At 71.5% G+C, this 55,265-nt stretch carries 57 protein-coding genes; 12 read left to right on the top strand and 45 right to left on the bottom strand.

What is annotated here, in order from left to right:
* Window positions 1-33 precede the first annotated feature (33 nt).
* Window positions 34-672: an HNH endonuclease family protein gene (locus ACWD12_RS36725; RefSeq protein WP_450103242.1), complete on the bottom strand. Its 639-nt coding sequence runs from the start codon at window positions 670-672 to the stop codon at window positions 34-36.
* A 554-nt stretch (window positions 673-1,226) separates the two neighbouring features.
* On the opposite strand from ACWD12_RS36725, the gene ACWD12_RS36720 reads away from it, so the two are divergent.
* Together ACWD12_RS36720 and ACWD12_RS36715 are read left to right on the top strand one after the other, a co-directional pair.
* Window positions 1,227-1,994: an RNA polymerase sigma factor gene (locus tag ACWD12_RS36720; RefSeq protein ID WP_450103241.1), complete on the top strand. Its 768-nt coding sequence runs from the start codon at window positions 1,227-1,229 to the stop codon at window positions 1,992-1,994.
* 2 nt (window positions 1,995-1,996) lie between these two features.
* A complete protein-coding gene (locus ACWD12_RS36715; protein ID WP_450103240.1) occupies window positions 1,997-2,956 on the top strand; it encodes a hypothetical protein in 960 nt (319 codons plus the stop codon).
* Between the two features lie 117 nt (window positions 2,957-3,073).
* Here the strand turns inward: ACWD12_RS36715 and ACWD12_RS36710 are convergent, their stop codons facing one another.
* A complete protein-coding gene (locus ACWD12_RS36710) occupies window positions 3,074-3,739 on the bottom strand; it encodes a hypothetical protein (RefSeq protein WP_450103239.1) in 666 nt (221 codons plus the stop codon).
* Window positions 3,736-4,371, bottom strand: coding sequence for an RNA polymerase sigma factor (locus ACWD12_RS36705; RefSeq protein ID WP_450103238.1), 636 nt, complete (start codon window positions 4,369-4,371; stop codon window positions 3,736-3,738). Before ACWD12_RS36705 ends, ACWD12_RS36710 begins: the two co-directional genes overlap by 4 nt.
* 616 nt (window positions 4,372-4,987) lie before the next feature.
* Between ACWD12_RS36705 and ACWD12_RS36700 the strand changes: the two genes are divergently transcribed.
* The 3 genes from ACWD12_RS36700 (at window position 4,988) to ACWD12_RS36690 (ending at window position 7,833) form a co-directional block, all read left to right on the top strand.
* Complete coding sequence (locus ACWD12_RS36700) at window positions 4,988-6,103, top strand: hypothetical protein (RefSeq protein ID WP_450103237.1); 1,116 nt, start codon at window positions 4,988-4,990, stop codon at window positions 6,101-6,103.
* Window positions 6,104-6,118: 15 nt separating this feature from the next.
* On the top strand, window positions 6,119-7,042 hold the full coding sequence (locus ACWD12_RS36695; RefSeq protein WP_450103236.1) for a phosphotransferase family protein: 924 nt from the start codon (window positions 6,119-6,121) through the stop codon (window positions 7,040-7,042).
* A gap of 293 nt (window positions 7,043-7,335) precedes the next feature.
* On the top strand, window positions 7,336-7,833 hold the full coding sequence (locus ACWD12_RS36690) for a hypothetical protein (RefSeq protein WP_450103235.1): 498 nt from the start codon (window positions 7,336-7,338) through the stop codon (window positions 7,831-7,833).
* A gap of 27 nt (window positions 7,834-7,860) precedes the next feature.
* Here the strand turns inward: ACWD12_RS36690 and ACWD12_RS36685 are convergent, their stop codons facing one another.
* Genes ACWD12_RS36685 through ACWD12_RS36670 form a run of 4 tightly spaced genes read right to left on the bottom strand, consistent with a single transcriptional unit; the run spans window position 7,861 to window position 12,264 of the window.
* Window positions 7,861-8,862, bottom strand: coding sequence for a phosphotransferase (locus ACWD12_RS36685; RefSeq protein WP_450103234.1), 1,002 nt, complete (start codon window positions 8,860-8,862; stop codon window positions 7,861-7,863).
* A 12-nt stretch (window positions 8,863-8,874) separates the two neighbouring features.
* Window positions 8,875-9,924, bottom strand: coding sequence for an amino acid--tRNA ligase-related protein (locus ACWD12_RS36680; protein ID WP_450103233.1), 1,050 nt, complete (start codon window positions 9,922-9,924; stop codon window positions 8,875-8,877).
* A 40-nt stretch (window positions 9,925-9,964) separates the two neighbouring features.
* Window positions 9,965-11,158 (bottom strand): inosamine-phosphate amidinotransferase 1, encoded by a 1,194-nt coding sequence (locus tag ACWD12_RS36675; protein ID WP_450103232.1) that lies wholly within the window; start codon window positions 11,156-11,158, stop codon window positions 9,965-9,967.
* A gap of 53 nt (window positions 11,159-11,211) precedes the next feature.
* The gene (locus ACWD12_RS36670) at window positions 11,212-12,264 is read right to left on the bottom strand and encodes a TauD/TfdA family dioxygenase (RefSeq protein ID WP_450103231.1); all 1,053 of its coding nucleotides are present in this window, start codon (window positions 12,262-12,264) and stop codon (window positions 11,212-11,214) included.
* Between the two features lie 264 nt (window positions 12,265-12,528).
* On the opposite strand from ACWD12_RS36670, the gene ACWD12_RS36665 reads away from it, so the two are divergent.
* The gene (locus tag ACWD12_RS36665; RefSeq protein ID WP_450103230.1) at window positions 12,529-13,842 is read left to right on the top strand and encodes an XRE family transcriptional regulator; all 1,314 of its coding nucleotides are present in this window, start codon (window positions 12,529-12,531) and stop codon (window positions 13,840-13,842) included.
* Here ACWD12_RS36665 and ACWD12_RS36660 read toward each other — a convergent pair.
* On the bottom strand, window positions 13,839-14,687 hold the full coding sequence (locus tag ACWD12_RS36660) for an alpha/beta hydrolase (RefSeq protein WP_450103229.1): 849 nt from the start codon (window positions 14,685-14,687) through the stop codon (window positions 13,839-13,841). The genes ACWD12_RS36665 and ACWD12_RS36660 overlap by 4 nt on opposite strands.
* Window positions 14,688-14,874: 187 nt before the next feature.
* Window positions 14,875-15,615, bottom strand: coding sequence for a hypothetical protein (locus ACWD12_RS36655; protein ID WP_450103228.1), 741 nt, complete (start codon window positions 15,613-15,615; stop codon window positions 14,875-14,877).
* A 228-nt stretch (window positions 15,616-15,843) separates the two neighbouring features.
* On the opposite strand from ACWD12_RS36655, the gene ACWD12_RS36650 reads away from it, so the two are divergent.
* Together ACWD12_RS36650 and ACWD12_RS36645 are read left to right on the top strand one after the other, a co-directional pair.
* Window positions 15,844-17,091, top strand: coding sequence for a ParA family protein (locus ACWD12_RS36650; RefSeq protein WP_450103227.1), 1,248 nt, complete (start codon window positions 15,844-15,846; stop codon window positions 17,089-17,091).
* Window positions 17,088-18,170 (top strand): ParB/RepB/Spo0J family partition protein, encoded by a 1,083-nt coding sequence (locus ACWD12_RS36645; RefSeq protein ID WP_450103226.1) that lies wholly within the window; start codon window positions 17,088-17,090, stop codon window positions 18,168-18,170. The genes ACWD12_RS36650 and ACWD12_RS36645 overlap by 4 nt, the downstream gene beginning before the upstream one ends.
* 332 nt (window positions 18,171-18,502) lie before the next feature.
* Here the strand turns inward: ACWD12_RS36645 and ACWD12_RS36640 are convergent, their stop codons facing one another.
* A complete protein-coding gene (locus tag ACWD12_RS36640; protein WP_450103225.1) occupies window positions 18,503-19,324 on the bottom strand; it encodes a hypothetical protein in 822 nt (273 codons plus the stop codon).
* Window positions 19,325-19,628: 304 nt separating this feature from the next.
* On the opposite strand from ACWD12_RS36640, the gene ACWD12_RS36635 reads away from it, so the two are divergent.
* On the top strand, window positions 19,629-19,973 hold the full coding sequence (locus tag ACWD12_RS36635) for a hypothetical protein (RefSeq protein ID WP_450103224.1): 345 nt from the start codon (window positions 19,629-19,631) through the stop codon (window positions 19,971-19,973).
* 46 nt (window positions 19,974-20,019) lie between these two features.
* Here the strand turns inward: ACWD12_RS36635 and ACWD12_RS36630 are convergent, their stop codons facing one another.
* The 10 genes from ACWD12_RS36630 to ACWD12_RS36585 form a co-directional block, all read right to left on the bottom strand.
* Window positions 20,020-21,123: an NADAR family protein gene (locus tag ACWD12_RS36630; RefSeq protein WP_450103223.1), complete on the bottom strand. Its 1,104-nt coding sequence runs from the start codon at window positions 21,121-21,123 to the stop codon at window positions 20,020-20,022.
* A gap of 604 nt (window positions 21,124-21,727) precedes the next feature.
* A complete protein-coding gene (locus ACWD12_RS36625; RefSeq protein WP_450103266.1) occupies window positions 21,728-22,402 on the bottom strand; it encodes a DUF5131 family protein in 675 nt (224 codons plus the stop codon).
* A gap of 273 nt (window positions 22,403-22,675) precedes the next feature.
* Window positions 22,676-25,000, bottom strand: a complete 2,325-nt coding sequence (locus ACWD12_RS36620; protein WP_450103222.1) for a hypothetical protein — start codon at window positions 24,998-25,000, stop codon at window positions 22,676-22,678.
* Window positions 25,001-25,179: 179 nt separating this feature from the next.
* A complete protein-coding gene (locus ACWD12_RS36615) occupies window positions 25,180-26,694 on the bottom strand; it encodes a hypothetical protein (RefSeq protein ID WP_450103221.1) in 1,515 nt (504 codons plus the stop codon).
* Window positions 26,695-26,719: 25 nt separating this feature from the next.
* Entirely contained in the window at window positions 26,720-27,052 is a 333-nt protein-coding gene (locus ACWD12_RS36610) for a helix-turn-helix domain-containing protein (RefSeq protein ID WP_450103220.1), read from the bottom strand.
* Window positions 27,049-28,119, bottom strand: a complete 1,071-nt coding sequence (locus ACWD12_RS36605; RefSeq protein ID WP_450103219.1) for a tyrosine-type recombinase/integrase — start codon at window positions 28,117-28,119, stop codon at window positions 27,049-27,051. The genes ACWD12_RS36610 and ACWD12_RS36605 overlap by 4 nt, the downstream gene beginning before the upstream one ends.
* 242 nt (window positions 28,120-28,361) lie before the next feature.
* Window positions 28,362-28,904, bottom strand: a complete 543-nt coding sequence (locus ACWD12_RS36600; RefSeq protein ID WP_450103218.1) for a DUF1643 domain-containing protein — start codon at window positions 28,902-28,904, stop codon at window positions 28,362-28,364.
* A complete protein-coding gene (locus ACWD12_RS36595; RefSeq protein WP_450103217.1) occupies window positions 28,901-29,320 on the bottom strand; it encodes a hypothetical protein in 420 nt (139 codons plus the stop codon). Before ACWD12_RS36595 ends, ACWD12_RS36600 begins: the two co-directional genes overlap by 4 nt.
* Window positions 29,317-29,520 carry a hypothetical protein gene (locus ACWD12_RS36590; protein ID WP_450103216.1) on the bottom strand — a complete coding sequence of 68 codons (204 nt, stop codon included), beginning with the start codon at window positions 29,518-29,520 and terminating at the stop codon, window positions 29,317-29,319. Before ACWD12_RS36590 ends, ACWD12_RS36595 begins: the two co-directional genes overlap by 4 nt.
* A gap of 142 nt (window positions 29,521-29,662) precedes the next feature.
* On the bottom strand, window positions 29,663-29,986 hold the full coding sequence (locus tag ACWD12_RS36585; RefSeq protein WP_450103215.1) for a hypothetical protein: 324 nt from the start codon (window positions 29,984-29,986) through the stop codon (window positions 29,663-29,665).
* A 268-nt stretch (window positions 29,987-30,254) separates the two neighbouring features.
* Here ACWD12_RS36585 and ACWD12_RS36580 point away from each other — a divergent pair, with 268 nt between their 5' ends.
* Window positions 30,255-30,824: a hypothetical protein gene (locus ACWD12_RS36580; RefSeq protein WP_450103214.1), complete on the top strand. Its 570-nt coding sequence runs from the start codon at window positions 30,255-30,257 to the stop codon at window positions 30,822-30,824.
* A gap of 327 nt (window positions 30,825-31,151) precedes the next feature.
* Here ACWD12_RS36580 and ACWD12_RS36575 read toward each other — a convergent pair whose 3' ends face one another.
* The gene (locus ACWD12_RS36575) at window positions 31,152-32,846 is read right to left on the bottom strand and encodes a helix-turn-helix domain-containing protein (RefSeq protein ID WP_450103213.1); all 1,695 of its coding nucleotides are present in this window, start codon (window positions 32,844-32,846) and stop codon (window positions 31,152-31,154) included.
* A gap of 191 nt (window positions 32,847-33,037) precedes the next feature.
* Here ACWD12_RS36575 and ACWD12_RS36570 point away from each other — a divergent pair, with 191 nt between their 5' ends.
* Window positions 33,038-33,508 (top strand): hypothetical protein, encoded by a 471-nt coding sequence (locus ACWD12_RS36570; protein ID WP_450103212.1) that lies wholly within the window; start codon window positions 33,038-33,040, stop codon window positions 33,506-33,508.
* A 255-nt stretch (window positions 33,509-33,763) separates the two neighbouring features.
* Here ACWD12_RS36570 and ACWD12_RS36565 read toward each other — a convergent pair whose 3' ends face one another.
* The 5 genes from ACWD12_RS36565 to ACWD12_RS36545 form a co-directional block, all read right to left on the bottom strand.
* Window positions 33,764-34,177: a hypothetical protein gene (locus tag ACWD12_RS36565; RefSeq protein WP_450103211.1), complete on the bottom strand. Its 414-nt coding sequence runs from the start codon at window positions 34,175-34,177 to the stop codon at window positions 33,764-33,766.
* Window positions 34,178-34,265: 88 nt separating this feature from the next.
* The gene (locus tag ACWD12_RS36560) at window positions 34,266-34,568 is read right to left on the bottom strand and encodes a hypothetical protein (RefSeq protein WP_450103210.1); all 303 of its coding nucleotides are present in this window, start codon (window positions 34,566-34,568) and stop codon (window positions 34,266-34,268) included.
* 101 nt (window positions 34,569-34,669) lie between these two features.
* On the bottom strand, window positions 34,670-35,107 hold the full coding sequence (locus ACWD12_RS36555; protein ID WP_450103209.1) for a hypothetical protein: 438 nt from the start codon (window positions 35,105-35,107) through the stop codon (window positions 34,670-34,672).
* A gap of 14 nt (window positions 35,108-35,121) precedes the next feature.
* Window positions 35,122-35,685, bottom strand: a complete 564-nt coding sequence (locus ACWD12_RS36550; RefSeq protein WP_450103208.1) for a hypothetical protein — start codon at window positions 35,683-35,685, stop codon at window positions 35,122-35,124.
* Window positions 35,686-35,705: 20 nt separating this feature from the next.
* A complete protein-coding gene (locus ACWD12_RS36545; protein ID WP_450103207.1) occupies window positions 35,706-36,083 on the bottom strand; it encodes a hypothetical protein in 378 nt (125 codons plus the stop codon).
* 262 nt (window positions 36,084-36,345) lie between these two features.
* Here ACWD12_RS36545 and ACWD12_RS36540 point away from each other — a divergent pair, with 262 nt between their 5' ends.
* Window positions 36,346-36,948 (top strand): hypothetical protein, encoded by a 603-nt coding sequence (locus tag ACWD12_RS36540; protein ID WP_450103206.1) that lies wholly within the window; start codon window positions 36,346-36,348, stop codon window positions 36,946-36,948.
* A gap of 45 nt (window positions 36,949-36,993) precedes the next feature.
* Here ACWD12_RS36540 and ACWD12_RS36535 read toward each other — a convergent pair whose 3' ends face one another.
* The 19 genes from ACWD12_RS36535 to ACWD12_RS36445 all read right to left on the bottom strand — a co-directional run bounded on the left by ACWD12_RS36535 (window position 36,994) and on the right by ACWD12_RS36445 (window position 54,737).
* Window positions 36,994-37,548, bottom strand: coding sequence for a hypothetical protein (locus ACWD12_RS36535; RefSeq protein WP_450103205.1), 555 nt, complete (start codon window positions 37,546-37,548; stop codon window positions 36,994-36,996).
* Window positions 37,545-39,902 (bottom strand): tyrosine-type recombinase/integrase, encoded by a 2,358-nt coding sequence (locus ACWD12_RS36530; RefSeq protein WP_450103204.1) that lies wholly within the window; start codon window positions 39,900-39,902, stop codon window positions 37,545-37,547. The genes ACWD12_RS36535 and ACWD12_RS36530 overlap by 4 nt, the downstream gene beginning before the upstream one ends.
* 128 nt (window positions 39,903-40,030) lie before the next feature.
* Window positions 40,031-41,191: a tyrosine-type recombinase/integrase gene (locus ACWD12_RS36525; RefSeq protein WP_450103203.1), complete on the bottom strand. Its 1,161-nt coding sequence runs from the start codon at window positions 41,189-41,191 to the stop codon at window positions 40,031-40,033.
* A 198-nt stretch (window positions 41,192-41,389) separates the two neighbouring features.
* Entirely contained in the window at window positions 41,390-42,124 is a 735-nt protein-coding gene (locus ACWD12_RS36520) for a GGDEF domain-containing protein (protein WP_450103202.1), read from the bottom strand.
* A 166-nt stretch (window positions 42,125-42,290) separates the two neighbouring features.
* Window positions 42,291-42,845 carry a hypothetical protein gene (locus ACWD12_RS36515; RefSeq protein WP_450103201.1) on the bottom strand — a complete coding sequence of 185 codons (555 nt, stop codon included), beginning with the start codon at window positions 42,843-42,845 and terminating at the stop codon, window positions 42,291-42,293.
* A 179-nt stretch (window positions 42,846-43,024) separates the two neighbouring features.
* A complete protein-coding gene (locus tag ACWD12_RS36510) occupies window positions 43,025-43,378 on the bottom strand; it encodes a hypothetical protein (protein ID WP_450103200.1) in 354 nt (117 codons plus the stop codon).
* 62 nt (window positions 43,379-43,440) lie between these two features.
* The gene (locus tag ACWD12_RS36505; protein WP_450103199.1) at window positions 43,441-44,316 is read right to left on the bottom strand and encodes an AAA family ATPase; all 876 of its coding nucleotides are present in this window, start codon (window positions 44,314-44,316) and stop codon (window positions 43,441-43,443) included.
* Window positions 44,313-44,807 carry a hypothetical protein gene (locus ACWD12_RS36500; protein WP_450103198.1) on the bottom strand — a complete coding sequence of 165 codons (495 nt, stop codon included), beginning with the start codon at window positions 44,805-44,807 and terminating at the stop codon, window positions 44,313-44,315. The genes ACWD12_RS36505 and ACWD12_RS36500 overlap by 4 nt, the downstream gene beginning before the upstream one ends.
* A gap of 176 nt (window positions 44,808-44,983) precedes the next feature.
* Window positions 44,984-45,265 carry a hypothetical protein gene (locus ACWD12_RS36495; RefSeq protein ID WP_450103197.1) on the bottom strand — a complete coding sequence of 94 codons (282 nt, stop codon included), beginning with the start codon at window positions 45,263-45,265 and terminating at the stop codon, window positions 44,984-44,986.
* Between the two features lie 141 nt (window positions 45,266-45,406).
* The gene (locus tag ACWD12_RS36490) at window positions 45,407-46,948 is read right to left on the bottom strand and encodes a DNA/RNA helicase domain-containing protein (protein WP_450103196.1); all 1,542 of its coding nucleotides are present in this window, start codon (window positions 46,946-46,948) and stop codon (window positions 45,407-45,409) included.
* Window positions 46,945-47,892 carry a hypothetical protein gene (locus ACWD12_RS36485; protein WP_450103195.1) on the bottom strand — a complete coding sequence of 316 codons (948 nt, stop codon included), beginning with the start codon at window positions 47,890-47,892 and terminating at the stop codon, window positions 46,945-46,947. Before ACWD12_RS36485 ends, ACWD12_RS36490 begins: the two co-directional genes overlap by 4 nt.
* A gap of 102 nt (window positions 47,893-47,994) precedes the next feature.
* Window positions 47,995-48,408 carry a hypothetical protein gene (locus tag ACWD12_RS36480; protein ID WP_450103194.1) on the bottom strand — a complete coding sequence of 138 codons (414 nt, stop codon included), beginning with the start codon at window positions 48,406-48,408 and terminating at the stop codon, window positions 47,995-47,997.
* A 4-nt stretch (window positions 48,409-48,412) separates the two neighbouring features.
* Window positions 48,413-50,881: a hypothetical protein gene (locus ACWD12_RS36475; protein WP_450103193.1), complete on the bottom strand. Its 2,469-nt coding sequence runs from the start codon at window positions 50,879-50,881 to the stop codon at window positions 48,413-48,415.
* Between the two features lie 125 nt (window positions 50,882-51,006).
* Window positions 51,007-51,240, bottom strand: a complete 234-nt coding sequence (locus ACWD12_RS36470; RefSeq protein ID WP_450103192.1) for a hypothetical protein — start codon at window positions 51,238-51,240, stop codon at window positions 51,007-51,009.
* On the bottom strand, window positions 51,237-51,710 hold the full coding sequence (locus tag ACWD12_RS36465; RefSeq protein ID WP_450103191.1) for a hypothetical protein: 474 nt from the start codon (window positions 51,708-51,710) through the stop codon (window positions 51,237-51,239). Before ACWD12_RS36465 ends, ACWD12_RS36470 begins: the two co-directional genes overlap by 4 nt.
* A 198-nt stretch (window positions 51,711-51,908) precedes the next feature.
* A complete protein-coding gene (locus ACWD12_RS36460; RefSeq protein WP_450103190.1) occupies window positions 51,909-53,585 on the bottom strand; it encodes a DUF2637 domain-containing protein in 1,677 nt (558 codons plus the stop codon).
* Window positions 53,586-53,900: 315 nt separating this feature from the next.
* Window positions 53,901-54,167: a hypothetical protein gene (locus ACWD12_RS36455; RefSeq protein WP_450103189.1), complete on the bottom strand. Its 267-nt coding sequence runs from the start codon at window positions 54,165-54,167 to the stop codon at window positions 53,901-53,903.
* A 131-nt stretch (window positions 54,168-54,298) separates the two neighbouring features.
* Window positions 54,299-54,481, bottom strand: coding sequence for a hypothetical protein (locus ACWD12_RS36450; RefSeq protein WP_450103188.1), 183 nt, complete (start codon window positions 54,479-54,481; stop codon window positions 54,299-54,301).
* 1 nt (window position 54,482) lies between these two features.
* A complete protein-coding gene (locus ACWD12_RS36445; RefSeq protein ID WP_450103187.1) occupies window positions 54,483-54,737 on the bottom strand; it encodes a WhiB family transcriptional regulator in 255 nt (84 codons plus the stop codon).
* Between the last annotated feature and the right edge of the window lie 528 nt (window positions 54,738-55,265).

Here is a 55,265-nt window from a genome sequence, read left to right as displayed (position 1 = left end):
ACTTCTTCAAGGTGGTCGGGCTGTAATCGGGCCTCAACGGGCACGGACTCCGGCGATCTCCACATCCGGGCAGGAGGCGGCCTGGACGGACAGCGCGTCCCACTCGGCCTGGTCGACCGACAGGTCCCAGCGGATCTTCATCGCGATCCAGTCCGCGGTATAAGTGCACGAGTACTCCTGGTACGGCGGCATCCACTCCGCTGGGTCCTTGTCCGCCTTGGAACGGTTCGACGCCGCCGACACCGCGATCAACAGACGTTCGTCGTCGAGGTCGTTCGCGTACGCCTGACGCTCCGCAGCAGTCCACGCCGACGCCCCGGAGTCCCAGGCCTCGGCGAGGGGGACCATGTGGTCGACGTCCAGCTGCGTGGCCTGGTCGAGGAAGCGGTCGTCGTACCGAGACCACCAACGTCCCCCGGTCAACGCGCACCGCGCCCCGACCTCGACCGGCTCGACCGCTTCGGCGATCAAGACCTCGCGGCGGGCGTCGCAACCGTCCCGATCCTGGTCCACCCAGTGCTTGAACTTCGTGCGCACGTAGCCCTCGCGGCTCTCCTGCGCGAGCGGCAGCTCCCGCACCGCCTCGTGCAGCCGGAAACTGAACTGCTCCCCCGCCGCGCGGCTTTCCGCCGCCCGGACGACCGACACCGCCGACGCGGGCACGGTCGCCATCCCGGCCGCCAACACGGCAGCGGCCGCCGACGCAGCGCACCTGCATACGAATGCCTTCGACATTCCCCGAGCCCCGATCCGTCCGAGTCCACCAGGCCATACGATCCGGTTGGTCTCGGTAGTCGTACCGCGCCCGCACACCACAAGTCCACGGCCTGGCAACGCCGTTCACCTGAACAGAGCAGCCCGGTTCTGGAGAACGTCGCTGACGAATCCCGGGGATTGAGGTAACACGGGGACCCTGCCGCAGCTCTCATGGACACGAGGGTGCGGCGCCGGGGCCGTGCCCGTTGCCGGAGTACCGGAGAAGGAGTCGCGGTGGATGCGTTCGGGGGCGCGGTGCTGGCCGCGCGGGTCTATGGGGTGTGCAGGTGGTTGCGGCGGCGCAGAGCGTCGCGGCGCGCCCCATCGGCTGTGGCGGCTGGCCGCGCCGGGTATGTCGCGGTCGCGGTAAGTGCCGCGGAAGGCGGCGGCCGGGTCTGGGTCCAAGAGCGGTTCGCCGACGGGCATCAGGTGTGCCTGATCATGGAGACGGCCGACGCGGGGCAGGGGCGATGACCACCGACGACACCGACCACACGCCGGATGCCCCGCGTCCGGGAGTTGCCGTCCCCGGCACGATGGCGCGCAGCCGCAGCACCGAGCAGGCGGAGCCGGGACGCGCCTTGCTCTCACCGGACACTCAGCGCGACCAGGGCGGCGCGGGCGAGCGGGAGCTCACGGACGCGGAGTTCAGCGCGTTCTACCGCGCGCACGTCAAGCCGTTGATGGCGTTCCTGATGCGCCAGGGCGCCTCCACCGCCGAGGCCGCGGACATCGCGCAGGAGACCATGGTCAGGGCGTACACCGGATGGAAGGACATCCGCGAACCGCGGCCGTGGGCCTACAAGGTCGCCGCGAACACCCTCGCGGCGCGGGCACGCGCCCGGCGCGAGATGCTGGTCGAGACGGTGCCCGAGCCCTCCGCGCTGCTCCCCGATCCGGACGCCGCGACAGAGTGGGAGATGCGCCACCTCACTCTGTGGATGCTCTCCCAACTGCCCCACCGCCAGAAGCAGGTGCTCGCCTGGACGCTCGACGGCTTCGGGACCGCCGAGATCGCGGAGCATCTGGGTATCGCGCCAGGCGCGGTTCGGGCGGCGCTGATGAAGGCGCGCGCCGCCGTCACCCCCCATCTGACCGGCCACCGCCGAACGGCACCCGACCGCGGCACCAAAGGCGGAGACCGCAACGTGCCAATGACGCACGGGCCTGGCAGGGACCCGGGCGCAGGCCACGACGGCGGCGACGGCCCGCACGACAGCACGTGGAAGGAGGCGTGACCATGCCGTTCGACGACACCGACGACGACCGGAACGCCTGGACCGACCGGGAACTGGCGACCGCCTTGGACGCGTTCCTGGACGAGGTCGTCGACGTCGAAGCCGGACTCGCCGCGGTCCTCGTGCAAGCGCGGCACGACGAAGCCACCGACGCCCTGGATGACATCACCGACGTCGAGGCCGGACTCGCCGCCATCCTCGCGCCTGGCAGGGCACCTGCCCCCGGTGTGGACGACACCCTCGCGGCAGCGCGGCGCTACCAGCGGCGGGTCCTGGAGAGTCGGCCCGGCCAGAAGCGATCCGATGCCCGCCGACTGCGTCTGCGCCGTGACCTCGCCGTCGTCCCGCTGCGCCGCGCCTTCGAGCGCTGCCTCGTGATCCGCGAGACGCTGTCAGCCCCGGACGACTTCGACGTGCGTGCAGTCGATGTGGCAGTCCTGCGTAGCCAGGCCGAGCTCTTGGCCGCGGACCTGGAGCGTGCCATCGAGCGCGACTGCGCCGCCTTGGACAGCGCACGCGCGGCCCAGGCCTCGGCACTCGGGATCGCGGACCGGCTGCGCGATGTCCCCGAGTTCCCGCCCGACAGGGCCTATGACGTGATGCTGCTGGTGAACCGCCTCGTGCCGCGGTGCCTCGAGGTCGTCAACGCCGCCGTGGTCACCTACCTGCAACGCCACCGCTGGGGCACCGTGCTGGTGGCAGGCCGCACACTCGAGGCGCACACCGGCGACCGCCTGAAGTCCCTGGGGGAAGCCGACTGGTTCCTCAACGACTTCACCGCAGGGGATCTGACCGGGATCAGCGTCCACGTCGAGGACCTGGACGGCGTGCGGTGGTCCAAGACCGGCACCCGCTGGCCGCCGCACCTGGACACCGACGACCTCGTCGCACGCTCCCAGGAGACCACCGCCGGCAGCGGCATCTATATCGTGCTGCCCGGCCCCGCCCACATCATGGCCTGACCGGTCAGCGCGACAGGGGCGCTCAGGCTCCCGGGCCGAACGGCCGCCGGTGCGCGTTCAGTCGCGCACCGGCGGCCGACGCCCGGGCAGGTACGCCGTCGGCAGCCCTCAAGGCGGTCAGCGGCAGGCGGCGAGGATCAGGCCGAGGTCGTCGTCCGGCAGGCACACCTCCCCGCAGTCCGGGTCGTCGGCGACGACCCGGATTGCGGGTTCGGCGGACGCGACCAGGGCGGCCGCGTCGTGGGGGGTGTGTCGCGGGGCGCGGTGCGGGACGGGCGCGGGAGGGGGCGCGTGGTCGTCCCACGCCGCGGCGGTGACCGGGTCGGCGATCGACCAGTGGTACAGCGCTAGTAACCGCGCGGCGTGGGCGTCCTCGGCGCCGCCGGCGTACCGCCACCAGAAAGCAGCCGCTTCGGCGCGGCCGGTGAGGTACAGCAGGCACGCAAACACCACGGCCCCGGCCGGGCGGTAGTCGTGCGGGAACGCCGACACGAGCGCGGCCGCGTCCTGGTGCCGCACCGCGGTCATGCAGCACGCCTCCAGCAGTTGCTCCGCACCGCGCCGCACGGCCATCCCTCCCCCGTCGCCGGTGCCCGCCGACTGGGTGGCGGGGGCAGCGGGGTGGGCGGTGCCGCAGGTGGGGTGGAGGTAGAGGACGGCGGCGAGTTCGTCGCCGGCGATGCGCCCGGCGAGGCGGCGGGTGGCGGCGGTCAGGTCGTAGGCGGCGGTGTCCTCCTCCAGCGCGCGGCGGCGCGCGGCCAGCAGGTTGTCCAGGCGGGTCATGTGGTGCGCTCCTTGAGGGAGGGGGATGCGGTGCGGGCCCGGGCCGGGGTGCGCGGCGGGTCGGTGTCGTCGAGCCCCAGGGCCTCGGCGAGTTGCTTGCGGGCCAGGTGCAGGTGGGAGCGCACCGCCGAGGCGGTGATGCCCAGCCGCACGGCGACCTCGGCGGCGTCCAGGCCGATCAGGAAGTGCAACCGGGCGCACTCCTGCTGACGGGTCGGCAGCCGGTCCAGAGCATGGTCGAGGTCGGCGAACGCGGCGACGTGGTCGGCGACGTCTCCGCCCGGATCGGGTGGGTCCGGTGCTCCGGGGGCGGCGAAGTCGGTGGCCACGGTGCGGCGGGCGCGGCGCCGGCCGTCGACGATCGTCCCGTTCAGGACCTGGTAGACCAGCGCGAGCGGCTGCTCGTGGCGCAGTACCCGTCCCCATATCTGGAACAGCCGTACCAGCGCGGCGTCGACGGCTTCCTCAGCGTCCGCGCGCTGCCCGGTGCGGGAGAGCGCGTAGCGCAGCAGCTCGACCCGGTAGAGCTCGTGGAACGCCCGGAAGTCCGCCGGAAGCAGCGCCGCCACCGGATCCGGAGCCCGGTCCCCCATGAGCCGGTCCACCGTGAGGCGGCCGGGTGCCCGCCTCACCGGCACCGTCCGTGATGCGTGCCCCCGCCACCGGCGCCGGCGCACGTGCCGTGGCAGGAGCAGGCCGGACGCAGGCGTCCCAGGACATGGATCACCACGACCACGACGCTGATCACCGCCCCCGCCGCTGCACCGGTCGCCGCCCACACATCCGGACCGATCATCACCTGAGTCATCTGCTCCATCCCCGATCGCAAGCCAGGCGCGTCCGACGGACGCCGGGCGCCGGGGGCGAGGTCCGCCCCGTCGCCTGTACACCGCACCAGCGGTCCCCAGCGTCCAACCCACGCGGAAAGCGGAACCCAGAATGCCCCGAACGACCCACAGCCCATGGCCGGTACGGGTGTTCGTCGCCTAGTCACGTCCGGGAACACAGCACCCGCGAATCGACGTGAGCACCGTCTCCGGTAGCCGGACCCGGCGTCACGGCTCCTCATCTTCGGTGCTGCCAGGGGGCCGTGCGGGTGAACGTCGCAGAGCAGGGTGACCTTTGCTGCTCCGGTCGGCGCACGCCGTGTCGGGGCGGCTTCCTACGGTCCGCGGTCATGATCACCGCAATCGTGTTCGCCGCCAGGGCCGCAACAGCCGACCCCCCACGTGGTGTTGGGGGTGCCGGATGGGCCTGAAGGACGGTCTTGCGTGTCCGCGTACGCCGCTGCGGCAGTTCCTCGACCGGGAACTGTCGGCCGTGTGCCGGCCGCTGCGCGAGAGCTACCGCGCCCAGCACCGACCGGAGATGCTGGTGCTGCCGGGGCCCGGCGTGGGCACCGAGGCAGGCACCGTCGGCACCGCGATCGACCAGCGCCTGCGCCTCGCGTTCACCGCCGCCCAGCCCGCCGCCCAGCCCGTCGACCGGGCCACCGTGCTCGGCATCGCCACCTGCCATGAAGTTGGCGGGCACCGCGCCGGGCGCCGCATGCGCAAGGTCGGCGCCGAACTAGCCGACCGCCTCACCCAAACCGTCCAGAGCCTCGACCTCGACGACCGCAACCAGCCGCTGGACCGCCCCTGGGAAGAGGAACAGGACCTCGCGCGGCTGCTGCTGTGCGCGGCCTGGTACCAGGTCGCAGCCCGCAGCCTGTTCGGGTTCACCTACACCCCGCTGTTCCTCGCCGCGACCGAGGAACCGAAAGGGTTCACCCTCGACCGGCTGCTGTCCCTGCCGCACCCCGACCTCGTCGCCGACATGCTCGCCCAGGTCCACCACGCCGCCCAAAGCCCCCTCTCGCGTCTGCGCGCGAGCACATCCCCGGCCGACTGCACGGGCGACCCGGTGCTGAACACCTCCGGCATCAGCGCGGACGCGGACCTGCTCGCCGCAGGCCTGCTCCTCGACTTCAAAAGCAGCCGCCACCCCGAAGAGTTCGCCCAGCGCACCGCCCACCAGCTCCTCGGCTACCTCCTCCTGGACACCGAGGAGGCTCGATGTCGGCCTGGCAACCGGCAAGGAGTTCGGCGAAGACGGCGCCAGGGAAGAACGGAAGATCCGGCGGCTGCTCGAGGACATCGCGCCGGTCCTCGCCCCCGGCCACTGCCCGGTCTGCGCCCAACCGATGCGGGACCGCACCAGCACCCGCCTGTACTGCGCACGATGGTGCAGCATCCGCGCGACCACCCTGCGCAAACACGGCTGGCTCCTCAGACCCCCCGCCGCGTGGGCCGTCGAACAGACGCAGCGAACAAACGGTGCGGCGATCACCGATGGAACTCCGGTACCGTCGGGGGCTCGTAGGCGGAAGGACCCGGTATGAACCGGTTGCTGTGGAACCAGCTCCCCGACCAGGTACGCGCGGCCGCAGAGGGCGCCTTCGGGGCGCCGGTGGCGGCCGAGATCAGTCAGAGCGGCGGCTTCTCCCCCGGGCTGGCGTCCAGACTGACCCTCGCGGACGGGCGCCGGATCTTCGCCAAGGCCATCAATCCGGACCGTGACCCGCTCGCCCCGGAGCTGTACCGGCGCGAAGCCCGCGCCATGGCGGCGATGCCCGCCGCGGTACCCGCGCCCGCGCTGCTCTGGACCTACGACGACGGCGACTGGGTCATGCTCGTCCTTGAGGACGTTGACGGCCGCCACCCCCGCGAACCGTGGCAGCGAGACGAGTTGCAGCACGTCATGTCCTCGCTCGCCGAGCTCGCCGCGCATGCGACGCCCAGCCCGCTTTCGGTGCCGTCCGTCGTCGACGACCTGGCGGACAACTTCGGCGCCTGGCAAGCGCTGCTCACCCAGCCGCAGGACTGGCCGCGCCTGGACCCGTGGGCCCGCGACCACCTGGCCCTGCTCGCCGACCTGGAGTCCGGGTGGGCGGACGCGGCCAAGGGCGACACCCTCGTGCACGCGGACCTGCGCGCCGACAACCTCATCGTCACCGGTGACCGCGTCGTGGTCATCGATTGGCCGTACGCGGTCGCCGGCGCGCCGTGGCTGGACGCCTTGTTCCTGCTGCCGTCCGTCGCCGAGTCCACACACGGGATGGACCCGCAGCCGGTCTGGGAGTCGTACCCACCGGCGCAAGCCGCGGACCCGGGCGCGGTCGACGCGGTCCTGGCGGCGCTGGCCGGCGACTGGACCCGCCAATCGCTGCGGCCCGCGCCGCCGAACCTTCCGACACTGCGCGCACATCAGGCGGCCAAGGGCGCCGCGACCCTGAGGTGGTTGCGATCCCGACTCGCTTGACCCTTACGGAAAACCGGTCCAGATCGGTGGCGCTGGGTGGTCGAAGGGCGGCGCGCACACGGCTCCCCGCGCGTAGGGACTGGGCGCTGTTCTCTCCTCGGCACCCTGCCGCGCGGACACCAGATGCTCGCGCGGCCCGCCGACAGTAGGGCGGCATGTGCGGATGTTCGGGCACGGCTGAGGGCAGTCGGTGCGCGAATTCGGGACGCTGCCAGGATGACGCCGTGCGAATAGCGTCTTCCTCCTTTGAGCTGTGGCAGCGTCCGAGACGCGACGATCTGATCGTTGCGCTGGTGCCCGCCGGATTGCTGACCCTCGCCGTGCTGGCCCGGGGCGAAACCGTCGTCGCGGTGGTGCTCGCCACCCTGGCCGTGCTGGTGGTTGGGCTGGGGGTGACGGCGCTCCTGCGGCAGCGCAGGCGTCCGCTGCTTCGGGTCGACGCCACGGGGCTGACCCTGAACCCGGGAGGCCGGGAGCGTCGCGGCTGGGGGCGGCCCATCCCCTGGCGGGACATCGACGCGGTGGTGTGCTGGAAGGCCGGTAAGGGCCGGGACGGCCACTGGGTCGGCGTCGCGGCGTCCGCGTCGTTCCGTGCGCGACACGGCCTGGACAAGATGCGTGTCAACCAGTTCTTCGACAAAGCCGTGGGCATGCCGGTGATGGGGACTGTCACGCGATGGCAAGGGCCGGTGGACGAGATTCACCGCTTGCGCGAGACGGTCGCGCTGGTGGCACCGGAGATCCCGTTCGTCGACCCACACGCTGTGCGCGACGCGAGCCAGGACGCGTGAGTCCAGCCGTTGCAGGAGTGCACCTGCCTAGGTGGTCTCGGCGGTGTCGCGCAGTCCGGCCAGGCCCAGGCTTATGAGGTAGTCGGTCTCGTCGGTGGTGGCTCCGTGGAGGCGTTGTTCGGCGAGGGCGCCGAGGAATTCCATGGCGGCGGCCGCATGGGCGTACGCGTCCAGCGCGACGCGTTCGGCGTCGGTGAGGCCGGCGGTGTCCGCGTACAGGTCGGCGATCGCGGTGACGCGTTCGGGCAGGGGCCGCGGGTTGCTGTGGGTGAGGTTGGCGGCGATGACGGCGAGGTCCTGGATGCGCGGCGCCCAATGGGCGACGGCGAAGTCCAGGACGGTGATCCACCCGTCGGGCGCCGTCAGCACGTTGCCTTTGGTGAGGTCGCCGTGGATGAGCGCGTGCGGGAGCGCGCCGCGGTCGATGTCGGCGCCAGCGTGAATGGCGGCCGCGACCAGGACGCGTTGTTCGGCGTCCAGATGCGGCTGCATGCGTTCCGCGAGCGGGACCAGGTTCGTCAGGGCCCACGGGTCGTGGACGTGCGTGGGGCGGGCGTCGACGGTGTGGAGCAGCGCGGCCTGGCCGACGATGCGGGCGAGTTCGTCGCGGGTCGGCGGTCGCCGCAGGGTGTAGTAGTCGGCGCCGGGGGCGCGGTCCATGACGATGATGCTGGTGCCGCGGTAGCGCAGCAGGGTGCGGCCGTGGGCGTCCGCGCGGAGCGCGGGGTGGTGGACCCCGTGGGCGATGGCGCGGTGCAGGATGCCGGTGGTGCGGGCGGCGATGCTGCCGCGGCCGCGCGCGAACGCCTTGACGACCACGGGCCCGGAGCGGGTGTCGGCGGCGATGTTGCAGTCCTCGAACCCGGTCGTGATCACCCGCCACTCCCCCACCGGACCGAGGCCGCACCGATCGGCGGCGAAGGCGACCAGCGGGGCGAGGTCGTCCAGTCCGGCGCGAGCGCCGTGGTCGGCCACTGTGCCGGTCAATCCGGTGGGCGGGGCCGGTGGGGTGGTCTGGGTGGGGTGCACGGGTCTCTCCGATCAGCCGCGGGGCGGGGGGACGGTGGGGAAGGGGATGGCGTCGGTGAGGTCGGCGGCGCCGGTGAGGGTCATGACGAGGCGTTCGAGGCCGATGCACAGTCCGGCTGCGGTCGTCGGCATGCCGGCGCCGAACGTGCGCAGCCATCCGTCGTCGAGGGTGTCGGCCTCGTCCGACGGTGCGCCGTGTCGGGGGGTGAGGCGGCGGCGCAGTTCGGCGGGATTGGTGAGTTCGCTGTAGGAAGTGGCGATCTCGCGGCCGCCGATGACCAGGTCCCACTTGTGCGCGAGGCGCCGGTCTTTGGGGCAGGTCTCGGCGAGCGGCGCGGTGTCGGCGGGGAAGTGGGTGTGGAAGGTCGGGCGGTGGGTGGCGGGTTCGACCAGGGCGTCGTAGAGCTCCAGGACCAGGCCGTCCGCGTCCGCGGCCCGGGTCGGCACGTCGTGCTCGGCGGCGGCGCGCCGCAGTTCGTCCGGCGGGGTGCCCGGGGTGACGGGTCGGCCGAGGGCTACGCCGACGGCGTCGTGGATACGGACACTCCCCCACGTGTCGGCCAGTTCCACGCGGGTGCCGTCCGGCAGGGGCAGATTGGTGGCGCCGACCGCGGCGAGGGCCGCGGCGTGGACCAGGTCGCGGACCAGGGTGCGGGTGTCGTGGTAGTCGGCGTTCGCGGCGTACGCCTCCACGAGCGTGTACTCCACAGCGTGGGTGGCGTCGGGGGTTTCGTCGCGGAACGTGCGGCCGATCTCGTAGACCTTCGCAAACCCGGCGGTGAGCATCGCCCGCAGGTGCAGCGGGCACGCGCGCAGGAACGTGTCCGGGTCCAGGTGCCGCGACATCACCCGGAACGGCTGCGCGCCGGCGGTGGGTCGCAGGTGCAGGAGCGGGGTGTCGACCTCGATGTGGCCGCGCGCCTCGAACACTGCGCGCAAGGCGCGGGCGACCGCGGCGCGGGCGTGGAGGTGGGCGCGGGCGTCCGCGTCGGCGCGCAGCTGTGCGCACCGGTCCGCCGTCGCCGCGGCGCGGAAGGTTCTGGGCAGCAAGGGGCTAGGCATCGTCAACTCCGGGGGCGGGGGCGGGCGTACGGCGGGGCGGTCAGTCGAAGTAGCTCTCGCGGGGGCCCTGGCGGACGGTGTCGAGGGTGACGCAGTGCAGTCCGCCGCCCAGCGCGCGGGCGTGCCGCAGGGTGTGCGGGAGCACGTCCACCCCGTGTCGCTCCAGGGCCGTGATGAGGTCGGTCTGCGCGGCGTCGACGACGGCGAGTTCCGGGCTGAGCATGAGGAGGTTCATGCCGATCCACGGCGAGCTGAGCAGCGGTGTCCCGGCCCGGGCGGGGATGGTGGCGGTGTCGCGCATGGGCGGGCACCAGATGCGGTCCCACGAGCGCAGCGGCGCGGGGATGCCGTCGTCGGTGACGCGTTCGGGGTTGAGGACGACCAGGCCGGGCCGGATCAGGGCGATGGTGCTGTCGATGTGGGTGTACCGGTACACGTCGCGCACGGGGTGGACGGTGTAGTCCCCGAACCGGTCCAGCAGGGTGCGCAGCCAGCGCAGGCCGGCCTCGTTGCCGGACGCGGACACAAGGTAGAACAGGTCCCGGCCGCAGCGCAGCACGTTCGCCGCCTCGAACGCGGGCTCGCCCTCCCCCAGCGTCGGGCGGCCGAATGCGTCGTCCGGGTACAGGTCGTCGGCCAGGCGCGGCTTGGGTGCCGCGACCCATGCCGACCCTCCGCTCGCGTGGCGGGCGAACAGGTCTTTCAGGGTGTCGAGTTCGTGGTAGCGGGCGCGCATCGGGCTGGGCGTCTCGATGATCGTGCTGCCCACGATGAGCGCGAGGTCGCGCGGGCAGTACCCGTACAGGCCCGGGGTCGACCAGTGCGGGGTGGCGTGCGGGCGGGAGTGGTCGACGGTGGCGGGCCGGTGCACGCGGACCCCGAGGCCGGTCAGCGCGTCGGCGAGCGCGTCGAGGTCGTCTTCGCTCTCCTCGATGACGCGCCGGTCGACCGGGCCGCCGCGCACGCCGGCGAGCTGGTCGGCGGTCAGGTCGCCGTACAGGTTCAGCCACGCGGAACGGTCGCGGTGCGGGTCGGGGAGGTACGCGCCGCGGGCGGTGCCGACGACGACCTCGGCCAGCGGGCTGAACTCGTCGTGCGAATGGGCGGGCCACACGCCTTCGTTCGACTGGTTCGCCTGGTTCGGCGTCGCGCCGATCGGTCTCGTGTACACGGTCGCGGCGTCGTGGCCGGGGTGGGCGGTCGTCGTAGGGCTGGTGGTCAGGGTGCGGGGCATGGCGGGCGTCCCTTCGTTCCGGGTGCGCGAGGGGCGTGGGAAAGCCGGGTGGGTCAGGGCAGGGTGCGGACGCCGCGGCGGGACCGGTGCGCGGCCAGGTCCGCGCACACCATGGCGCGCAGCAGCCACCGGTCGGTGCCGTCGTAGCGGGCGGTGAAGGTCGTGCGGCCGTGCACGGCGCGGCGGTTGTCCAGCACCAGCACCTCGCCGGGCTCCAAGACGTGGCCGACTGCGGTGGCGTCTGCGGCCTCTGCCGCCAAGTGCAGCGCGTACGCGGCGTCCCGGTCGCCGGGGTCGGCGGGGTGCAGGTAGATCGCGTCGTAGCGGATCCGCGGGTCCTCGTCCGGGCCGGACAGCACACAGACCTTCTCTTCGCCGCCGGTGTCCTCGGACGGGTGGTGGACGCCGTTGGTGTGGGCGGTGTCGGGCTGTACGGCGAACCGCGGTTCGCGCAGGACGCGGGCCCAACGGTCGCCGACCATGCGGCGGATCGCGCGGGCGGAGGCGAACTGGGTGACGGCCTCGGGGGCGCCGCGCAGGCACAGCAGCGCCAGGTAGTGGCAGCGGTCCGGGCGGTGCGCGTCCTCCACGTGCCACAGCAGGTCGGTGCTGTCGCCGCTGGTCTGCGCCACCCGGTGCTCTTCGACCGGCAGGACGTGCTGGACGATCCGCCCGCCGTACAAGGAGCGGAAGCTGAACGGCTCCCCCAGCAGCGACGCCACGCCCAGCAGCGCGAGCGCCGCGAACCGCGCGTCGCCGCTCACCGCGGACGGCGTCAGCGTCCCCGGGGTCAGCCCCAGGTCCGGCAGGTCCGGGAGCAACCCCCGCAGCAGCAGCGCCTCGTCCGGGGCACCGTGGGCACGAAAGCGCGCGACGGCTCGGTGCACATCCGGTGGGAGGCCGGCGGCCATCACGGCGCCGTGTTCCGCCCACGCGGCCCGGGCCCCCTCGTCCGGCATCTCGTCGGCGCGGCCCGCGTCGTGGGCCAGGGCGCGCAGTCCGGCATGCGCGGACCGGTCAACGGTCACGGTGGCGTCCGGGTCCAGGGTCCGGGCCTGGGCAGGGCCCGCGCTGTCCGTTCCGGGGTATGCGGATGCCTGCGCCATGAACCTCACCAGCCTTCTTGCTTCGGGGTGGTCGGCGCCCCGGGTGGCGTGGCAGGGGCGCCGCAGCAAGCGGGCCGCCGTGTCCGGTGAAACGGCGCTGCCGACGCGTCGGCCCGTGCCCCCAGTTCACCGCCGCACCGGGGTGCGGGACGAGGCCGCACCGGCGGACACATCACCGGACACATCGGTGCCGGCCGCGGTGTCCTGGTGTCCTGCCGGGGTGCTGGTCGGTAGCGTGGACGGGCCGAGTTCTCGGGGGTGCCGATGGCCCAACATCCGGTCAACGCGCAGCTGGTCGCCGCCCGGATCGCCCGGGACTGGCACACCCAGGACGACTTCGCCGAGGCGTACGAGAAACACGCGCGGGCCATGAACGAGCAGGCCACCATCTCCATCCGGCAGATCCGGCGCTGGGAGTCCGGCCGGTGCGGCTGGCCGAACCGCGACGCCCGGCGTGTCCTGGAAGCGTTGTTCGGGCAGCCGCTGGAAGCCCTCGGGTTCCGCAGGCCCCCCAATCCGAAGGCCCCCTCCCCCGCCGGGCTACCGCAGTTGGAGGACGACGTGCGCCGTCGCGCTTTCCTGGGTGGTGTCGGCGGTGTCCTGGCCGGTGCGCTGCCGCTGTTCGACCTGGACGCCCTCGACCACCTCACCGCCGCCACCCACGACGCCCGCCGCTACAGCGACCACGCCCTGGTCGCCCACCTGCGGGGCGCCCTGGACGAAGCCGCCCGCGTCGACGGCCGCACCGGCCCCCGCCGCGCGCTGCCCGCCACCCTCGGCATCCTCGCCGCCGTGAACACCACCGCCCGCCACGCCCGCACCGACGTCCGCCGCGACCTGCTCGCGCTCGGCGCCCGCGGCGCGGAACTCGCCGCCTGGCTCCACAAGGACGGCGGCGCACCCGCCCGCGACACCGCCTACTGGCACCAACAGGCCAAGGAATGGGCAACCCTCGCCGACGACGGACCCATGCACGCCTACGTCCTGCTCCGCCAAGCCCAGGCCGTCGACCGCGACGACCCCGCCCGCATGCTCGACTACGCCCGCGCCGCCACCACCGGACCCTGGACCCTGCCCCCGCGGCCCCGCGCCGAAGCCCTCCAACAGGAAGCCCGCGCGCTCGCCATGACCGGCGCGCCCGTCGACGACGTCGACCGGATCCTCGACCGCGCCCATCACGCCCTCGACCAAGCCGCGCCACCTACTGCGGCGGCCACGTGCACCGGTCCTCTGGGCGGCAGCTACACCCCCGAGCGGCTGATGGTGCAGACCGCGATCTGCTACCGCGAAGCCGGACACCCCGACCGCGCCGTCGCCGTCTTCCGGCACCACCTGGTCACCTGGGACGCGTTCGCGCCACGCGACCGCGCGTTCTTCACCGCCCACCTCGCCGGCGCCCTCGCCGACGCCGGAGAACCCGACGCGGCGGCCGAAACCGCCCTCCACGCCCTCGACATCGCCGCGGCCTGCCGCTTCGGCCAAGCCCTCACCGAGCTGCACCGCACCGCCGCCCGCCTGTCCACCCACCAGGAGCGGCCCGCCGTGCGCGAGTTCCGCGCACAGCTCGCCGTCGTCTAGCGCCAGGGCACGTCAGTGTTCGGCTCGTGCGGTTGCGGCGCCAGGTACGCGCGGACCCGCGCGATGACCTCACGCTGCCAGATCTGGGTCTGCGGGTCGGCATACCCCGGGTCGTCGTGAACCGCGAACCCGTGCTGCGCCCCGGCCACTTCCACCAGCTCGGCGCCGCCGCCGAACAGCGGCTGGAACCGCCGCGACAGCTCGACCGGCACGAACGTGTCCCTGGTGCCGTGCACGATCAGCGTCGGTGCCCGAACCGCGCCCAGCACCGCGGGCACGTCCCACAGCAGGACCTCGTTCAGCAGCGCGCGGCCCAACTCGAACGGCGAACGCTCGGTGAACCCGTCCTCGGTCAACCGCTGCGCCCCATCCGGGGACAGGTAGTCGTCGGACCAGCCCGGCCGCGAGGTGGTGTACCGCTCTCGGTAATCCAGACGCGGATTCAGCAAGACCAGCCGGGCCACGTCGTCAGGCCGCCGTCCGGCCAGCAACGCGCACGCACCACCGGAAAACGACGCCGAGATCACATCGACCGGGCCGCTGTTGCCGATCCGCCGAAGCACCTCGTCGATGGCGGCCCGAACATCGTTGGCGACAGCGGCGATCGTCAACTCCGCCTCGCGGCCCTCACTCGCACCGTGCGCCCGCAGGTCAAACCGCAGACTCGACACCCCGGCGTCGGCGAGTCCTGCGGCCAGCCGCGTGAAGAACCCGCCCTCCTCACGCGTGACACCCGACCCATGCACCAGCACGGCTCCCCTGCCCGAGGGCGAACCAGCGGCTGTGAAAGTCCCCTGGAGCGTTACCCCGTCCAACGACCGAAACGCTACCTCGATGTCGTCCACGAACTCAGGCTATGCCTCCTCTGTCCAACCCCGGACCAGCATTCGTACGGATCTGCCAGTCGGAGGCAGCGCATCGTTGCGTCTTCCATCGCCGGACGCCCAGGTGGGGCGCGAAGCTTGCGACTCACCTGGGTCCTACGCGTGGGTGTCGATGCGCAACGCGGGGCTGGGCGGCCATGTCGTCGATCTAGCTGCCTGCCCACGCGGGTACGGTGCGTCGACTGATGCCGGACAGTTCGGAGAGGCGGGTGGCGCCGAGGCCTGCGGCGTGGGCGCGTGCGAGGAGCGTGCGGAGTGTGGCGTCGGAGTCGTCGACTTGCCGTTGCAGGACGTGTCGACGAACTCCCTCGAGGCCGAGGTCCTGTTCGGCGGTGAGGGTGGGCTTGGGATTCGCTTCCTCCCAGTCGAACATCGCGTCCGTGAACTCCCGCCAGCGGTAGCGCTCCGGGGCTTTCGGCTCGCGGTTGACGCACTTTGCGTAGCTGTTGGCTACGTCTGTCGCACGCTCGAGTTCGTCTGCGGGAACCGGTTCGGGCCGGAGGGTCACGGGGGTGCTGAGGTCCCACCACGCCAGGTGGAAGTAGTGGTGGCCGGGGGCAAGGTGGGCAAGGCCCAACTCGTACGCGCAGTGCCCGCATGACCGCGCGACCAACTGGCGCTCGTGTACGGAGAGTCGGGTATGGCGTGTGCGGTAGGGGCACAGCGTCGCAATCGACCACGTGAGGAAGTACGCGGCGTGGGGGCCGCGGTGGCCGCAGGCGTCGGCGTCGCGGTGAGGTGTCACCCGCAGCACGATGTCGTGGACCGGTAGGGCCTGGCCCTCCCTGCTGATCTTCACCTCGGTTTCCTCACGACGCAGAGCGGCCACGAGCGCCTCGGTGGGCGCGGCGTTGGCGAGTTCATCCACGACGACGGTTGCAAAGACCACGGGGAGCGCCTGCTTTCACGGTCGACGGGAACGGCTTCGCGTTCCGCGTGGGCCATGGGTGTACCAAAACGGCGTGAGGCGCAGCAAAACGTGACACTCGATCGAGTGGTCCACACCGGGAGTTCGCGGCAGACTCCGCCGGAGGCGCGCTTTACCGCGGTAAAGGATCTGGTATTCCTAACGTGTCGCAGTGACTTCATCTGACGCGACGTTAGTAAGGTACCCACCATGACTTCCCCTTCAAGCGACCGCGAGAAGGTCGTATCCAAGCTGCCGGGGTGGCTGTGGCAGGCGCTCAAGGTCCGAGCAGCCCAGCACCGCACCGACATCCAAACTGCGGTCGAGAAGGGCATCTCCGCCTGGCTCGCCCTCGCCTCCGCCCCTGGGGCCGTTGACACCTCCGGCGCCGAGTCGTTCTCCACGCTGCTCCCCCGCGGCCAATGGAACGACTTCCGCCAGGCCGCAGCCGACCGCGGCGTGTCCCTGACACAGGGACTGGCCCAATCCGTTCACCTCTGGCTGGAGACGAACCCCGCCCCCGCGGCACCCCGCGCAGAGCACCCGCGTCGACGCATCGTCTGCAATCAGAAGGGCGGCGTCGGAAAGACGGCCGTCTCTGCCGGCCTCGGCGAAGCCCTTGCCGAAGACCCCGACGCGCTCCATCCGGTGCGGATCTCTAAGCACTTCGCCGCCCTGCTCGACCAGGACGCCAGCGACACCGTCGACCCGCTGGACTTCGAGGAACTACCTGGGCTGGGACGCCGCACCCTGCTGGTCGACTTCGATCCGCAGCGCCACCTCACCAGCCAGCTGGGCCAGAACGAGATTCCGATGGACCCGGACGTCGACAGCCTCAGCAAGCACATGTCGGGTGAAGCCAAGAAGGACATCAGGGACCTGGTCGTGCCGATCCGCGACGACCGGTACGGCGGTCGCTTGGACCTGTTGCCCGGGTGCCAGGACGGCTTCCTGCTGGACGTGGCCCTGTCGAAGGTGCGGTTCCGTGAGGCCGCCCTCGAACGTGCGCTGGCTCCCCTGGAACAGTTCTATGACGAGATCGTCGTCGACTGCCCCCCAAGCCTCGGTCTCAGCATGGACGCTGCGCTCTACTACAGCCGCCGACGCGAAGGCGAAGCCCCGGGCAGCTCCGGCGCATTGATCGTCGTCCAGGCCGAGGACAGCAGTGCGGACGCGTACGACCTCCTGATCAGTCAGATCGAAGACCTACGCGACGACATGACGGTGGAGATCGACTACCTGGGCATCGTCGTCAACATGTACGACCCGAGGCGCGGCTTCATCGCCACGTCGTCGCTGCAGAACTGGTTCGACATAAAGGACCCGCGCGTGGTCGGCGTCATCGGTGAACTCACCGACCAACGCAAAGCCGTCCGACTGAAGAAGCCGCTGCTGTCCTATGCCCCGCGGGGCGAGCAGGCCGCCACGGTGCGCGCACTGGCCCGGGAGATCGCATGACGCGTGTATCCGACGAACTCGGCACCGGTTCCTCGTTCGCACGCGCCCGCGGTGGCGTCAGTGCCCGTCGGCAGGCCGTGGCCGCCACCACCGGCGCCGCCACTGCCGGGACGGCGGACAGCCGACTGCGGACACTGGCGCTCACCCAGTTGGTGCCGACCCGGTTCAACCCGCGCCGGAGCTTCGGCACCGAAGAAGCGCAACGCGAGTTCGGGTTGAAGCTGAAGAAGAAGCAGCTCCAGCCTGCCGTCGCGGTGACGCGGGAGGCCTACCTCGCACTTTGGCCCGACGAAGCGGACAACGTCGGGAGCGCGCCCTACGTCATCGCCAACGGCGAACGGCGCTGGCGCGGCTCCCGGGCTGCGGGGCTGCCGACCCTCGATGTGGTGGTTGACGACGAGGTCGCGAAGTCGCGGGCTGACTTCCTGGACGCTGTCCTGTCCGAGAACAACGATCGTGAGGACCTCGACCCCATCGAGCGGGCCCTGGGCATCAGGACGATGACCGAGGAACTGGGCGGTAAGGCGAAGGTCGCCGAGTACTACGGAAAGTCCCCCGGGTGGGTCACCCAGCAGATGTACCTGCTCGACCTCGCTCCCGACCTGCAAGTCCTGGTCAGTACAGGGGATCTGCCTGTGCGGGAGACACGCGAACTGGCGAAGCTTCCAGCCGACGAGCAGGTCGACGCTTGGCAAGCGCGCCACGCCGTGCGGCAGGAGCAACAGGCCCAGCCCAAGAAGCGCCGGAAGGCGTCCGACGCACAGGCCACTTCGGACGCGGCGGAGGGGGAGCAACGCAAGGATGCGGGCTTTACCGCGGTAAAGCCCGAGCGGCAGCCCGCTCTCCCTCACCAGGCATCGTCAGGCGACTCGGTCAGCTCGCCTGTTGATGTCGCCGACGGGTTCGCCGAACTTGAGGCGGCCGTCGACCTCGCCGGGCGACTCGCTAACGCTCTTAAGGCACTGCCCGCCTCGTGCGAAGCGGCGAACCGGGCCGACAAGGCACGCGCTGAGGCCCTCGTGTCGAGACTGCACGAGCACCTTGAGACGGCGATCCAGCAGCTGCCTCCCCCGCTGTAAGCCGCTAGCAAAGCGCACCAAGCGACTGAGGCCCCGGCTTCCGAACTTCGGAGGCCGGGGCCTCAGTCATGTGCTGTTGGGGGAGTGGCCCACGCATCCGCAGCTCTACTCCGCAGTAGTGGAGCGGCGCCGCTGCTGCTCCGATCATCCGGGGCACAGGGGTTGGCTTTACCGCGGTAAAGGCCGACCAGGCCGTGGAGAGACGCGTCGCCTCGTGCCCTCGCTAGAGGTTCGCATCGAACCTCCAAACGCAGAAAGGGCCCCTGCCCACCAGAGCAAACCGGTGGCAGGGGCCCGTGTTGGCGTACGTCGCGCTGCAAAACGGTGAGGGGCTAGCCGTCGGAGCGGGCGCCGGTCAGGTGCGCCGTGCCGTGTTCAAGCGCGAGGTTCAGGTAGACGGCGACGTCGCCCGGGTGGGCGGGGTCGGCGGGCAGCGGCAGCGGGAACTCGCGTCCGGTGCGCGCGGCGGCCGTGTCGGATCGGAGGAACGCGACGCCGTACTCCCAGCCGCGGCCGGGGGTGAACATCGCCAGCCATGCGTCTTCGTCGGTCATCGCGTGCCAGGTGCGGTGCGGTTCGGGGATCTTGGGGGTGAGGTCGATCCGGATCCCGTGGTCGGACATCTCGGCGATGGTCCAGCCGAAGCCGTCGTGCAGGCTCTCGATGACGGCCGCGACGTAGTCGCCGGGCGGGTGGTTTCGCCAAGAGCCCCAGTCCGGCCACGGCGCCGGGTCCGGCTTGTCGTCGGCGGGGTCGGCCAGGCCGGGGAAGTCGCTGGCGTCGACGGACAGGAGCCACGCCCCGCCGCGCTGCACGCTGGTCCGGGCGTCGGCGGGGCCTGCGGCGAGGTGGGCCCCCGCCAACAGGACCGCCTGGAAGAGGTTGGCCGCCGGTTGCGGGCGTGGGTCAGCGTGCCCGGGGCGGGTGAAGGTGATGCCGGTCTCGGCGGCGAGCGCGGCGGCGGTGATGCGGGCGACGCGGACGCCGTCGCGGTCGACGTGAACCACCGCGGCGTCGCGGCGGTCGAACCAGGGCCGGATCTCGGCGAGGACCTCGAGGATGCCGTCGCCGACCTGGACGCGCGGCAGGGGAGCGGCCCCGGCCGCCGCGTCCTTTTCGGTCGCGTACGGGGTGAGCAGGTAGGTGCTGGTCACGGGTTCCCCTCCGGGGTCGGCGTGGTCGTGGGGTGCAACGCGGGCGGCGCGGCCGCGGTTATGGGCATCTCGTCCCAGGTGCGGCCGTCCAGCAGGCGGCCGGCGTCGGTAGGGCGGTGTCCGCCCCACTGAAGAAGAACGGGTTCGGGTGGATTCGCACAGGTCGCGGATCTGCCGGACCCAGTCCCGGTCGACCGGCCGGTGGCGGGGACCGTTCTCCCGACTACCGCTGCGCTCTGCGTGGCCGCCAGGGAGCCGAGGTCCGGGAGTACTTGCCGTTGGTGGCTGCTGGCATGATCGACCAATGCTTCGCCATCTGCGCTACTACTTCGATGAGGAAGACACTTGGTTCTTCTACGAGGTCGACTCCGAAGGCTGGACAACCCGGCAGGTGGAACTGGAAGGGCCAAATCGACGCGCGATAGCGGCAGCCTCACTCGCTGAGTTCGAGCACATTCGCGATACCCGGGGCTGGGACGCAGCAGGCGTGTACACCGCCAAGTACGGGTGCACCGCCGAGGGGCAGGCCGGGAAGGAAGAGGACTGGTCGGCTGACGATCGCCCCGAGTACATCTCCGCAGAGGAATTCGAGGCGCACTGGCGGTCGGCGCGCCTGGCCATCGAGACGCGTCGGTCCGCGCTCGACTGACTTCCGCCCGGGGCCAAGAGCAAGGGGTGGCCCTGGCACACACGACTCATCCCGGCTGCGAGCGGCTCATGACGAGTTCAGAGCGGACGAGTTCCAGGATGCGGCCCATCCAATTGCGCCCTCGATTGTCGGACCCGTCCCTCCAGAACGGGGACTCCGAGAATCCTGTGTAGCTGATCCTCGCGTCCCCGGTGGAGACCAGGACCTCCGCAAGGCTCGGGTGCTGAATGAACTTCGCGCGCTGCAAGGCAGCCATGACGGACAGCCGCAGCAGCGGCCAGTCCTCGCGCCGCACCGCCTGCCCTCCGAGTTCGTGTGCCTCGCTCGGGGTCGCCGCGTCACGGATCCTGTCGTGGTCGTCGGTGTCGGCGGCCGACAGCGCCCAATAGGCGTGCAGCACGGACGCGTACGTCTTACCGCCGTAGACCAGCGGGACCGGGTACTCGTTGCGGAGTGCGAACAGGCCCGGAACCTTGGGCCATTCGCCCGGATAGCTGGTCTGATGCGAGGTCACGACCGCCCGGCCGGCCTCCTCGGGTTCGTCGGCGTGCTGCACGGCACGGCGGTCCTGCTCGCGGGCGACCGCTGCGGATATGCGGTTGAAGTAGTCCAGCGCGCCTTGGTGCAGGTCCGCTGTAGCCACCGGGCCGTCCCCGCTCACCGCCTCGCCGATGTCGGTGGACAGGAGGCGCAGCGGACGGTCCTGGTTGTCCATGTCTCCCAGGACGTAGATCCGCAGGTGCGGCGGCACCGCGAGATAGGCGTCGCGCAGAGCCGACCGCCGCTCCTCGGTCGGCGATTCCTGATAACTGTGGATCGCATCCCGGCATCGCTGTGCTGCGGTCGGCCGTCCGTTCAGTGCTTCGATGCGGTCTGCGACATCCACGAGGAACCCAACGGAGGTCAGCGGCTCGCTCCGCCGCGAGAGCCACTTCGACGGTTCATCGGGGAGCGGGGGACGGCCCGGATCCGTCACGGCGATGCGGCCGCCCGCCAGTGCCTTCTCCAGACCGTCCAGGTCGTAGCGGTCCCCGCACACAATCGCGCCGTCGGCGAAAACGACCAGATCCTCCACCCAGTACTCGCCTTCCGGCAGATACCGCCGCCAGACGTGACACCACGTGCCGTCGATCCGCTCCCCATCCACCATTCGATATGTAGGTCCCCGCCACGTCATTCAGGCAAGCTACCGCCCCGACGACGATCTTGGTCACCTGCGCGGCGCCGAGCGCTGGCGAGCTGACCTGTGGGTCCTCTCGATTGCGCGCGCCGAGGCACAGTCAGCAAGCGGGGCACGGCCACCTGGGGCCAGCCACCCAGCCCGGGAACGCGGTCACGTGATCAGCCAGGATCAAGGCCGACGCGGCTTGAGTGCGAGCCCGTCAAGGCACCCACGCTTCCACTTGGCGGCGTCGGTGACCGGATCCAGCTGCACGCCTATTTCGAGCATCATCTCGCACCAACCTGCGGCGTTGGCCTGGCTGATCGGAGCAAAGCCACTCGTCGTGTCATATCCCAGTTCGTAGGAAGACCTCGGGGTGCTGGCCGCCGGTGTTGACGAGGAACACCCCAGGACAGCCAATAGGCACACCACGGCACCGAGAGCGGCGCCGACGGGGGTGCGGCTCGGAAAGTTGTCTCTGGCAACGCCCATGGCGGCGGACGCTATCAGCCCAAGATCAACACAGTTCATGAACTCAAGCAACGATCTCGCGCCAGTGGACCGGAAGTTGCATCAGAAGCACACTCACCGCCTACGTCCGTTCGTTGGTGCAGAGAAGCTTGTAGAAGAACGGGGTGCGGGTGGCCGCGCACAGGTCGCGGATCTGCCGCACCCAGTCCAAATGGACCGGCCTGTAGCCGGGGCCGCTCTCGCCGCCGACGATGACCCAGCCGATGCCGTCCAGGTCGAGCGCGGACAGCGGCCCCAACAGTGGCTCCAGCGACAAGAACCGCACCGCAGCGGGCACCTGCCGCAGGTCGTCGACCCGGTGCAGTTCCTTCGCGGATTCCACCGACACCCCGGCCCAGACGTTGGCTGGCCACTCCAGCCGGTCGGCCAGGCGCCGCAACCGGCGCGACCTCTTGGTCAGCAGCTGGTAGGTGTGCCTGGGGGTGTCGGCCATCACCGCGAAGACCTGGTGGATGAACGGCTCGGGTACTCGGGCGTGGAACAGGTCGGACATGCTGTTGACGAACACCCGGCGCGGCTTCCGCCACCGGTACGGCACGGCCAGCGCGTCGGGGTGCACGGTGACGCCGAAGCCCGGGCCGGAGGTGCGTGGGTCGCCGTCGTTCCGGTACTTCGCCGAGCCCATCGCCTTGAGCCGCTTGGCCAGGGTGAGGGCATAGCAGTGATCGCAACCAGCCGAAATACGGTCGCATCCGGTCACCGATTCCCGTGAGTTCAGGAATTCTGTAGGGAGCATCATGCGAACCCGCGGGCGGAACGCGGCTGACAGAAGAGATGACGTTGGGTTCAGCTCTCGAACCGGAACGCCGCGAAGGAGGTGCTGTTCCGGCTGCGGTTGAGTACCTATCTCTGAACCCGGCTCCGCAACTTGGTGGATGGGCGATCGACCGGCTGGCGAAGAACCGCCGCGTAGTTGACGTGTCGTCGGATGATCAGGGGCAGCCCGGAGGCTCTGTGTTCGATCCGGCTCCGAGGGACCGCCGCCGCGCCAGGTCCATGTGGCCGTGCGTCAGGTACGGAAGATCAGGTTCGTTCCGGTGGTGTCGAGCCACTCCCAGTACTGCCTGTGGCCATCGAGCTGCCGCTCCTTGAACGCCCAGTGCGCGACGGTGGGGTTGCCGCCGGCATCGAGCATGTGCAGGTCGAGGACGTAGATGTCGTAGTTGGCGCTGCCGACGGAGTGGACGAACCGATCCGGGGGAAGGCCGCCGAGGCGTTCGGCGACAACGCTCCAGCTGTCGCCATCATGGAACTCCAGGGTGTTGCAGTCCAGGCCGCCGCCGATGCTCTCCCAGCCGTTGCCGAGGCTGTAATGGATGGCCCAGAAGTCACGGACCGGCCGGGGCACCGGACCGGACAGCAGCGGTACGACGGCCGTGGCATCAGCGATATACGGAGCCGAGCCGACCACCAGAGACAGATGGAAGTCCCGTGTCGGATCAGCGAAGCGTTCGAGGGAGTCTGGAGTGGCGGCGAGTTGCTCGGGTCCGTCGTCACCGCGCTTCCAGGTGAGGTAGCCGAGGGCGGGGGTGTCGTTCTCGTCAAGCAGCAGGGCCAGGCCAAGGGTCCGGTCGTGAGCGGCGGCGACGAACCGGGGCGCAAACCCGGCGACCGGCGCAAACACCTGGGTCAGCGCCTCGGCGAGGCCCGCGTCCGCAGGGATACCCCAGGGGTTGTCCGGGAAGGGAACGTCCCCGACACCGCCGCGCAGAAACAGTCCGGCCACGGTCGAACGCTGGCCGTCGTGATGGGTGTCGACGATCTCCTGGACCAGGTCGACGCGTCGGGCCGCCAGCATCGCCCGCTCCAACCGCCCGCGCCGCTGGTAGTCGTCTCCGGCCGCGTGGAACGCGGCGCGCAGGTCGGCCGCGACCGGATCCGGGATCGGATCCGCGGGCGCGGCCGCTGCCGAATAGCCGCCAACGAACGGCTCCGTGGCCGGCGCGTGTTCACCCACCGTGTCGAAGGTGACGCCGGGAAACCGTTCGGGAAGGCCACCGATGTCTGCGAGCCGGGTTCCGGGCAGGCGGACGAAGCGCAACGCCGGCAGCGTGGCGATCACGTCCAGGTCGCGGACCGGGCAGCCAAAGAGGCCGAGGGCGTCCAGCGTTGCCATGCCGGCCAGCGGTGTCAGGTCGCTGACCTGCGTCCCGTCGATGAACAGGCGTTCGAGACGCAGCCCGGACACGGGGGACAGATCGGAGAGAGGACCGCCGGAGACGGACAATATTGACAACCGCGTCAGGTTGGACAGCGGCGCGAGGTCGGTGATCCGAGTGTCGTCCAGCTGTACAAGCCGCAGTTGCGTGAGCCGAGCCAGCGGATCGATGTCACGGACCGGGGCCTCGATCGACAGGCTCCGGAGCTTGCGCGCAGGACGCAGGACCGCGGCGAGCGCTGCGACGTCGAGGCCAGGGCCCGACTTCACGGACAACCGCCGCAGATTGCGCAGTTGAAGCAGCGGCGTCAGATCGGCGGGCCGGTGCAGGTTCAGGCTCAGCCCCTCCACCGCGTCGAGCGCCTCCTGCGGGATCGGGCCGCTGCCGACTCCACATTCGGAACGGACGGCCCATTCGACGCTGCGGTCCGGTGGCAGGCTCACGTCGTGCCGCGGCGCCCGGGCGTACGCGTACCGCGCCGGGTTGCCCCGCGAGGGGTATCCCTGCTGCTCGTCGGGGGACAGGTCCGCCTTCCATCGCTCGTAGTCCCGCTCCTCGGCGGCCAACCGCGCTTGCTCAAGGCGTTCGCGCGCCCGCTCGTGAGCCGAGACGCCGAGCGGCTCGCCGACGATGGCGGCAAGGAGGCGCTGCTCCGCATCGGGCTCGGGGAAGGCGGCACGCTGCTCCGAGGATGCGATCGTGCCCGGATGCCAGAACGCGACGTCACCGGCGATGACGTGCTCAGCTTCGGCGACCGGCAGGGAAGCGAGTTGCCGGTCGAACTCGTCCAGAGCTGCGTGCAGGTGCTCCTGCACCCGGGTCTCCGTCTCGTCTCGATGGGCGAGGTAGGAGTCCCACTCGCAGGCCAGGTTGGTCTCGGCTTCGTCGACGCGTTCCAGGAAGAACCTGAAGGTCTCGGTGGCAGCGAGTCGCTCGTGCTCCGCGACGATCCGCTCACGCAAGGACGCGTGGGAGGAGCCCTCGACACCAGCTGTGCGTGGACCTTCCGCCCCGGCAATCCCGATCAGGCGGACTTGGTCATCTTGCAGCTCCAACGGTGTCTCTCTGCCGAAGAGGTTGACGTGCACCCGCACCCGATCGTCCACATGTGACACCAGCACCGCCGGAAGGCCAGCGAACGGACCGTCGGTCACCTCGACTTGAATCTCGGCCATCGCGACTTCGCCCCTCGGGAAAGCTGTGGGTTGCAGGCAACGATCGAGGTTCTACCACCCGACAACGACAGCCCCGACGAGATCGGCACGAAGCTGTCTCCCGGGACGCCCAACAGGTGGTCCGTGGCGTTCATCCCGTCGGGGTCACGCCAGTTCAGGATCGGGATCCGGCAGTTGGTTCAGCTCGTGGCATCGCGCCCGTGGACGACGCCGGTGTAGCGAACAGCAGCGCTCGTGGTCATGTTGAACAACGTGGCCAAGTGCAGAGGATCGCCGCGTGTGGCCTGGGCTTCGTCAAGGATGCGGTCGGTCCGAAGTTCCGAGATGGTCAGGCCCAGATCACGGAGGCGAACTGTCAGCCATGTGTGGGTGGCTGGGCCGGTCTCGTTGGCGGTCGTCAAGTTGACGAGCAGGTGCGGGTTCGCTGTCCGGGGCCACTTCGCGTGCCTCAGCCGCAGATAGTCGACCAGCGCCTGGCGGGTGTAAGCATCAAGCGGGCGGCTGGCGCCGCGAAGCGTGATGCGGTTGCTTGTAAGGTCGACGTCCTCCATGCGAACCGAGCGGATCTCCACCGCAGTGACAGCGTGGATGGCCGCCAACGCAAGGACGATGCGCAGAAGCGGGTCGTCCGCAGCGCTCGCGGCTGCAGTTGCCAGCCGATGTGGGGCCAGAGGTGCGGGAATCGAGCGGTGATTTCTGCCGAAGAGGATCTGCCGCATGGGGTTCGTGAAGATCACCCTTCGGGCCTTCAGCGCCGTGAACAGCGACCGCAGCGCGCCGATGGCCCATGCCCGATCCCGCGCGCGGCCGTCGAGCCAGAGCTGGCAGTCCTCATGCGTCACCTCCCGCAGCGTTGTATAGCCGCGTTCGGCGACGACCCAGGCCAAGAAGAGGGCGGCCAGACGTACGTGGTTGAGCACTGTCTGCCGGGCCCGGGGGCGGGCTCGCGTGCTGCCGTCGCGCATGAGCGCGACCCATTGGCCGACCTCGTCCTGAATGGCCGGCGGCAGCCGGGCCAACTGGCGTCCGACCCACTTGGTGAGGACGTCCTGGCGGTCGTCGTGCAGCAATTCCAGGTCCGCAAGCACCTCCTTGACACGTTTGGCGGGCAGCTTGCGGTCGGTCAGCTGCTCGACCGTGGTCGCGAGGATCGGCTCAAAGGGTTCGTGGGTCGCAGTGAGGATGGTCAGCCCCCGCTTGGTCAGCCGCAGGACCACCTTCGACCAGCCTCGGATCTGCGCGAACTCCTCCGCTCGGGCCAGGACGAACGCGGTGAACTCCGGATGGGGGAGCGTCAGGCCCCGAAAACGGACGCCGCGGATGTCGCGTGGGACCGTGCAGCACGTCAGCTGCTCAACGTTCGGCCGAGGCCGGACCAGACGCGGACCCGGGGCAGCGGTCAGCACCGGCGCAGGCTTCGCAGGCAGCCGTGCCGCTCGGACCATGTCCGCGAACCGCAGCTGATAGCCGGTCTTCGTCGGCGTGCTCAGGTCGATTCTTGTCTTGTCGCCGGACGGATGGTTGAAACTCGCCTGAACGCGGCATGGGCGGCAGTAGCCGGCTTTGCAGGCCATCTGCCGTTGGCAGCAGCGGCAGGTGTCCACGGCATAGACGTGTGCCCAGCCGTGGCAGGCCTGACAGACGTCCGTATAGAAGTGGTCACCCCAGGCCAGGCAGTCCTTGCAACTGGACACGGGTCGTCGCGGACGAGGCATCTGATCAGCGCGGTGGTGTCGAACGGCCGAGGTGGCGTCGCACGATCGGCTGCGGACGGTCGCCTCCTGCAGCCGGTGCGGCCGCGACGCCGTCGGCCTGGGCCCGGCGTTCTGCCGCCTTCTCCGGTTCGGGAACGAGCAGGTCTGCCGGGGTGCAGTTGAGGACGGCGCAGATGACATCGAGGTCGTCGAGTCGGATGCTGACCGGCTGGCCGGACCACAGGCCGGACATCTTTCCGGCGCTGATCACCAGCCCGGCGTCGGCAAGCAGCCGCTTGAGTTCGCTGGCCTTCCAGATGTCCCGCTGAGCGGCGATCATCCGCAGGTTCCACTTCATCGAAGGCTGCCTTCCAGGCGTGCTCCTGCGCGTTGGCCCGCGCGGAGCCACGCATCCTCGATGTGCGTCTTGGTCACGTGGACGTAGATCATCGTCGTGTGGAGCCACTCGTGCCCGAGCAGTTCCTGGAGGGCAACGATGTCCATGCCCGACAAGTAGAGGTCCGAGGCCGCGAAATGCCGCAGGACGTGCGGAGTCAGCCGACTGTGGTAGCCCGGCAGATGCGACGCCGCCTTCTGTGCAAGGGAGTTCCGCAACGTGTCGTCGTCGACGCGCCTGCTCGTTCCATCGGGCTCACGGCGTTCGGACGGAAACAGCGGAGCACCGGGGCGGTTGACCTCGTCGTCGAACTCCCATCGCGGCCCCTGAACCCACCACTCCAACAGCTCCCGCGCCCCGTTGATCAACGGCACCAGGCGCTCCTTCTTGCGGCCGCGCGTCCCCTTGCCCTTCAAGAGGATCTTGCCGAAGCGCCCCAGGTGCCAGTGGATGTCCGACACATCGGCCAGGCACAACTCCGACACCCGGGGACCGATCATGCTGGTCAGCCGCATGGCCGTGTAGCTGCGGACCGTAGGCGCGTACTTGCGTGCAGACTCCAGGTCGTCGCGCCAGCCGCCGAACAACCGCTCGACCTCTGCAGCGCTCGGCGGGATCCGCAACCGCATGTTGACCGTGCCGCGGGGCCGGTTCACCTCGTCCAGAGGCGACTCGACGACCACCCCCGTTGCCGCGTGGATCTCCGCTTGATGACGCAGTTCCAGGAACTCGAAGAAGATCGCGAGCGCCTGAGCCTTCCTCACCTTCGTCGTCTGCAGAAGTGCGCGCTGGCTGCCCCCGAAGAAGCGGTCCACATCCTGCGGGGACATCTCCCACAGAGGCCGGCCCAGCCACTCGCGCACTTCACAGATCGCGGAGAGGTCCTGACGGATCGTCTTGTCCACCATCCCCGCTGACGCTCTGGCCAGCACAAACTCGGAGAGCAGATCCTGCTCGAAGGCCTCGACCTCGGCCGTGGTCGTCAGCCGCAGTTCCGGGCGCAGGGCACGTACCGCCGCCAAGCTCATGCGCGCCCCCAGCTCACCATGCGACCCGATCCATCGGGATTCACAGGCAGGCAACCAGGAATCGTGAAACCTCTTCAGCGCTTCCTGAACGCTTCACCCGAACGAGTCACGCCCAGGCCACAGGCCAGACGGACACCGCAGCACGACAGCAAGCCGCGTGGAACTCACGGAACCTGCTCCAGGGTTCCACGTCGCGCCCGGCGAACCGTCGTCGCCGCGCGTCCACTCGATCGTCGTCGTGGTCACCGCGTCGCCCCCGTCCTGTCACCCGACAAGAGTGGAACCGGCACCAGGCCGGTCTTGAGGTAGAGCGGGTGCCGGGGCTGCCCGTCGTCGGTGGCGGCCAGCTGGTGCGGCTGTACGCCGAGGCGTTCGAGGAGGTCCAGGACGTCGCGGCCGCGGTCGCCGCCGCGTGCGCCCCACGCCACGACGGTCAACGGATCGTCCGCGCATTCGGCGAGGTACGCGTCGTTGTACGGGCCTATCGGGTCGGTGTGCCGGGCCAGTTCGGCCGGGTCGGTGGCGCGCAGCGCGAACAGGTTGCGCACGACCAGGCCGCCGTAGCCCCACGCCTTCGCGAACCGGACGCACCGGCGAATGGTGGGGTCGTCGCTGAGGGCGTCGGCGGTGGACGGGTTCAGCATCACCCAGCCCACCGCCGGGCCCGGCGCCCAGCGGCGGGTCAGCTCGTAGCGGTAGGTCCCGCACGGGCTGAGCACCGCGGACCGGTGCACCACGGGTTCGGCGGCCGGGGCGTGGTCGAACAGTGCCGGGGAGTCGGTCACGGGGTCGCCTCCTTGCGGGTGGGCGGGTTCGGCCACGCGGTGAGGGCGTAGCAGGCGTCCAGGTCGTCGACCCGCAGGTGGCCAGCCTTGCGCCACGGGACGCGGCGGCGGGCCAAGTCGATGAACCTCACCCGCATCGGGCGCGCGGCGCAGGCCGGGAGGACCTTGGTGATCCGGATCCGATGGGGCGTCTCGGCGGTCGGGACGAGCCCGTCGCCCAGTTCCCAGACCTGGCTGGGGCGGGCGAGGAGCCACGCGGTGCCGGTGGCGGCCAGCTCGCACGCGGCGCGGAACGCCGCGCCCTCGTCCAGGAGGTCGTGGCGGCGGTACGTAGCGGCGAGGGCGTGGACGGCTTCGGCGGCGCCGTGCGGTCCCAGGACGGTGTCGATGCGCCAGGAGCGCGCGGGCGTCGTCACAGCTGCGGCCTCTCGGTGCCCGCCGTGACCGCGGCGTCTTCGGCGGCCTGGCGGGCCTGGTAGCGGGCGGCCATCCGGTCGCCGAACCGGGCGATCAAGCCGTCGTTGCTGGTGTCGGCCTGAAGGCCGGCGATGGTGCGGGCGATCGGATCGGCGTTCTCGGGCAGCGGGGTCTGTGGCGTGCGGTGAACGTGCGTCATGCTGGGGTTCCTGCTCTCTCCAGGTTGGGCCTTGAAGGGCGGGCTGGGGCGGCCGACTGTCTTTGCGGGAGAGGCGGCCGCCCCGACGTAACGTCCCGCCCCCTTGCGCGCATCGCGCACGGGGGCGGGTGTGGTTGTGCGGTCAGACCAGGTCCAGGACCGTGACGGGCACGGCGCCGGGGACGTGTTCGGCGAGAGGCCGGTAGGTCCAGACGTGGTTGTCCTCGTCGGTGCCGGCGGTGAAGACGCCCCAGGCGTGCCGGATTTCGGGAACCAGCGGGCCCAGCCGCGCGGCCGCGGGGAGTTCGCCGTAGGTGCTCTTGTCGAGGGCGAGGAACGCGGCCAGGACCCGGCGCGGGCTGTGGTGCCCCAACGCCAGGAACCCGTGCGTGTGGTCGTCGTCGCCGGGCGCGGCCACGGCGATGCCGTGGTGGACGGCCTCCATATCGCGAACGGTGGGAATCACTCTTGCTCCTGAGGTGGTGTCGGGCCGGGCTGTCCGGTCCTCCGCACCGCCCCACCGCCATGCGGTGGGGCGGCACAGGGAACCGCCAGGAGCGGCAGTGCTGTTCCGCGCTGGTCAGCTGTCGGCGTCTTCGCACGGCCAGCAGCGGCCGTAGCGGCCGTGGCGGCGCGATATTGGCGGAGAGCACTTGTTTGTGGCGTGCTGTGTTCCGCGGGGACCGGGCTTGCCTTCGTGCTCGTTCCTGAGGCGCAGACGAACCAGCTACCTGATGCTGACGACCGACTGCGCCGCACATGATGTGATCGCTGCATGCGGTGTCGACGCCGACACGGCATCCGTACTGGGGGGGAGCATGAGCCGCGCGCCGATGCTGAGGAACACGACGTTGCTCGCCGCTGTCGCTGCCGCACTCGTCTCTTGTGAAGCTGAGAAGTCCACTCCCGTCAACGCCTACCTCCTGGCCGAGGTCCGGACGGATCACACCCCCATTGAGGCGCGGTTCCCCGAACTGGGCACGCTTGCCGAGGTGACCTGGATCGGCTCCGCGTGGGGCAACGTCCCGGGGCGTGTCGGTGTCCCCGGACCCACAGACGTCAGGGTGGTCGGTGTGGCCAAGCTGTCTCCCGGCGACCTGGACAGACTTACCAGCCGCTATGCCTGGGCTTCGTGCGGCGCTAGCCCCACGGACGTTCCCAAGCCGCTGGTTGCTGCCGTGGGCGAGAGCGGCACATGGTGCGAAGACGACGCGATGGTACGGGAGGTCGACTCCGATTCGTCATGGTCGTTCCTGCTCGACAAAGCTCGCGGTGTCGTCTACTTCGACTCCATCAACATCTAAAGACTGGTTCAGTGCGCTCACGCGTGAACCGGGCTGGGCCGCGGTCACTTGGGCGGGTGTGTTTTGACGTCACCCGGGGCCTTGCGGTGGGACGGTGAAGTGTGCTTTTGCCGTGGGAGGCCGGATGGGGAAGTCGCAGTCGAGGGTCGACCTGTACGCCGCACTTCGGCGCGATCATCGCCAAAGCGGCTGACGGAGCCGCGCCGCGGTGTCGTCCGTCTTCCACCGCAGTCCCGGTCATGCGGCCTCCAGGCCTCACGACGATCACCGGCAAACCTCACCCTACGCGGCAAACCGCCACATCCCCGGAGCCCCGCCGCCGCGACGTCAGCCGCGGTAGTCGATCAGCACCGGCCGACCCGTGACGGTGATGACATCCCCGGAGCGGACGGTCTCCTCGGTCCCGTCGAGGCGGCGGACGCGCTCCGCGCCCTGCCCCGCCGGGACTTCGGCCGTGCCGCCGTGGGTCCAGCTGATGCGTGCGGACCGGAGCGTCCCGTGCTCGTCCGGGAGCATGACCTCGCACTGCCACACGTTGGGTGGCAGTCGGAGGTCCTGGCCGTGGCCGCAGCCGCGGACAAGCGCGCCGGTGAGCCACTCGCCCAGGCGTCCGACATAGGCGCCGGCCTTGGTCGGGGGCTGTCCTTCGGCCTGGAGGACGAGGGGGATCTTCCCGTTTCCCCAGGCGTAGAAGTACATGCGCTGCACGCCGCGATTGCGCGCGAACAGGCCGGTCAGATAGAAGCGCACCGCGTAGTCCGCGGCGGTTTCCGGATCGAGCGGGGCGTTGAGCTGCAGTGTCTGGGTGGTCCCGGTGTTCCACAACGGCAGGTGGTACCCAGCCTGCTGGAAGGTCAGATCCACCCTGCGTATGGCGGTCAGCATGGTTTCGGGCGGGTCGGTGACCCGTTCCTGGTAGAGCTTGACGCCGGCTGCGTCGCAGTACTGGTATCCGCCCAACGCCGCGAACATGCGTATGAACGCGTGCGACTCCTCGGTCCACAAGGCGGTGACGGACGGACACACCACAGTGGCTGTCTCGTCCTGTGCCTTGATGATGCGGGAGGCGCGGCGGGTCATCTCGACGAGTGTCTCCACCGGGCCGTTGTAGTGGTGTTCGTGGTTGGCCATCACCCACAACTCGTACGCGTCGATGCGCGCGCCCGCGTGCCGTACGAGCCCCTGCACAAATGCCTCCCAGTCCGCGAGATCGTCGGGAGGCGCGGCGCGCGACCCGTCCGGATACGCGGCTTTCCGGGCGTCGGGGGCGGCCCACGTGGGTGTTCCGCCGAACACGAACAACGTCGGCAGGTCCTCCCGACTTGTGGCGTCGAGCAGCCGGTCCAAGGTGGACCATTCGAATTGGCCGCGGGCCGGCTGGAGTTGAGCCCAGCGCGTCTCGCTGTCCCACAGCCGTACTCCGCCGACGGGGAAATCGGGCAGCGCACCGCTGGAACTGTTCATCGTCACCCCGAACAACTCGCGCGGTATCGGGCTGGGGTTCTGGCTCCAACTGGTCATCCCGGCCGGTGCCGCGGCGGCCGGGGGGCGACTGTCACGCGGTGCGCTCGACACCACGGCGCCGAGGAGGGCGATCACCGTCGCCGCGGCGAACACCACGCGCGCCACTCGTCGGCGGCGCCGAAGCACCCCCGCGTCGGGACCCCGCGGCGTGTCCGCCGACGGGGAAATGCGGTGCGGCTCCCCCGCATCCGTCACCGGAGGCGGGGCCGGCGGCGGCGCCTCGACGGTGGCCGGGTCGTGGACCTGCGGTGCCTGCCCGGTCGCCGCACGCCAGTACGCCAGCAGATCGTTGAGTTCCTCGGGGCTTGCCCGGCACTCTCCCGCGACGCGCACGACGAGGTCGTACTCGGGCGGTGTGCCCTGGCCGCTGCAGTAGCGGTGGAGCGTGGAACTGCTGGTGAAGACCCGCTTCCCCAGGTCCTGGTAGCTCAGACCGCTGCGCCGCTTCAACTCGGCCAGCAGCGCGGACAACTTTCGGGCCGCTTCACCCCTGTCCAAACACCCTCCCCGTGACGCGGTGATCGCCCAGTATCCCAACCACGTCCCGTTCCGGTGCCGAACCGGCAGGCCAGAAGCCTGCGTACGTCCCACCGTCACGTGGGACACGGAATTCTCGGCAACAGCGCGCCGGGCCCTCCACAGTTGGACCGACCGGCCCAGGGGGGCCGGGAACGACGAGGGGGAACCCAATGGCTCCACGATCTTCGACAGTCGCAAAGGTTTCGGGTGTCGCGCTGGCCGCGCTGCTGGCCGGTGTCCTGCCGGCCGGACCCGCACACGCGGAGGGATGCGCCGGCTCGCTTTGCGGCGGGGTGCGCAACGAGCAGACCAAGCTGATGAGTTACACCATCGACCTCGGCACGGGGCCGCACCGGTGCAGGGTGTGGAATCCGGACGGCGGCGACAACGCCTCCGGGGACCGCATCCTCGCGTGTGACCAGCGCCCGTTGAGTCAGGATCAGCAAGAGGGCGGCTACGGGAGCGGAGTCGACGTCGACGCGTTCACGTTCCCGGACACGGGATACCACGTGTCCTTCAACGGGCGGGGTCAGACGTACCACGAGCGCGGGTATTGGACCAAGATCAAGACCACCCAGTTCGCGGTGTGCAAGAAGTTCGACGCCTACAAGACGCCCTATTGCGAGATCTCGGGCCTCTGATTCCGCGCCCCTCCCAATCTCGCGTCCGCCTTGGCGCGTCCTAGCGCAGGGTGACGAGCAGACCTTGGCCGCCAGACCTGGCCCGGGCCGGCCAGCACCAGCGGGTCGCCCGCGTCGGCCTGCGCCCACACTCACCGCAGCGCCGCCTCGGGGTCCAGGCTGTCGCGGTCGGTGTATTCGCGGGGCCCGGGTCGACGGCCCACAGTCCGGCGCGGTCGGCGCCGATCAACTCCTCGACAGCTCGCGCGGGGACGGTCACCGGGTTGCCTCCGTTCCGGCGCCGGGGCAGAGGGCGTGCCTGGTCATGAACACGTACTCGGCGGCGGCCTTCGTCGACTGGGTGTGGTCGGCCTCCCAGTCGCAGCAGCGGCACCATGCCAGGATCCCGCCGACGACTTCTGCGTAGCCGATGACGCGCTTGACGGCCCGCGGCTTGGCGACGCGTCCGGCGTCGACGTCGGCGCGAGGGATGACCAGCTCGTCCCCGGCGCGGCGCCGCCCGGTCGGGTGGGCGAGAAGTTCCTCGGCGGTGCGGCCGGTGATGCGCACGATCACCGGCGGGCCGCTCACGGGCGTGTACTCGAGGCGGGCGCCGTCCTCGACGGTCTTCCAGTCGAGGGCGCGGCGGGTGCGGCGGAATGCGGTGCGGTCGGCGTCGGGGGACGTCATGCTGGCGATCTCCTGTGCTCGTTTGGGTTGCGGGAGGCCTGGGGCGGCCGACAGATCTGGTGGGTCAGACGGCCGCCCCAGGGCGTGGTCAGGCGTGCGCGAGCCGCACGGCCTGGTCGGCCGCGGTGTCCGCGGCGGCGTTGTTGTCGGCGAGCCGGTCGGGGCAGTGCCCGGACACGGTGCGGGTCCAGGTGTGTCCCGCCAGACACCGGTAGGTGTAGGTGCGGACCGTGGTGGTCTCGCTGGTGCACGTCCAGTGGCTGGTGCCGCTGGCGGCGGCGAGGCCGCACGGTTCGGGGGAGGGCTCGGGGCAGAACGCGCCGTCCATCTGCCACGGCTGCTGGTCGACCGGCGTCGTGCTGTCGCCGACGCGCAGGGTGTAGCTGGCCATGAAGGTGGTCTCCGTTGGGTATTCCGGGCCCGCGCCGGATGCGCGGGCGGGGCTTGCTGGTGCGAAGTGGCCCGCAGGGTGGATCGGTTGCGGTCGGCCGTTCAGCGCCGGGCGGCGACGACTGCGGCGACCAGCTCGGCGCCGTGGTGCCAGGCCTGGTCGAGCGCGTACGCGCCCCCGAGCGGCGCAGCCAGGTCCCAGAAGTTCCCCTTGCCGGTGGCGTGAGCCAGCCGCTTCAGGGGTTCGCGGCGGTCCGCCGCGTAATGCGTGACGGCGCTGATCGCCAAGGCCACGGCGATGCGGCGTCGGCTGAGGCCGAGGTCCAGCGCCCGGTTCCCGGCGAGCAGGGCGAGCCCTTGGACGGCAACGTAGGCCGCGACGTGGCGCCCGCATGCGGCGCGGCCTACGGCTGCCTGCTTGCCCTGGGCGCCCTTGGTGACGGCCTGGGCGTCGGTCTGGACCCAGTGGTCCGCGACGTCTGCGGCGCCCCTCATCAGGGCGTAAGTGGCGGCCATGCGCGCTCCGGCGGATGTGGTCATGACGGCGGGCTCCTTCACGGGTGGGTGTTGCCTGTGAGCCGGGCGGCCTGTCCGCGCAGCCGGGCGTCCCGGCGCGGGCACGACCCGTCGCACGGCCGGTCGGCGGCGAACGCGGCGTCCAGCGCGGCCGCCAGGGCGAACACGTCGCGGCAGATGCGCTCGCGGACGCTGCCGCAGTCGCACGGCGCGACGACGGTCAAGGTGTTGCGGACCGTGCCGGGCAGCCATGCCCCGGCGACGGGGTCGGCTTGGTGGCGCAGCCACACCCCCGACCCGAGCCACGCCGTCGCGGACGGCGACAGTGGGAGCAGACGCCACGCGGAGGCGGGCACCATCGGGTAGCCGGTCCAGGCGTGCGGCCGGTCCAGTCCGGCGACCGCGCGGTGCGGCGCGGCATTGGTGGCGGCGAGCAGGTTCGCGGTGTGGGCGGCGGCGAGCACGGTGGCGTGTTCCGCGCCGCCGTCGTGCGTCCGGCCGTCGGACGCCGCGTAGTGCGGGGCCGGGGCGAACAGGGCCGCCAGCAGTGCCGTCCGGGTCGGGGTGAACATCGGTCCGGGGGAGCGGCCTTGGGTGACCATGCGCAGAGTGGTCCTTCCGATCACGGGGTTGAGGCGGGGGAGAGCAGCGGTGCGAGGCACGCCGCCGCGTGGGCGGGGAGGGCGTGGGCGACCCGGCGCCGCAGCTGCGGGTCGGGGATCCACAGGCCCTGCGCGCCGGACGCGGGGACCGGGGTGGCGAGGGCGACGGTGTCGGCGAGTCGCCAGTGCCAGGACGCTCCGGGTTGGGCCCAGGTGCTGCATGTGCCGCCGCAGTCCGGGTGCGCGTCGGTGATGCGGGTGACGGCGACGACCACACGGCTCGGCATCACAGCCGCGAGGTCGGCGGGCACGTTCCGCATCGCGTCCTGGTCGGCGCGGGCCCCGGCGTGGATGAGGACCAGGCCGCGGTAGTTCGTGCGGCGGGTCCGGTTCTCCACGTCCTTGCCCAAGTGCGCAATGGCCGCTTTCTCCTGGGGTCGCCGTGTATGGGGCTTGCCCTCGTCAGAGTTCTCGCAGCTCAGTGGCTTGGACTGGGCTGTAACGTCTGCAACAGGTGTGGTGCTCGCGCTCCGGCGTGAGGCCGAGGCAGCAGACGGGGTGTGCATGTTGGGGGATGGGCAATTGCCTTCGTCCGGGGCGCGATCGGCAGACGCAGCGAAGCGTCAGGATCGTGCGGTGGCGGGGCGAGATGAGCTCCGTGTGCTGGTTGAGGAGCTGACGCGCTCCCGGGGACCGGGCGACGAGGAGACTCTGGAAGCGCGCGGCACCCTTGCCTATTGGACAGCCGTGGCCGGGGACGCGGCCGGTGCCCGGGACCTGTCTGCGGCGCTCGTCACAGACGCGGCACGCGTGTACCGGCCGGTCGATCCGGAGATGCTCAGCATCCGCGGCGAGCACGCGCACTGGACGGGCGAAGCTGACGACCCGGCGCAAGCCCGCGATCTGCTTGCGGACATCGTCGCCGAGCACAGCAGTCTGTTTGAGCGCTTGTTCGGGCCCTCGCTGTTCTGGCGCGTCAAGCACGCGCACTGGACCGGCGAGGCCGGTGACCCGGCCGCAGCCCGCGACCTGTACGCGGAGCTCACTCCCGACCTGGCCCGTCTCCACGGCCCACGGCACAACATCACGATCCGCGCCCGTGCGGAACATGCCCGCTGGACCGGCACTGCGGGCGACCCGACAGCCGCGCGCGACCTGTACGCGACGCTGATCGCCGAACTCACCCGGTGGCGAGACCCTGGTGCAGGCGAGCTTGTCGAGATCCATGCGCAGTGGGTCGAACGCGCACGAGGCGGTGCTTGACCGGCATGAGGATCCCGGTGGCGTTGCCGGTGAGCTTGCAGACGATCAAGTTCTGCTGTGGGTCGTGTCGTGTGGGTGGGGAGTGGTGTTCAGGCGTGTGATCAGCTCGCGGTTGGCAGCTCGTGCGGCGTCGAGTTCTTGCTGACGCTCTTCGAGTTGGCGTGTGAGATCCACGGTTCGTTGCTCCAGTGCGGTGATTCGGCGCTTGAGCTGCTCGATGTCGTCCGGAGCGCCGAGGCCGGACTGCCGCCAGGCTTGTTCGCCGAGCAGTTCGCTGAGCTTGTTCTCCAGTTGATAGATCCGTGCGGCCTGGCGGACGGCGCGGCCCTGGGCGTTCGCGAGGTCCGCCTGCAGCGAGGCGCGGCTGACTTGCGGAGCCGTACCAGGGCGGCTGAGTGGTTCGGATGCGGCAGCGTGGATCTGTGCGAGCAGGTCCCGGTGCCGGTAGAGGAACGACCGGTCGACGCGAGCGCTGCGGGCGATGGCGGCGACGCTGAACTCGGTGCCGTTCTTGGTGGCTTCGTTGAGCGCCTTGATGACGCGCTGGCGTCGGCGCGCGGAGTCGGCGCGTCGTCCTTGTGCCATGGGTGTGGTGTTCATGCGCTCCGGTCCGGGCGGACGTCGGGGAGTGGCTGGCGAAGGCGGGGCAGACCCAGGGCGACGACGCTGTTGCGGGCGCGTCGGACGGTGGCGACTGCCTGTTCGATCTGGGCCCGTTCGTCGTCGTCGAGGTCGTCGACGTCGGCCTTGATGCGGTTGATCAGCCGTCGGACGCGGCGGATCTCCTCGTCCGACGGCATCGCCTCGTCCTTCGCCCATTGATCCGCGTCGACGCTGGCGAGCAGCCGTTCTCGGGTGCGCAGGAGGTCGCTGAGATAGGCCTCTAGGTCGGGCAGGAAGGAGACGTCGGTGCGGAAGTGGGCGCATCCGACGCAACGGAACCTGACCGGGCAGTCCCCGCCGCCGGCGGCGACGTTGGTGGGCTCGGTGCAGATGCCGTAGGGGACGGCGACTTCGCCCACCGCGTGGCGGGTGCGCTCCGAGTCGAGCAGGGCGGTTGCCTGGCGCCAGATCCGGCTGCCGTGCCGGTCGAACTGCATCGTGGTGACGCGGTCGACGGCTTCCCGCCTGCGCTCTTCGCCAACGCGGTAGTACCGCTGGGTGGTGGACAGCTGCTTGTGGTCCATGAGGTCTTGAAGAACCTCGACCCGGACACCTGCGTCGGCATAGCGCTGGGCGAAGGTGTGCCGGTAGGCATAGAGGTAGATGCGCCGCTTGTCGAACGGCAGCATCGTGGTCCCCGTCCTGCCACCGACCTCGACAACGGTCGGGACAAGTACCTCCGGCAAGCTGTCGACCCAGGTCCGGTGCCGACCGCTCACCCAGTCCGCGCTCATCGACTTGCGGCCCTCGGGGTTGGCGACGGTGGTGGGCAGCAGCACGAGTTCGGCGGGTGGTGTGTTGGGAAAGCGCCGGCGCGCCGCTTCCTGCTGTTTGACGACTACGGCGGCCGTGGCCTCGGAGATCGGCAGTCGACGGCCCAGGCGGTGGGCTTTGTGGTTGTCGTAGATCAGGACGGGCTTGCCGTCCTGATCGCGTGTCAGGCAGTCCCAGGCAAGCCGGCAGATCTCTTCTGGGCGCCGGCCGGTGTCGATCAGCAGCTCGACGGCGGTGCGGACCTCGGTGCCGCTGCCGCCGTTGACTTTGTCCAGATGCGAGCAGAGGTGGCGGACGACCTCGATGGGCAGGTCCCGGCCGGCTTCTTGGTCCTCGGGCTCATCGGGCAAGTCCTCACGGCCGAGTGCGAATTCGTCGGGCAGGCCGTACAGAGGGTGACCGGGCCGGGTCAGACCCAGGGTGCGCATCCTCGCCAGCAGCCGCAGCACTGACTGGCAGTGCCGCAGCCGCAGGTAGGCGGACAACTGTTGTTGGTCTTGGAGGTAGGCAAGGCGGTTGCGGAACGCGGTGATGTCCGTCCGGCCCAAGGCTCGCGGATCGTGGCCGTGGTCGGCGCGCTGCAGGTGCAGGCTCTCGGACAATTGGACGATGCCGTCGATCGACGACTGCACGGTGCCGGCGACGCCCTTGCCCCGGCGCTGCGGCAGGTTGTCGAACGCCCATGCCTTGGCCGCCTCCTTCAGCCACGTCTGGCGGATGTCGGTGAACCGCAGAGTCCCGCCGTATCCGAGGACCGTGAGAGTCCACAGGTCCTTGTGCCGCTCCGTCTCCGGGGTGGCGTGCAGCAACGCGCAATGGCGTACGAGCTCGTTGCGCAGCGGCCGGACGGACGCCTTCAAAGACTCCCGCGACACCTCGCTCAAGGTCGTCGCCTGCTGCAGCCGGGCCTGGTCGATGATCGGCCTGACCACGTTGAACATGGTCTTCACGCCGTTGTGGCTGCGCTGCTGCAGGCCGTAGACGAACTCGGCGGCCACCCGTAGCGGCAAGCCGCGCAGGCTGACCTTGTTGTCCTCGGCAATCGCAGGAGCGGTGCGGCGCCAGAACTCCTCGTCCAGATCCGGCTGGGCCTGGCGGGCTTTGCGCCAGCGGTTGTAGTGCGCCAGGCAGTAGGCGCCCCGGCCAGCGCGCTCCCGCAGACACGAGGCGGTCCGGCACGGCCCCAGTGAGGCGTGGGCCGTCGCCATCGGCATTGTCAGGAACTCGTCCAGGGACACGCCGAGGTTGCGTTTCTGCACTTCGTGGGCGAGGCACAACTGCGTCCGCTTGCTCTTCCAGGGACGCTCGCAGCCGGTCACCGTGCACGAACGGACGCCGACGATCCGGCTGTAGTCCTTGGGCGTCTTGAGGAAGTCGTCCACCGCGGGACTCCCCAGACGGCGCCACCGGTCTTTGCAGCTCACGCAGAGACCGCTCGCGCTCGAGCGCGCCTTGCGGCACCCGGTGATCACGCACATCCTCCAGCCGAGCGTCGGATGCTGCTGCGGGAACACCACGACGAGATCCTGCGGGTCCCACTGGACCGTGGCGGCGAACTCCGGTGTGATCGCTGCCAACAAGGCCGATGTGGCCGCGTCCTCGTGTTCGACGGCCGAGGGCAGGGGCGTGAGCTTCATCGGGGTGGTCATCGCCCGACCTTCCCGGCTGGCAGCCGCGGTGTCGGTACGCGCTCGACCGCCTCGCGCAGTCGGCTCGGATCCGGGTGCAGGTAGGGGTCGCTGGACGCCGGTGATGCGTGACCGAGCAGGTCCTGCAGTTCATCCCGACTGCCGCCGGCGTCCCTGACGTTGCTGGCGAAGGCGTGGCGCGACATGTGCGGGGTGATCCGGCGCGGGATACCCGCGCGCCGGACCAACGCATCGACCAGGTCGTTGATGGCGTCCGGCCGCATCGGTGCCCCCAGCGGTGCCCGGAAGAGGTTGACCAGCAGGAAATCACTGTTCGCGGCGGCCTCGACCTGGTGCCTTTCGATCGCGTACTGGTCCAGCGCCTGGACGGTGACGAAGTCAAGAGGGACCGCCCGGCCCCTGCGGGACTTTGCCCACGCGCTATTGCTGTTGTCCCGACGCCGGACGTGCACGTGCGCGCCTTCGATCGCGCACCCCAGACCGGCGTTGTCGACGAGCAGATGCACGTCACTGCGCCGCAGCCCGGCAACCTCGCCGCGGCGCAGGCCAGCCCGGGCCATGAGCAGAACGATCACGCGGTCCCGGGCCGAACAGCACGCCCGGAACATCGCTACGACCTCCTCGTCGGTGGCCCGGTCGACTACCGTCTCCGGCTCGTGTAGTCGGTGCTGAGCCCGCAGCCGATAGACCAGCCGGGCATCTTCTCCCTGGGCTTCCAGCGGCAAGTCCCGCGAATCCGCCAGATCGTAGATCTGCCCGAGAACCCACGGCGGCGCCTCATCCCGCGCCACCGCGAACGCCAAGAAGCCGCGTACCGCTGTGAGCACCTTGTTGATGCGCCGCTCGACGCGCACCGGTTGTGTGCCCGGCCCGTGCACCACCCGCCGGTCTTCGGCCTCAGCCGGGACGTACTTCAACCAGACCATGAACAAGCCCATGTCAGCGGCCGCCACCCGCCAGTCGCGGCCCGTGCACCGGCACCACCGCAGATAGAGGACGACCGCACCGGCGTACGCCTTCGTCGTCGACTCGGCCCGGTCCTGGCCGAACCGGACATGCCGCAGGAATCGATCCGCGGCAGGCATCACTTCCAGTTCCTCATCGAGCACCGTCCAGTACCGGGTCCCGGACGGCATCCTCACCGCGAAAGCGCGCATCAGCTGCCCTTGCCCCTCGCTTGAACCGACGAAGAGCAACAGAGCTACACCCCGTGAGAACCGCTGCAGAACGCGCCACGCGGGTCGTCCACGCAACATCACACGACAGTGGGACAACCCCCGGAGAAGCGTGGGCCCACGGTTGGTGGAGCGTCAACGCCCGCACCGGGCGTGTTTCGTCGACGAAACAGACGGCGGTCACCGGCTCGTCCTCGTCCCCGCGCCTTGGGCGGTGGTGCGGGCGGCCGGGGTCAGGTGCGTGCCCGGGCGTCCTTGGCGGCGGCCGTTGACCGTCGGCGTGTGCGCATCGGCGGCGTGCGCCAGGCACGGGCCGGTCGACCAGCCGTCCCGCCGCATGCCCTTGGTCCGGTACATCCCGACGTCAGCGACGCGCAGCAGCGTGCTCCACGACGCATCAGGCAGGTCGGTGGTGTGCGCGGCGCCGACGGACACGGCCACGGGCAGCGCCTGCCCGCCGTACACGACGGGCCGCTCCAGCAGGGTTGGCAGCGCGGCCAGTTCGCGGGGGACCCGGTCGTACGGGACGCGTGCATAGGCGCCGAATTCGTCGCCGCCCAGGCGCGCGACCATGCCGCCGCGGGCGGCGGTCCAGTCGAGGAGCCGGTCGGCGACCGCGTCCAGGACCCGGTCGCCGGCGGCGTGCCCGTGGTTGTCGTTGGTCTCTTTGAACCGGTCCAGGTCCAGCAGCAGGACCAGGACGTCGTCGGGGCGACGGGCGAGCAGCTGCTCACCGCGGGCGGTGAGGGCCTGGCGGCGGGGCAGGCCGGTCAGTTCGTCGCGGCCAGCCTGCTGGAGGCGGCGGCGTACGCGCACGTTGTCGGCGAAAGCCAACGCCGCGAGCGGCACGGCGGCCGCGGCGGCGAGCCAGGCCGGGCTCGGGTGTCCCCGCAGAAGCGGGGTTCGGGCGGGCATGGGGTCGGGTCTCCGATCTTCCCGGCAGCAGCCGGGGTATAAGGAAAGCGGCGCCCTCCCGGGAGGGAGTGGCGCCGCTTGCTGGGGTGGTCCAAAGGGGGGTCGGTCGCCGGGCGGGCGTTTACCGGGTGAACACCGGCCGGGTGTCCGGCGCGGTCCGCGCGGGTCAGTCATCCGCGCGGGCGGCCTCCAACTCGTGCTCGTACGGAGTGCAGGCCCGGTCGCATTCGACGGCCCGGGTCAGCGCCTGGGCGAGCCCGGCGGCCAGGGCGTACACGTCGCCGACCTCGCGTTCGCGGTGCCGTCCGCATACGCACCGGCTGACGACGGTCAGGTGGCCGGACACGCCGGCGTGGCGCTGCCGGTGCTCGAAGTGCAGCCATATCCCGGACCCGTCCTCGGCACCGGAGCCCAGCCAGGCGACGGCGGACGCCACGACCGGGAACCCGGTGCCGGAGTCCTCGGCGCGGATCGGCGGGTAGCCGGTCCACACCTCGGGCTTGTGCAGCTGCGCGGCGATGTCGCCGATCTTCTCCTTGACGAACCACGCCGCGGCGTCCGCGGCGTCGACGGCGGCCCGGGCCGCCTTGTCGCGGGCCTCGCGCTCGGCGCGCTCCTGCGCCGCGCGTACCGCGGCCTCCGCGGCCGCGAGGATCGTGCGGGCGGGGCCGGGCACGAGGGTGCCCGGCCCTGCGGTGGTCTGAATGGTTTCGGCAGTCACTGCTGCTCGTCTCCTTTCCCGGCACCGCGCGTCACGACGCCGGGCAGGTAGGGATCGGTCAAGGCCGTGCCGGAGGAGTGCGGGCCGCGAGCGCGGCCTGGGCGTGGCAGGCCACCGCACCGCCCCGACACCGCAGTTCGCGGGCGTCGGGGCGGCACGGAAGCCGGGCACAACACGGGTCAGTTCATGCGCCGCACGGTGGCGGCCGGGTCGGGGGTGTCCCCGCAGGTGCAGGGGTCCCCGGAGAACGGGACGCAGTAGTGGAGGTCCACCGTCGGCGCACATGCGGGCGGCGCGAGGAGGTTGCCGATCTGCTGGCAGGTGTCCCGGGCCACGATGCCGACGGCCAGGCACACCACCCCCGCGCCGAGCGCGGGCGCGGGCGGGGCGGCGACCAGTGCGGACGCGAGGACCACCACCGCGCCGAGAGACGCCCCGAGGCGCACGGTGCGGCGGGCGACGAACCAGAACCAGACGGCCAACCAGGCGCGGGCAGCGGTCAGTTGCGGGGATTGCAGGGCGAGGCGGTTCATGACGCGACTCCGAATCAGGTCTGCTGCCGATGAAGGAGGCTGTGGGCACAGGCGGACGGGGTTCAGGCAAGGTCCCAGTCGTCCGGGGCGTCGCACGCGTCGCAGTGCAAGTCGTCGGGGACCTGGCCGCGGTAAACGGCGAGGAGGTCGGTGGCGTCGTCGACCGCGGCCCACACCACGCCGCCGCAGCGGTCGCACCGGGCGGTGTCGCAGCGGGCCTGCCAGTGCGGCGCGTACATCCCGGCGCCGTTCCACAGCCGCGCGACCAGGTGGCGGCCGCCGACGCCGAACACCCCGGTGCCGTCGCCGGTGTCCGGGTGCCAAGCGAACACGGCCGCCAGGTCCGGGCCGAACGCGGCGCGGACCTCGCTCAGCAGGTCCGGATAGTCGCCGGCGGACCGGGCGAGCAACATGCCGAGCAGGTCCACCTCGGCCGCGTCGTACACCGCGTCGAAGCCCTCCGCGCGCAGCTGCTCCGCAGTGGGGACCTTGGCGTGCTGTGCGGTGACGACCCGCTGCGGGACCTTGCGGTGCGGCAGCCGCAGCCTCTGGCGTTCGAGGCAGACGTCCAGGGGGGTGCGCACCACGATCGCCACGGCGGGCATGTAGTGCGCGTACGCGCGGGTGGCCAAGCGAGCGCGGACGGCCGGTTCGACGTTGGTGGCGTCAACCACCGTCGGCAGTCCGCGGGTGAGCCTCGCGTCCAGGACGGCGTCGAACACGGCCACGGCGTCGGCGGTGGCGTCCTGGTCGCCGGCGTTGTCGGCGACCCGCTGGCGGCACGCGTCCAGCGATAACCGCCATCCGCGCGGAAACACTGCGGCCACCCGTGACTTGCCAGCCCCGGCCGGGCCGATGAGCGTGAAGAGCGCCGGTGTGGTCAGGTCCGCGCCCGCCATGCTGACCGCCGCGGCGCGGGCCTGCGTGGGCCGGGTCACCGCGGGCCGCCCGTCGTGGTGATCGAGCGGGCCAGGCCGCGATTGTGGGTGGTCACGTGGGTCTCGTGGTGCTCGGTGTGAACGGTCGTGCCGCTGCCGCCGAGCCGGGCGAACAGCAGCCCGAGCAGCGCGCCCAGGACGAGGCCGCCTCCGCCGGTCGCGGTGATCCCCGCGGCGGCCTGCCCAAGTCCCCAGCCGATCCCGGCGCCGGCCGCGCCGAGGCCGATGCCGCCCGCGGCGATGCGCTGCGCGATCGGATCTGCGGCGGGCTGAGGGGCGAGGTCGCGGGGCTGGTAGCCGCCGGGCAGGAGCCGCGGGTCGAAGAACTCGGGCGGCAGGCTGTCGCGGGGGACCAGCGCGGACCCGTCGGCCGTCTGGATCCACACCATCGACACGCCCGAGTCGGCGGTGCGTTCGGCGGACAGTTCGACGGCGCCCTCCAGCGGGGGGCGGGGGACCAAGCTCGTACTGGTCGGAGTGGGGGTGTTCATGGCTCTGTGGCCCTTCCGGTCGAGGGTGTCGGGTGTCTGAGGCAGACGGAAAGGCGCTGCCGCGTCGGCGGCAGCGCCCATTGGTGTGTCCCAGGCGAGAAGGAGGTCGGGGTGTGGGTGTCCGGCCGCGTGAGCTGCGGCCGGACACTCGTCGTGCACCCGGCGGACATCGGGGATCAGGCAAAGATCCCGGTGACGGCGTTGACCCCGGCGCGGACGAGGTTGTCCCCGACGCTGGCCAGGTTGGTGCCGAACGACGTGCCGGCGAGCATCACCCCGGCGGCCATGGCGAACAGCACGAGCAGCACGGTGCCGCGCCGGTATGCGAAGCCCAGGACGGCGAAGGCGGCGACGACTTTGGTGGTGACCGTGACGGCGCCGCCGGTTGCGGCGGCCGGGGCCGTGTCGGCCGCGTACGCCGCCACGGGTGTCAGGGCGAGCAGCAGGGTGGTGGACACGACAACGGCTGTACGCCGCAGGCGAGTTCGGGTGCGGGACATGGGTGATGGCTCCAGAGACGTCGGTGGTTGATGCGCGGTCATACGCGCGTCGGCCGCCGCCCTGTTCGGGGCGGCGGCCGACGCGGTGGGTGGGGGGCGTTAGCGGGGTGTGGGGGCCGGTTCGGTTCGTTCGTAGGCGCGGCTGTCGGCTTCGGTGGGGCGGATCTTGCCGGTCTGCTTGAGTCCGGTCAGTGCGTTGGCGACGCCGCCGGGGGAGACGGGCTGCCCGCCGTCCTCGGCGAGCGCGGCGACGAGTTCTTCCTTGGTCTTCGCGCCGAGCGTGAGGGCGTCGAGGATGCGGGAGCTGATCGTCCGCGCGGTGTGCTGCGCCGGGCCCGTTGGGAACGGCGCAGGGAACTGGGCGGGGAACGCGGCGGGTTCCTGACCCGGGGCCCCGGCTGTGACCGGCGGGCGCACAAGGGTCGCGGTACCGCCCACGCCGCCGGCGGACGAGGTGAGGTTGACCGCCTGGTCGTTGTGCCGGTTGAGGTACGCGGGTCCGGCCGCGGCGTGCGAGGCGGCTTCGAGCGACCTGGGGTCGCCGGGCCCGTACAGGGCGGTGATCTCCGGGTCCAGGCCGTCGACGGGGGTCAGGCTGCCGACGCGGGACCAGCGCATGACCGAGCCGGGCCGGTCGGAGGAGAGCAGGTACGCGGTGCCCGCGGTGGACGCGCCTTTGCGCAGCTCGGTCCCATGGTCGAACCGGGACGCGAGCATCGGCGCGCCGGAGTACTTCGGGATCGGCGCGAGCCGCATCCCCATGGGCAGCAGGCCGTCGGAGACCAGTTGCTGCATGATCCCGCTGCTCCAGCGCAGCAGGACGACCTCGCCCTCTTTGAGCATGGCGCGCAGGACGTCGGAGCCGCCGAGGTCTTCCAGGTGCCCGGCCTGCGCGGCGATGCGCACGCCGACGCCGACGGAGCGGCCGGTGCGGCCCAGTTCGCGGATGAAGTACGTGGCGCCTTCGCGGTAGGGGCTGCCCTTCTCCAGGAGCCGGTTGGCTTCGTCGAGGGTGACCGACAGCAGCGGGTCGGGCCGGTCGATGATGAAGTGCGAGCGGCCCAGCTCGGCGTAGCGGGCCATGCGGTCCTTGGCGACCTCGTACGCGGCCAGCAGCATGTCCATGGCGCCTTCGGAGGTGGTGACGCGCCAGTCGACCTGGCCTTTGGCCTCGGGGCAGGACTGGCCCATCTTCAGGTCGGCGAGCCAGGAGGTGATCCGGCTGCGTTTCTCGGCGGCGAGGACGAGCTGGACGGCGCGGGATTTCCCGCCGCCCGTGGTCCCGAAGATCGCACTGCGCTGCGCCCCGGAGCCGGGTTCGTACAGGCGGAACGGGGCGGGCATGCCGTCGTGGAAGGCGCCGACGCAGATGTAGCCGTCTTTGTTCATCACCAGGTCCTGGCCGCGGGCGGCGGGCAGGTTCGCCAGCGGTGGGCGGCGGTAGACGGTGACCAGGGCGCGGTTGAGGCCGTCGGTCTCCACGACCAGGCAGGCGGGGTCCTGCACGCCGAGGGCGGAGCGCAGGTTGCGCAGGCGCTCGGGGGTCAGGTCGACCACGCCGCCTTGCGGGACGGCGACTTCGATCTCGATGAAGTCGCAGTCCGCGGCCGGTGTGGTCGACGGCAGGAGTACGGCTCTCACGGCTGTTCGGTCCTCTCGGTGTCGTCGGGGCGGTCGGTGTCGTCGGCGTGCGGGGAGGGCTTGGTCAGGACGGCGGTGACCGCCGCGAGTGTCTGATCGGTCGGCGCGGTCAGCCCCTCGCCACCGGCGAAGGAGTGGGCGGGTTCGCGGGGTTCGGTGTGGTCGTGGACCAGGGCGCCGCGGCGGATGTCGACGATCTGCGAGCCGGGCATCGCGGTGGGCGCGACGCGGGCGGCCCAGTAGGTGTCCAGGTCGCTCATGTCGGCGGCCGCAGGGGTGCCGACGATCAGCCGCTTGTAGCGGGAGCCGCGGTCGGGGATCGCCTCGATGCGGATGCGGTCGACGGGGATGTCGGTCAGCGCGGACAGCCGCGCGGCCGGAATGTCGGGGACGGGTTGCCCGGCGGGGGCGACGATGACGGCGCGGAAGGTGTCGGCGTCGTCGACGCGAGCGTTCTCCAGGCGGGTGCCGGGGGCGGCGCCGCCGTCGCAGCCGACGGCTTCGGCCCACCACCGGGTCAGCCGCTCCTCCGGGGTGCGGGCGTCTTCAGCGGTGGCTTGGGCGCGGCGGCCGGCCATCTCGTGCAGGTACCCCACCGCCCCGTGGGAGGGCCGCCAGTACCAGGTCAGCCCGAGCCACACCGCGCCGCCGCCGATCGTGGCCAGTACTTCGTCCAGGGTCGTGCCGGGGACCACCGCGACGGTGACGGCGCCCGCGGCGAGGAGGGCGGGCGCGGTGAGGTAGAGCACCGTCACTTCGGGGCCGACCTCGGGCTTCCAGGGCCGGACCGAGATCGCGAGGCCGGCGGTGGCCAGCCCTGCGGTGGTGGCGGCGGTGGTGAGGGCTGCGGGGGTGGACGTCAGGGAAGCGGCCAGCGCGACGGCGCCGGCGGCTGTGCCCAGGCGGCCCGCCGCGCTGCGGACGGCGTTCATCGTGCTGCTCACGGATCCGTTCTCCTCTTCGGGAATCCGTCCCGGCACGCGGCACCGCCGCCCGGCGGGGGAGTGCCGGGCGGCGGCGCTGCGTGCGGGTGCGGGGGGGGTGGGTCAGTGGTTGGCGTAGAAGGTGCGGTCGGCCATCGGGACGGGCATGGCCTGCGCGACCTCGACCACGCGGCCGTAGTCGGCCTGGTGGTTCTCGGCGGCCCGGTGGAACAGCGTCGACAGGTCCGCGGCCGCGTCGGCGAGGCTGCGGGCGTGCTCACGGCTCTGCCGCATGAGCACGGCGGCCTCGTGGTGCTCGCCCACGGTGTCGCTGTCGACATTCAGGGAGGCAGCGATCCCGGCGAGCCGGTCGACGCTGGCGGCGACCTCGCCGACGTCCTCGCCGATCTTGTTGGCGTAGTCGGAGAGGCGACCGACGGCGGTGCTGGCGATGCGCAGCCGCTCGATCAGGAGCGCGTAGCTGCCGGCGTCGGCGGACTGGGCGGTGGCCTGGGCGACGGGTACGAGGTCGGACACGGGTCTACTCCTGGTGGTAGGCGGCTTCGGCGGGCGCGGTGTGGCCCGCGTCGGCGACGGCTCGGGCGAACGGCTGGTGGCGGTCGGAGGCGTTGGTCCCGGCGCTGCCGATCGCCTCGGCGGCGCGCGGCAGCGACGCGATCAGGTCGTCGGCGTGGCCGCGGACGGTCTGGCAGGCGTCGATCAGCGTCGCGATCGACCCGGCCAGCGATCCGGGCACCTGCAGCTCGGCGACTCTCGCTTGGAGCCCTTCCAGGGACGTGACCAGGTCTTCGGCCATCGAAGCGGCGATCCGGGCGCCCTCGGCGCGGCCGGTGATCTCGCCTTGCGCGTCGCCGTCGGCGCCGATCAGCTCCTCGATCGTCAGGTCGCTCCCGGTTCCCGTAGCGGCAGAGCCGGGTACGGCGGGGGAGGCAGTTCTGGCAGGCACGTCGTTGGGTCCTTCCGGGTAGGCGGAGACACCCCCGCGCGGGGGCGTCGAGGATGCGGCGGTTGAAGCAGTCGCCGCCGAAGCAGCAGCGGCGGACAGGGGCGTGGGCGTGTCCACCTGCTCGGCGGTCCAGGTCTTCGGCCGCATGCCGGGCGGAGGCGTCATCGCCTCGTCCTCGAACACCGGCCCCGTCCACGGGGCCCGCGTCCCGGAACCGGGTTCCGAGGAGCGGCCTGCGTCGGCTCCGTCGGTCGCCGTGAGGGGCTTCGGGGCACCGCGGTCGACGCGGGCGCCGGCGAAGGGGCCGCGGGCGATCCAGGAACGGAACCCGCCACGCGACGGGCGACGGTGACGGCCTCCACCAGTCCCAGCGAGGCCAGGTGGCTTGCGCGTTTCCGAGTCCGCTGCCGGGCCGGACCCGGACGACGACCCCTTAGGGGCGTTCTTCCCCGCCGCCTTGCCGGTGTGTTTGCCGGTGTCCTTCGGCGAGCCCTTGGGGTACCAGCGCCGTTCGGCGCGGTGACGCGGCAGGCGCTCACGACGGGCCTTCGAACGCGCCGCACGGACCAGCCGCCTGGCAGAGCGCGCCCAGCGCCGAGCCGACCGGGCGGACCGCCTCGCCGACCGGGCGGCCCGGCGAGTGGCGCGGTCCGGCGCCTCGGATCCCGACGCCTCGTCCTCGGCGCTCTTGGCGGTCTTGGCGGCCTCGTCGGCGGCGCGGGCTTTCGCGGCCTTCTTCGCGGTCTTCTTGGCCTCGGCGCGGGCCGCCTTCTTCCGGGCCGCCTTCTTCGTGGTCTTCGCCCCAGAGGTGCCGGTCCCACCCGACGTGCCTTTGCCACCGGAACCCGCGCCGGACCCACCGCCGGACTTGCCGCCGGACTTGGACCCGGACTTGGACCCGGACTTGCCGCCGGGCTTGGACCCGTCGCCGGTTCCGCCGGCGCTGCCTGCGCGCTTGGCGGCCGCGGACTTGGTCCCGGCGGCCCGGCCGGCCCCGGAGGCCCCCTTGGTGCCGGTGCCGCCGCTGTTCTTTCCGCCGCCGGTCTTCGGCGCGGCCTTGGAGCCGCCCTTGGATCCGGATCCGCCGCCGGAGGTGTCCGCCGACTTCGGCCCGTTCTTCGACGACGCACCGGCGGACTTGGCGTTCTTCGCCTCGGCGCGCTTCTGCGCGGCGTTTGTGCCCAGCCACCGGGCGGCGTTGCCCGCCAGGCCCGACGACGCGCCCCCGCCCTTGCCGGTCGACCCCGTGCCGCGGCCCGAGGTCGAACCGCCCCTACCGGTGCGGCCGGACGCCGACCCCGACGCCCCGGACGACCCGGACAACCCGGACGTCTTGCGGGGCCCGCCGGACGACGGCGACGCGGCGGTCCGGCGGCCCGCCCCAGACGCTCCGCCTGCGGACCGGCCGCCACCCGACGCGGCACCCCGGCCACCCCCCAGGCCACCGCTGGAACCACCCCGGGGCGGCCGGGCGGCACCGGTGTTGGCGGCGCGGGCGGACCGGACGTGCTGCAGCGCCGCCCGGGCCGCCCGCCGCGCGGCGCCGTCCTTGACCTTCTTCCCGTCGCCGTCCTTGTCGGCCTTCTCCTTGGCGTTCTTCGCTTCCTCGCGGTGGTGCTCGGCGCGGGCCCGCATCCAGTCCGCGGCGTTGTACGCGATCCGCAGTCCTGCGGCCGCGCCCGCCGCCCAGTACAGCGGCGCGGTGTGCCGGTTGAACTCGGCGCCGTGCACCGCCGCCTGGCCGTCGTCCTCGTCGGCGTCGACCGGGGCCGGGACGGCGTCGGCGAACAGCAGGTGCAGCGGCGGGCCGAAGTCGTCGTCGGCCAGTTCGGGGAAGGCCGGCAGCTCGTCGTCCACGTCGGTGCGGCCGGGCACCTCGAGGACCGTCGCGGGGGCATCCGGCACGATCGGCGGGCGCAGTCCGCCGGTGCGCGGGAACGGCAAAACCGTGCCCGCGATGCCGGTTTCGGGGCCAGTTTCGGGGCCGGTGTCAGGGCCGTCGCCGGGGCCGTTCCCGGTCGTCGGGGGCTCGTCGCGAGCCATGATCGCCTCCTCTCAGGAGTTGACACACAGTGATGGGATGCGGGAGCCTCACGCGCGCGCGTCGTGCGCGCGGCTTGGCCCCCTGCCAGCCGTAGGGCGGCGGGGTGATGATGATGAGGAATCCGTCACGCATCGTGAGCACGGCACCAGTCGTGCAGCGTCTTGGCGAGCGAGTACCAGACCATGTCGTCGCCGGTCTGCCGCTCCAGCGCGGTGGCGATGGCGCGGGCCTGGTCCATCACCACCGCGGCCATCGCGCGGTTGTTGTCGGCCTGCTGCAAGCGGTCGTTCCAGAACTTCGCGCGGCCGCTCACCTTGCGCTTCGGCGTAATCGTCCCGGGCGTCTTCGGGGCGATCATTTGGCGTTCCGAAACAGGTCGAACGCGGGCGGCTCGGCGGCGACGTCGACCACTTCGGCAGGCTCGGCGAGCGCCGAATTGGCAGCGTCGCGGATGTCCGCTGAGGTGCGTGCGGTCAGCTCGGCGCGGCGGGCGATCTGCAGTTCCTTCGCCCGGCGGGCCTGCGGCAGCTCCACGTACAGCCGCCGGTAGACCGCCTCCAGGCGCCGCGCGGCGGTGATGGTGGACTGCGCGTTGCGCTCCATCACGTGCAGCTGACGGGCCACCCGCCACGCGTGCATCCGGCCCTGGACGGCGTTGTCGCCCGGGATCGGCGTCGCCAACAGCTCGGCGAACACCTCCAGCCGCAGCTCCCGAAACGCCCGGCGGCGACGCTGGAACACCATCTCCACCTGGCTGCTAAAGGCGTGCACGCCCTCCGGCGTCAGCAGCGCCTCGGCGGTCCACTGAGGACTCGTTCGGTCGGTCACGACCATCTCTCCTTCGGTCTAGAAACGGTGTGCCGCAGGGCCGTTGACACTGGTCACGACCGGATCTGCGGTGCTGTACTTGGCGTTGCTGGGACTGCTTCCGGCAGTCGCAGCGAAGGCCGGTCCCAACCCACCTCGAATGGGTTGGGACCGGCCTTCACTGGTGGTGCCGGACGCACCTGATCAGGCCCGGCACGCTCACGCGGCGGGCCGGTAGCCGGACGCGAGAAGCGCGGCGGCCTCGTTGCGGTACTCCGACGCGGTCGAGAACGCGACGCCGAACGCTTCAGTGATCGCGTCCAGCGGGAGCCGCTCACTCTCGCCGTCGGCATGGGCGAGGACCATGCGGGCGACCTTGCGGGCGGCGCGCTCGCGCGGGCTCAGCCGGGCGGCGTCCTCCATTTCGATCGCGGCCGCCTCGATTTCGGCAGCACGGCGCCGCGTTTCGGCAGCGGCCTGTTCGGCTTCGGCCGCGGCCTGCCGCTGCTGCCGCGCCTGGGCGATCGCCGCCTCCTGACGGGCCGCCGCCTCCGCCTGCTCGGCGTCGATTTCGGCGGCACGGCGCCGCGTTTCGGCGGCGTCCCTCTCGATTTCGGCGGCGGCCTTGTCCGCTTCGGCCGCGCGCTTGCGGGCTTCGGCCATGGCCGCGGTCTCCACCGCCCTCGCCTCCAGCTCGGCAACCGTCGCCGCCGCCTCGGCGGCCCGCCGCTCCTCCTCGGCGAGGCGCTGCTGCTCCGCCGCGGCGCGGTTCGCCTCGGCTTCGCGGGCGCGCTCCTCGGCCTCCTCCCGCTCCGCCTTCGCGGTGCGGGCACGGGCCTCGGCGATCGTCGCGGTCTCCAGCGCCTGGTCCTCGAGCATCGCGGCGCGTTCGGCGGCGGTGACGTCCGCGCGGGCCTGCGCGCGGGCCCGCTCCGCCTCGGCGCCGGCCTGCGCCTGGGCGACCTCCAACGCCGCCTGCGCCCGGATCCGTTCGGCCTCGGCGCGGCGTTCGGCGAGCTGGCGGCGGGTCTCCGCCTCCACCTGCCGCCGCTCGGCCTCCTCGCGGCGCTCCTCGGCGGCGCGCTCCTGCTCGGCGGGCATCGCCAGGGCCTCGGCGACGTCGTAGCCGTACGGGGCCATCGTCATCGGCAGCATCTCGTCCTCGGACGCCTTCGACAGGTCGCCGTCGTACTTGCGCTTGAGCCACAACTCGTACGCGATGAGCTCCTGACCTCGGCGAATCATCTCCGGGTAGGAGGTGATGTTGTACAGCCGCATCCGCCGGTACAGCTTCGGCGTCGCCCAGGGGGAGAGGATCCAGCGGTGCAGCGGGATGCGGTCGGTGTGGGTGCCGGCCTCGATCCGGGCCTTCTTGATGACCCGGCGGCGCGCGGCCTCCACACCCAGCACGAACAGGATCGGAGTGACCGCGTGAGCTGCGGCCTGGACCGGATCGGCGCCGATCGAGCCCTGCGAGGCGGCGTTGAACCACACCGTCGCGCCGGTCATGACATGCGCCGCGAGCCGCAGGACCGGCCACGGGCAGCCCTTGCGGATCATGTGCAGGTCCAGCGCCAGGAACGCGACGATCGAGGCGTCCACGCCCACGGGGAACCACGGCGCCAGGTCCGCGCTGAAGCCCCAGGACAAGGCCTTGGTGGACAGCGTGTCGTAGGACATCACGAAGCCGATCGCGCCCACCAGGAGACCGCCGAGGGTCCCGACGAGCCAGAGCAGGCGCTCCAGCCACCAGTCGCTGCGGGACCCTCCCTCCGGTGCGTCCGAAGCGGTCGGCGGCGCGTCCGAAACGGTCGGCGGCGCGTCCGAAACGGGGTCCGGCGGACCCGAAACGGGGGAGGAGCGGGCTGCCTGGGGCGGCAGTTCGGTGATCGTCACTGGGACCTCCGGTGAGGGTCGTCCGGGCTGCGCCCGAAACAAGATGGGGTGCGCCCGAAACGCGGGCGGGTGCTCCCGAAACGGGGAATGCGGGGACTGCGAAGCGCGGGGTGCGCAGCGTCAGCCGACGACATCGGCCGGCGGGCTGCGCGGGTTCTGCGCGGCGGCTGCGGGGCCGCGTCCGAAACACCACAAGGCCGCGCCCGAAATCGCGTGGGGTGCGTCCGAAACGGCTGTCCGGCTCCCCTCACACCGCCCGTACCGCGCCGCGAGCGCGGCCGGGACGGGCGGTGAAAGGCAACGAACAGACGTTGCTCACGCGGCGTGGGTCAGGTCGTCCTGGTCGATGCCGGGGACCGTGGCCAGGATCGGGACGGCGACCGGGTTCCCGCGCGGGGTGTACATGGCGGTCGCCATCACCTGGCGGGCGTGGATCGCGAGGTACGGGTCCACGTCCAACAGGTCGCGGGTGCCGGCGGACGGCTCCCCGGGCATGCCGAGGAGGAGTTCGACGGGGATGTCGAGCAGGGCATGGAGGCGTTCGGCCATCGCCCGGGCGGCGTCGGAGTCGTAGGTGGGCACGGTGGATGTCCCTTCGCGTTGCCGTGCAGCGGTTACTGGGTGGGCGGGCGGGTCGGTGACGGCCGCCTCGGCCCGTGCGGGCCTGGAGGCCGCGAGCCGTCCGGCCGCGTGGAATCGGTGGGCACCGGCGTTCAGCGGCTGGAGCCGCTGCGTGCCGCCCGGAGCGCGGCACGGACCGCGCGGCGCAGCGGACGCGGCGCCCGGGCCCGGGACCGGGCGGGGGTGAGGCGGGCCGCCGGGCGGCGGGCGCCGGCCTCCAGCAGGTCGTCGGCGTTCGCCCGTGCGCGGCGAACCCGGTTGCGGCGCGCGGCCATGTCAGCCGGTGGCGCGGGCGCGGTTGCGGGCGGCCCGACGCTCCAGCGCGCGCCGCTCGTCCTCGCTCATGCCACCCCAGACGCCGGCGTCCTGCCCGGTCTCCAGCGCCCACTGGAGGCAGGCCTCCATCTCGGGGCAGCGACGGCACACGGCCTTCGCCTCCTCGATCTGGAGCAGGGCCGGGCCGGTGTTCCCGATCGGGAAGAACAGCTCCGGGTCTTCGTCGCGGCAGGCGGCGCGGTGACGCAGGTTCACAGGAAACTCCTCGCGTACGCGGGTGGAAAGGGTGGGAGAAGAGGAGCGCCCGCCCGGCGTACTGCCGGGCGGGCGCGGGTGGTTCGGATGGTCGTGGTCAGCGCTGGCGTGCCTGCTGCTGGGCCTCGGCGAGCCGCCGTGCGGCTTCCGCCGCCCGGTCCATGGCCTCGCGGGCGCGCTGCCGCGCCTCGGCCAGGTCGGTCGCGGCGCTCACGACGCCCTGCCCTTCTGCTGCGACCGGACCCGCTTGAGGGCTTCGTCCATGTCCGGGTCGCTGTCCGTGCCGACGATCAGCGTGGGCCGTGCGATGATGGTCTTCAAGTCGCGTGCTCCTTCTGGCAGTTGTGCGGCTCACCACGGCCTCGGGATGACCCCCCGGGGCCGTACCGCTTTCTCTGGCCTGCCGTTCGAACAGACCACGGCCGCGGCCCCCCCGCAGTCCGTGGGGGGCGGGGGCGGCCGGGGGGGTTGTGCGCGGGGGACGGTGGTGGGCGCGGCCCCCGGGCGACCCACCGGGCCCCGCGCCCA

Source organism: Streptodolium elevatio (genome assembly GCF_053592165.1).
This window is presented reverse-complemented; position numbering and strand designations above follow the sequence as displayed.

Excerpts from the sequence above, each read along its gene's own strand:
- ACWD12_RS36475 (WP_450103193.1), bottom strand. The coding sequence starts at position 50,881 with ATGGCTCGCGACGAGCCCCCGACGACCGGGAACGGCCCCGGCGACGGC.
- ACWD12_RS36520 (WP_450103202.1), bottom strand. The coding sequence starts at position 42,124 with ATGCCCGCCCGAACCCCGCTTCTGCGGGGACACCCGAGCCCGGCCTGG.
- ACWD12_RS36710 (WP_450103239.1), bottom strand. The coding sequence starts at position 3,739 with ATGACCCGCCTGGACAACCTGCTGGCCGCGCGCCGCCGCGCGCTGGAG.
- ACWD12_RS36555 (WP_450103209.1), bottom strand. The coding sequence starts at position 35,107 with ATGACCACATCCGCCGGAGCGCGCATGGCCGCCACTTACGCCCTGATG.
- ACWD12_RS36620 (WP_450103222.1), bottom strand. The coding sequence starts at position 25,000 with ATGGCCGAGATTCAAGTCGAGGTGACCGACGGTCCGTTCGCTGGCCTT.
- ACWD12_RS36625 (WP_450103266.1), bottom strand. The coding sequence starts at position 22,402 with ATGCTCCCTACAGAATTCCTGAACTCACGGGAATCGGTGACCGGATGC.
- ACWD12_RS36650 (WP_450103227.1), top strand. The coding sequence starts at position 15,844 with ATGACTTCCCCTTCAAGCGACCGCGAGAAGGTCGTATCCAAGCTGCCG.
- ACWD12_RS36720 (WP_450103241.1), top strand. The coding sequence starts at position 1,227 with ATGACCACCGACGACACCGACCACACGCCGGATGCCCCGCGTCCGGGA.
- ACWD12_RS36610 (WP_450103220.1), bottom strand. The coding sequence starts at position 27,052 with ATGAAGTGGAACCTGCGGATGATCGCCGCTCAGCGGGACATCTGGAAG.
- ACWD12_RS36550 (WP_450103208.1), bottom strand. The coding sequence starts at position 35,685 with ATGGTCACCCAAGGCCGCTCCCCCGGACCGATGTTCACCCCGACCCGG.
- ACWD12_RS36470 (WP_450103192.1), bottom strand. The coding sequence starts at position 51,240 with ATGATCGCCCCGAAGACGCCCGGGACGATTACGCCGAAGCGCAAGGTG.
- ACWD12_RS36670 (WP_450103231.1), bottom strand. The coding sequence starts at position 12,264 with ATGGCGCAGGCATCCGCATACCCCGGAACGGACAGCGCGGGCCCTGCC.
- ACWD12_RS36590 (WP_450103216.1), bottom strand. The coding sequence starts at position 29,520 with ATGACGCACGTTCACCGCACGCCACAGACCCCGCTGCCCGAGAACGCC.
- ACWD12_RS36580 (WP_450103214.1), top strand. The coding sequence starts at position 30,255 with ATGCTGACGACCGACTGCGCCGCACATGATGTGATCGCTGCATGCGGT.
- ACWD12_RS36700 (WP_450103237.1), top strand. The coding sequence starts at position 4,988 with ATGGGCCTGAAGGACGGTCTTGCGTGTCCGCGTACGCCGCTGCGGCAG.
- ACWD12_RS36645 (WP_450103226.1), top strand. The coding sequence starts at position 17,088 with ATGACGCGTGTATCCGACGAACTCGGCACCGGTTCCTCGTTCGCACGC.
- ACWD12_RS36565 (WP_450103211.1), bottom strand. The coding sequence starts at position 34,177 with ATGACGTCCCCCGACGCCGACCGCACCGCATTCCGCCGCACCCGCCGC.
- ACWD12_RS36680 (WP_450103233.1), bottom strand. The coding sequence starts at position 9,924 with ATGCCTAGCCCCTTGCTGCCCAGAACCTTCCGCGCCGCGGCGACGGCG.
- ACWD12_RS36665 (WP_450103230.1), top strand. The coding sequence starts at position 12,529 with ATGGCCCAACATCCGGTCAACGCGCAGCTGGTCGCCGCCCGGATCGCC.
- ACWD12_RS36525 (WP_450103203.1), bottom strand. The coding sequence starts at position 41,191 with ATGCGCGCTTTCGCGGTGAGGATGCCGTCCGGGACCCGGTACTGGACG.
- ACWD12_RS36635 (WP_450103224.1), top strand. The coding sequence starts at position 19,629 with ATGCTTCGCCATCTGCGCTACTACTTCGATGAGGAAGACACTTGGTTC.
- ACWD12_RS36510 (WP_450103200.1), bottom strand. The coding sequence starts at position 43,378 with ATGAACCGCCTCGCCCTGCAATCCCCGCAACTGACCGCTGCCCGCGCC.
- ACWD12_RS36715 (WP_450103240.1), top strand. The coding sequence starts at position 1,997 with ATGCCGTTCGACGACACCGACGACGACCGGAACGCCTGGACCGACCGG.
- ACWD12_RS36535 (WP_450103205.1), bottom strand. The coding sequence starts at position 37,548 with ATGAACACCACACCCATGGCACAAGGACGACGCGCCGACTCCGCGCGC.
- ACWD12_RS36695 (WP_450103236.1), top strand. The coding sequence starts at position 6,119 with ATGAACCGGTTGCTGTGGAACCAGCTCCCCGACCAGGTACGCGCGGCC.
- ACWD12_RS36675 (WP_450103232.1), bottom strand. The coding sequence starts at position 11,158 with ATGCCCCGCACCCTGACCACCAGCCCTACGACGACCGCCCACCCCGGC.
- ACWD12_RS36605 (WP_450103219.1), bottom strand. The coding sequence starts at position 28,119 with ATGAGCTTGGCGGCGGTACGTGCCCTGCGCCCGGAACTGCGGCTGACG.
- ACWD12_RS36570 (WP_450103212.1), top strand. The coding sequence starts at position 33,038 with ATGGCTCCACGATCTTCGACAGTCGCAAAGGTTTCGGGTGTCGCGCTG.
- ACWD12_RS36560 (WP_450103210.1), bottom strand. The coding sequence starts at position 34,568 with ATGGCCAGCTACACCCTGCGCGTCGGCGACAGCACGACGCCGGTCGAC.
- ACWD12_RS36450 (WP_450103188.1), bottom strand. The coding sequence starts at position 54,481 with ATGGCCGCGCGCCGCAACCGGGTTCGCCGCGCACGGGCGAACGCCGAC.
- ACWD12_RS36725 (WP_450103242.1), bottom strand. The coding sequence starts at position 672 with ATGGCGACCGTGCCCGCGTCGGCGGTGTCGGTCGTCCGGGCGGCGGAA.
- ACWD12_RS36630 (WP_450103223.1), bottom strand. The coding sequence starts at position 21,123 with ATGGTGGATGGGGAGCGGATCGACGGCACGTGGTGTCACGTCTGGCGG.
- ACWD12_RS36500 (WP_450103198.1), bottom strand. The coding sequence starts at position 44,807 with ATGAACACCCCCACTCCGACCAGTACGAGCTTGGTCCCCCGCCCCCCG.